Genomic DNA, 57,671 nt, shown 5'->3' with positions numbered 1-57,671 from the left:
CTCGGCCCGCCCGGGTGTGGAGGTCGCCGACACAGCCCAGGACGCGGCCGGGTCCGGGCTCGCGGCGAACACGGTGCTCAACCTCGTGGTGCTGCTCTGCCTGGCGGGTTACGTGCTGCTCTCGGTGGCCAACCGCCTGTCCGCCCAGACCCTGCGCCGCCGCGCGGAGACGGACGCGCTGCGCGCCGTGGGCGCGACCCCCGCGCAGGTCCGGTCGCTGCTGCGCAGGGAGGCCGCCCTGGTCGCGGTCGGCGCGGTCGTCGCCGGTGTGCTGGCCTCGGCGGTCCCGCTCGCCTTCGCGGGGATGGGGCTCCTGGGTCGCCCGTGGCCCGGCGGCCCGCTCTGGCTGCTGCCCGCCACCGTGCTGGTGGTCGCGGCGGTGTCCTGGCTGTGCGCGGAGCTGCCCGCGCGGAGGCTGACCGCGGACCGGTGACGCGGGGTCCCTCATCGGTCGGGACCGATTCCAGGAAGGCGCGGCCGAGAAGCGCTTTCCGGGACGACCCGGCCGTCTCGTAGGGCTTTCCCTGGAACACGGGGCGGTGACCTGACGGAATCGCGGGGGAGCGGGGCGTGACGCCCGCTCCCCCTCCGCGGGGCCGAGTCCGTTTACCAGAAACACTTGCGCCCCAGGAGTTCTCAAAGGGCGAAATAGGGCGCATAACACCCATGTGTGTGCTGAGGATCACTTTCACAGGAGGTACCATCGGGCCCTGACGGCATGGCGCGACGCTGTCCGGGCCCGACCGGCCCGCCCCGCCGAGCGTCTGCCTCCCGCGAGCGAACCGGCTGGGGGAGCGTGAACGTGACCAACGTCCGAGGGCCCGAGACGGGTCGGCTCACGGCCGTGTTCCGAGGGCGCGGGTCCGTGCCCGTGCCCGGCCAGCGGCCCCGTGTGGTCGACCTGGGAGCCCGCACGGACGGGCGCCCCGACCCCCGGCACGCCGAGCACACCCGCCTGCACCAGGCCTTCTTGGGGCGCGTGGTCGACTACCTGTCCGTCGACGCGGGCGTGCGCCAGTTCGTCGACTGGGGGTGTCCGGTGCCCGGAACAGCCGAGCGCGTGCACGCCGCCGCCCCCGACGCCTCCGTCGTCCACGTCGCCCCGCACGGCGCGGCGGGTATGCTCTCCACCGCCGGGGCCTCCGTGCTCTCCGGCGACGGCTCCGGCACGGACACGCTCCTGCGCCGCCTCGGCACCTCCGGGCTCGTCGACTTCGACGAGCCCGTCGCCGTTCTGATGACCCGCCCCTTCACCGCGGACGACCCGCCCGCCTGGATCGGCGCCCTGCACGCCCTCATGCGCGGGGGCGGCTACCTCGCCCTCACCTCTCCGGCGCCCCGCGCCGCGGTGGAGCGCGCCTTCGACCCCTTCCAGCCCATCGAGCCGGGCGTGGCCGACCTGCGGTGGTGGCCCTACCCGGACGAGGACGTGTCCGACCCCGGCACCGGCGTCCTCGCCGGGCTGGGCCGCGCGCCCGGTCGCCGGGGAGGCGCTCGCGGGTGGCGGTGAACTGGACCGGCGAGGTCCTGGCCCAGCTGCGGTTCTACTGGGACTTCTCCCTGTGGCCCCGCCTGGAGGGGCTCACCGACGAGGAGTTCCACTGGGCTCCGGTGCCCGGCGCCTGGACCGTGCGCGAGGGACCGGACGGGCGCCACCGGCCCGACACGGCCGTCCCCGAACCCGAACCGCCGCCGGTGACCACCATCGCCTGGCGGCTCGGGCACATCGTCGTCGAGGTCCTGGAGGCCCGCGTCAACTGGCACTTCGGCGACCGCACCGCCACACGGGAGAACGCCGACTGGCCCGCGACCGCCGCCGAGGCCCGGCAGCGGCTGCGCCACGCCTACACCGCCTGGACCGCGAATGTCCAGGAGCTGGACGAGAGCGGCCTGGCCGCGCCGGTGGGCGGCGCCGAGGCGCCCCAGTGGGAGGACTTCCCGATGGTCGCCCTCGTGCTCCACGTCAACCGGGAGGTCATCCACCACGCGGCGGAGGTGGCCGCGCTGCGCGACCTGTACCGGGCGCGGTACGGCCGCTGAGCCCAACGGCCGCTCCCGTCGGCCCCCGGGCTCGGGCTGCCCCGGCCGAGGTCCTCGACAGGTTCCCTGCCGCGACGACCGCCCGCCCCCGAGGCGCCCCGCCACGGGTACAGGGGAACCGCGGGCCGTGTCCCGTGCTCCACGCCGGTGGTGCTTTCGGCCCGACACGCCTAGACCACGTGCAGCGGATCCATCCGCACCTGCGCCAGGTGCTCGTCGCGGCGCGCGCTGCGCGCCGAGGCCGCCACCTTGAGCGACCGGGACAGCGCGCCCACCCCGGCCCGGGGCACCCGCAGCAGCGCCCGCTCGGTGGGGTGGGCGCCGTCCGGGCCGACCGCCCGGTCCGCGCCCACCGGCACCGGCCCCAGGAGTTCGGCGCCCTCGGGCAGTTCGATCTGGTCGAGCAGTTCGCGCACGTGCTCGGGAGCGCCGGTGACCGAGGCCATCGCCACCGCTGGGGGGAATCCCAGCTCGCGGCGCTCGGCCAGCTCGCGCTCGGCGAAGCCCGTCGGGTCCCACCGCACGAACGACTGCACCACCGGCAGCGAGGCGTCGGCCGACACCACCACCGTGCCGCCCGGCCGCACCAGGGCACCCGCGTTCAGCCAGCGACGCAGGGCCTCCTCCGAGGCGCGCAGGTCCATCCGGTTCAGCAGCGCCCAGCCGTCCAGCAGGACCGCCGCCGCGTACCCGTTGTCGGCCACCGGTTCGGCTCCCGGGGTGGCCACCACCAGCGACGGCGCGTCCGCCACCCGCGACAGCACCTCCTCGCGGCCCGAGGTGCGCACGGTCAGAGAGGGGAACGCCCGGCCCAGCTCCTCTGCGGTGCGGCGGGCCCCCACCACCACGGCGCGCATGCGGGTGACACCGCACTCCGGGCACGCCCACTGCCCGGCGACCCGGCCGCACCAGCCGCACGAGGGCATGGCGTGCGAACCGCGCACGGCCAGCGGACCCCGGCAGGAGTCGCAGCGCGCGGGCTCGCGGCACCCGGCGCAGGCCAGCGTGTTCAGGTAGCCCCGGCGCGGAACCTGGAAGAGCACCGGACCGGTCCGCGCGGCCTCGCGGGCCGCGCGCAGGGCCACGCTCGGCATCCGCGCCGACCGCGCCGCCTCGTCGCGGGCCAGCTCCCGGTCGTCCCCGGCCGCCCGGACCACGGGCGCGCGGCGGCGCAGGGTCGCCCGGTCGGCGGTCAGCGGATGCGCCCACCCCGACTCCACCAGCAGCTGGGCGTCGGTGGTGCGCGTGTGCCCGCCGATCAGGGCACCGGCCCCGGCGCGGTGCGCGCGTATCGACAGCACCGTGCGCGCGTGCGGGTAGGGGGAGTGCGGGTCGGCGTGCACATCGTCGCCGTCGTCCCACAGCACCACCAGCCCCAGGTCGCGCACCGGCGCGAACACCGCCGCGCGCGTGCCGACCACGACCCGGACCCCGCCGCGCAGCACCGACAGCCAGCGCCGGTAGCGCTCGGCCGGGCCGAGGTCGGCGGTGAGCGACGCGTACCGGCCCCCTCCCAGACGCTGTTCCAGGGCCCGGGCGACGGCCTGCACGTCACGGCCGTCGGGCACCACGATCACGGTGCCGCGCCCGGCGGCCAGGGTCTGGGCGGCGGCGGTCGCCACCGCGTCCGCCCACCCGGCGCCGGGCAGGGCGTTCCACACCGCGCGGGCGGGCTGGCCCGCGCGCAGTGCGCGCACGAACGAGGGGCCCTCGGGGTAGTCCGCCCAGGGGCCGGGGTCGGGGTCCGCCCCGGTGGCATCCTGTGCCGCTTCCGCGCCGGAGGGCGCGTCCGTCTCGGTTGCGGACACCCGTGGGGCGTCGGCGGCGTTCGGCGCGGTGTCGGGGTCCGCCCCGGGCTGAGCGTCGTGCGGGACCGCCTCGGGCGGGGCGCCCTCCGGGGCGGTCCCGGTCGCCGCCGTCTGCGGAGGCGTGTCGGACCCCGCTGTCTCCGTATCCGCGCCGACCCCGGTCGCCTCCGCAGACGCATCGGCCTCCGCTGCCTCTGCCTCCGCGGCCTTGGCCGCCTCCTTCTCCACGCGGGCGTGGCGGGGCGGTACCGCCAGGCGCAGCACGTCGCTCAGCGTGCCCGCGTAGCGGTCGGCGACCGCGCGGGCCAGCCCCAGGATCTCGGGGGTGAGCACGGGTTCGGGGGAGACCACCGCCTCCAGGTACGCCAGCCGCCCCGAGAACTCCGAGGTCTCCACCCGTTCGGCCAGGAAGCCGCCCAGCTGGCGGTTGTTGAACCGCACCTTCACCCGGCAGCCGGGCACCGCCGCCTCATCCATGTCGGCGGGCACCCGGTAGTCGAAGTACCGGTCCAGGTGGGGCAGCGGGGTGTCCACGACCACGCGCGCGACGGGCAGCCGCTCGGCGGGCCCGCGTGGGGCCGGGCGGCGGGACCTGCTTGCCGCCCGAGCCGTGGCCTTCTCCTGTTCCGGAAGGTCGAAGAGGACCCCGTCGGGCTGACCGGGCTGCGCTGTCATCCCCCTCTGTCTACCAGAACCGTGCGACACCGCCCCGTGCACCGGGCGGCGCGGCCCGGCGCCACTGGTAGAACTGGGGAACCGACAGACCTCGGTGGAGGGGAACCCACGTTGAAGCTTGTCTTTGCCGGAACACCGCAGGTGGCGGTACCGTCCCTGCGCGCACTGATCGACTCCGGCCACGAGGTCGCCGCCGTGGTCACCCGTCCCGACGCCCGCTCCGGGCGCGGCCGGAAGGTCTCCGCCAGCCCGGTCGGCGAACTCGCCGAGAGCGAGGGCATCGAGGTCCTCAAGCCCGCCAAGGCGGGCGACCCCGAGTTCCTGGAGCGGCTGGCGCGGATCGCCCCCGACTGCTGTCCCGTGGTCGCCTACGGCGCCCTGCTGCCCCAGTCCGCGCTCGACATCCCCCGCCACGGCTGGGTCAACCTGCACTTCTCCCTGCTCCCCGCGTGGCGCGGCGCCGCCCCCGTCCAGCACGCGGTCCTGCACGGCGACGACATCACCGGCGCGTCCACCTTCCGGATCGTCAAGGAACTCGACGCCGGTCCCGTCTACGGCACCCTCACCGAGACCGTGCGCCCCACCGACACCAGCGGTGAACTCCTCGACCGGCTCTCCGTCTCCGGCGCCGAACTCCTCGTCCGCACGATCGACGGCATCGCCGCCGACCGCCTCAGCCCGGTCGAGCAGCCCGCCGACGGAATCTCCTACGCGTCCAAGCTCACTCCCGAGGACGCCGAACTCGACTTCACCGCCCCCGCCCTGCGCGTGGACCGCACGGCCCGAGCCTGCACCCCCGCCCCGGGCGCCTGGACCACCTTCCGCGGCGGCCGGCTCAAGGTGGGGCCGGTCACCCCCCTCACCGACGCCGACACACCCGCGCTCGACCCCGGCCAGCTGCACGCCGACAAGAAGCGGGTCCTGGTCGGGACCGCCACCCACCCGGTCGTCCTGGGCGAGGTGCAGCCGCAGGGCAAGCGCGCCATGGCCGCGGTCGACTGGGCGCGCGGCGTGCGCCCCGGCGACGAGGACCGCCTGGGGCGCTGAGCTGCCGTAGTCTCGACCTGGCGGGTGAACCCGCCGGTCCCGTCCCCGGTTTGTTGAGGCAGCACACGTTGAGCGAGCAGTCCCGATCCCCGTACCGCCGTCCCCGCCGCGGCGGGAAGCCCGCGCGGGGCGGCGGCCGGAGCGGGGACGGACAGTCCCGGCCCCGCGACCCCGCACGCCGCGTCGCCTACGACGTGCTGCGCGCGGTGGGCCAGCGCGACGCCTACGCCAACCTGCTGCTGCCCGCCCTGCTCAGCGAACGCGGCATCAGCGGCCGCGACGCGGCCCTGGCCACCGAGCTGACCTACGGGACCCTGCGCCTCCAGGGCACCTACGACGCGATCCTGGAGGCCTGCGTGGACCGCACGCTCGCCTCCGTGGACACCGAGGCGCTGCCGCTGCTGCGCCTTGGCGCCCACCAGCTGCTGTCCACCAAGATCCCGCCGCACGCCGCGGTCAGCGCCACCGTGGACCTGGCCCGCCGGGTCGTGGGCCACCACCGCGGCCGGTTCGTCAACGCCGTCCTGCGCAGGGTCTCCGCCCGCGACCTGGACGCGTGGACGGCCGTGGTCGCCCCCGACCGCGCCACCGACCCCAGCGGATACCTGTCGGTCGTGCACAGCCACCCGCGCTGGATGGTCAAGGAGCTGGCCCGGGCGCTGGGGGAGCGGTCCGCCGACGGGCTGGTCGAGACCGAGCGCCTGCTCGCCGCGCACAACGAGCGCCCCCGCGTGACCCTAGTGGCCAAGCCGGGCCGCGCCACCGTCGCCGATCTGGTGGCCGCCGGCGCCGAGGAGGCCCGCTACTCGCCGTTCGCCGCCTACCTGCCCGAGGGCGACCCGGCGGCGATCCGCGAGGTGCACCAGAACCGGGCCGCGGTGCAGGACGAGGCCAGTCAGCTGGTCGCCCTCGCCCTGACCAGGGTGGACGCCCACGGGAACGACGCGCGCTGGCTCGACATGTGCGCGGGACCGGGCGGCAAGGCCGGTCTGCTGGCCTCCCTGGCCGGTCAGCGCGACGCCCGCCTGCTGGCCGCCGAGGTGCAGCCCGCGCGGGCCGGACTGGTCGCGGGCGCGGTGCGCCGCTCCCCGCGCGACGCGGGCCGGGTCGTGGTCGCCGACGGAACCAGGCCAGCCTGGCGGCCGGGGGCCTTCGACCGGGTGCTGGTGGACGCGCCGTGCACGGGTCTGGGCGCGCTGCGCCGACGCCCGGAGTCGCGCTGGCGGCGCACCGAGGGCTCGGCCGCCGAGCTGGCGCCGCTCCAGCACGACCTGCTGACGAGCGCGGTCGAGGCGGTGCGCCCCGGCGGAGTGGTCGCCTACGTCACCTGCTCGCCGCACCTGGACGAGACCGACGGGATCGTCCGCCGGGTGCTCGCCGCGCGCGACGACCTCACGCTGCTGCGCGCCGCCGACTACCTGGACGGGGTGCCCGACCTCGCGGCCGGTCCGGAGGGAAGGTACGTCCAGTTCTGGCCGCACGTGCACGGGACCGACGCGATGTTCCTGGCGCTGCTGCGCAGGTCCGAGCAGTCCTAGGTCCGAGCGGCCCTGAAGCCGTGGGGGCCGCTCGCGCGGCGGTCCCCTCACCGTCCCGGGCCGGGGGAGTCCCCTGGCCGTCCACAGGAGGAGATCCGGGGTGGGCCGGAGCGGGACGGCCGGTCACACTGGAACACGGGGGCGTGTCACCGCGCCTACGGACGCCCGCGGCGCCCCCGACACCAGAGTAGGGATCTGCGCGCCCTTCCGCAGGGCCCTGTGGACGACCCGTCCGGGGCGGCGGGGCGCTCATCGTCCTCGTTCGTGTTCGGCGGTGTCCGCTGCCGACCGAGGTGTCCGCTACCTAGGGGGTCCTTCGCCCTCCGGTCCGGAAGCGGTGGTGTCCGCTGCCGACGGCGGCGCGGGCTCGGGTACCGGAGGCGGCGCGGACCCCGGCGGAGGTGCGGATTCCGGGGGCGGCGGCACGGGCACCGGAGGCTCGGCCTCCGAAGGGGCGGGCGCGGGCGCCGGTGGCATGCTCGCGCGCAGGCGCAGGGTCAGCCGCTCGCCCAGCTCCCCGCTGAACACCCCCTCGTGCGCGACCCCCACCCGGTCGGCCAGCTCCACCGAGTGCAGGCGCACGACGGCCTCCACCAGCGTGGCGTAGTTCCCGGTCGCGGACCGGGCGCGCACCCACGCGATCCCCGCGACGGCCGCCGCGACGAGCGCGGCCGGCCACCACCACACGGCCAGCGGCAGGTACAGCAGCGCCCACGCCGTCAGCCCGGTGGCGAGGGCCAGGTCCTCGCGGGCCGCGGTGACCTCCACGCGCTCCTCCTCCGGCAGGACCAGCCACAGGTGCGGCCACAGCACGGGCAGGTCCGCGCGGTGGTCGCGGGCCAGCCGCGTGCGCACGGCCGCGATCCGGTCGCCGCACCAGGTGGGGCGTTCCGGCCGCTCGGGGGAGATCCTCGCCATGCGGTCGTAGGCCTTCGCGAACGCCTCCTCCCCGCCGCCGCTCCGCGCCCGCCGGACTTCCCCGCCCCGTCTCCGCGCCCGCTCCGCCTCCTCGCTCCGGCTCCGCGCCCGTGCAGTCCCCTCGCTCCGCTCCGCCTCCGCTCCCCCACCGCGCGCCCGCTCGACCTCCCCGCGCAGCCGGTCCCACCGCGCGCGGCGCGAGCGCACCCACCGCCCGGTCCAGCCGCGCAGCGGCGGCGGCCACCGCTCCCAGTCCGCGGCGGTCCACAGGCGCTCGACCAGCCAGCCCAACCCTCGGGCGACCAGGCCCACGGCGGTGCTCCCGGCCAGCACGGCGGCCAGCACCAGGGCCTGACCGCCGAAGGTGTCCACTCGCGGATCCGCGGCCCATCCGGTGACACGCTCGGCCAGGTGCCCCGCGTCCCACGCCCCGGACCAGCCCAGGGCGTAGGCGGCGGTTGCGACCGCCAGGTAGAGGGCGCCGGGCAGCGCCAGGGTGCTGACCCACCTCTCGGTCAGCCTGCGGCCCAGTTCCGCCCACAGGTCGCCCACCGCCTACCGCCTCCGCGGCGGACGCAGGCAGGCGCCGCTTACCAGGCAGACCGGCACGTCCTCGGCCGGTGTGGGCTCCCACGTGCGCGCGCACTTGCCCTGGGGGCACCCGTACAGGGCGGATGCGGGGCGGGGCAGGCCTGTCCCGGCCACCCCCGCACCCCCAGAACCCACCAGGCGCACTCCGTCGGCGTGGGCGGCCAGTCCGCGCCCGTCGAGGGCGGCCAGGGCCTCCTGGAGCCCGGCCAGCTCCGCCGACGCGTCCCCGCCGCCTCGCGCGGCCCCGAGCACCGCGTCGACCAGTTCGGGACCGCCGGGCACCGGTTCCAGCCGGTCCCGGATGTCGCCGGCGTGCTCGCAGACCACGCCCAGCCCCGCTGCGGTGTCCTCGTTCATGGACCTCCCGTCCTCCCGGCCGCTCCTGCGCTCGAGTGCCCGCCACGGCACCCGGCACGGGCCCCACCTCCCCGGGGGCCGTGCCCGGTGCGCGCGGACACCCTCCCCCCCACTCCTCTCGGCCACTCCTCATGTCCGAAAAGGGCGGTTTGTGATCTACGACGTAAAGATCCGCCATGAAAACATCCCCGAAAGCGGGGGGAGAGGGAAAATCTCCACACGTCCCCGCAGTTCCGGGCCCCGCATCCGGACCACGCGCCCCCGGCCGCCGTGGCTACACTGCACGCGTGGCCATCCAGATCTCACCCAGCATCCTGAGCGCCGACTTCGCGCACCTCGCCGACGAAGCGGCCGCCGTGTCCCCGTCCGCCGACTGGCTCCACGTCGACGTGATGGACAACCACTTCGTCCCGAACCTGACGCTCGGCCTGCCCATCGTGGAGTCCCTGCTCAAGGCGACCGACACCCCCCTGGACTGCCACCTGATGATCGAGGAGCCCGACCGCTGGGCCCCCGCCTACGCCGAAGCGGGCGCGGGCAGCGTCACCGTCCACGCCAAGGCCGCCGGGGCCCCCGTGCGCACGCTGCGCGAGATCCGCCGCCTCGGCGCCCGCGCGGGCCTGGCCCTCAACCCCGCCGAGCCCGTCGAGCCCTACGCCGACCTCGTCGGCGAGATGGACATGCTCCTGCTCATGACCGTCGAACCCGGCTTCGGCGGACAGAAGTTCCTCGACGTGGTCCTGCCCAAGATCCGCCGTGCCCGCGAGATCCTCGACAGCCGCGAGGCCTCCGTCTGGCTCCAGGTCGACGGCGGCGTCAGCGACGAGACCATCGAGCGGGCCGCCGAGGCCGGAGCCGACGTCTTCGTCGCCGGTTCGGCCGTCTACGGGGCCCAGGACCCGGCCAGGGCCGTGGAGTCCCTGCGCGCCCTCGCCGCCGGGGCCGCCGCCAGGGCCTGACCCCGGAGCACCGACCCTCGCAACCGAACGTCCGTCCGCGCAACGATCGCGACACGGTTCCGCCCTTCGCTGGCCCCGTCCGGCGCCTCCCCCTAAGCTGTGCGACTCGTAGTCGTGAATCTCGCTTGGTCGCGGCTCCGTCTTCCCCTCCGCCTCCGCGCGCGTGGGGGAGCGGCGCGGCGTGAGCGCGTTGCCAGGCGCGGACCCCCGGGAGTACGCGTTGAACGCTTGGACCGCCGAGCACTTGGCCATGGACGCGCTGTGGGAGGCGGAGACCGTCCCCATCCTCTGGCTCCAGGGCCTGGGGGACTGGCTCGCCCACCCGCTGGGCCTGGTCACCCACCTGGGCTCCCACACGCTCGTCATCCTCGCCCTCACCCTGGTCTTCTGGTGCGTCAACCCCGGCCTGGGGGCGCGTCTGTTCGTCGTGGTGGCCTGCTCCGGCGTGGTCAACCAGCTGTTCAAGTCCCTGCTCTACGGGGCCCGGCCCCCCTGGTTCGACGCCCGCGTCACGGCCCACACGAGTTCGGACAGCTTCGGGATCCCCTCCGGGCACACCCAGGGCGCCACCGTCACCTGGGGCTACCTCGGCATCAGGTCCGGCCGCCGCGCCGGGCTGTGGGCGGCGGCCGCCGCCATCGCGCTCGTCTCGCTCTCGCGGATATACCTGGGCGCGCACTTCGTCAGTGACGTCGTGGCCGGGCTGGTGCTGGGCGCCGCCCTGCTGTGGGCGGTCCTGCGCTGGGAGGAGCGCGTCACCGCCTGGTGGCTGGGGCTGAGCACCGCCCGCTGGGTGGGCTGCGCCCTGGCGGCCGTCGTGGTGCCCTGCCTGGCGGCCACCCTCTGGCAGCTGCTGGTGCGCGGTGACTGGACGGTCCCCCAGGAGTGGATCGGCGCCGTCCCCGCCGACCCGGCCGGTGAGACCCTCACCGGTCTGTACACCGTGGCCGGAACCCTGCTGGGCGGGCTCGTGGGCTTCACCCTGCTCGCCAGACGCGGCTGGTACAGCGCCGCGGGCACCCTGGCCTCCCGGGCCGCCCGCTTCGTCCTGGGCGTCTCGGTGATCGTGCTGGTGCAGGTGTTCGTGAGCGTGGTCTTCGGCCACCTGAGCGGGCTCGCCGACGCCGCCGTGTCCTTCGCCGCCTACGGCGCGATCACCTTCTGGGCCTCCTTCCTGGCCCCGGAGGCCTTCGTCCGCAGCGGTCTGGCCGCCCGGCCCGGGGCCGCGGCCGAGACTCCCTGAACCGGCGGGGCGCCCGGTCGCGGCGACACGCCCGCCGGAGTCCCCGCCCGCGCGTGCGCCGCCCGCGTCGGCGGTGGAGAGGGCCGATGATTCGCGTCACACGGGCTAGGCGCTCCTGTTGACGAGGGGTTAGGATCCCTACCAGCAAGTTCAACACGTGCTCCGGGGTCGGTGTAATTCCGAACCGGCGGTGACAGTCCGCGACCCGGCCGAGTCCATCGGCCGGTTGAACCGGTGGAATTCCGGTACCGACGGTGAAAGTCCGGATGGGAGGCAGTACGTGTCGGGACGGCCCCTCGCCGCCCGCGTCCGCTGACGCGCGGCCCCGGTGCCGTCCTGTTCGTGGACCCTTCTCCACGCGTCCCCTCACCCCGGAGCCGCCAGGCGAAGGGAAGGCAAGGGCGTGTTCACCGGAATCGTCGAGGAACTCGGCGAGGTCGTCTCCATCCAGGCCGCGGGCACCACGGGTGAGGCCGTACTGCTCACCGTCCGAGGCCCCCTGGTCAGCTCGGACGCCGCACACGGCGACTCCATCGCGGTCAACGGCGTGTGCCTGACCGTCGTCGACCGGGGTGAGGGCACCTTCACCGCCGACGTCATGAAGGAGTCGCTGGACCGCTCCAGCCTCGGCGGCCTGGCCCCGGGCTCCCGGGTCAACCTCGAACGCGCCGCCCGCGCCGACGGCCGCCTGGGCGGCCACATCGTCCAGGGCCACGTCGACGGCACCGCCGCCCTGGTCTCCCGGAATCCCGGCGACAACTGGGACGTTCTGCGTTTCGGGCTGTCGGCCCACCTGTCGCCGTACGTGGTCGAGAAGGGCTCGATCACCGTCGACGGCACCAGCCTCACCGTCTCCGCGGTCAGCGAGCCGGGGGCCGAGGATGAGTTCTTCGAGGTCAGCCTCATCCCCGAGACCCTGCGGGCGACCACTCTGGGCGGACTGGCCATCGGTGCCACCGTGAACATCGAGGTGGACGTCATCGCCAAGTACGTCGAGAGAATCACCGCCGTGGCGGCGGTCCGCCCGCGGGCGTGAACGCCCGAGCACGGCAGGAGGGGGCGGACCCGCGCGGGCGCGCCGCCACCCGTCACACCACCCACATCCACGACCCATCCAGGGAGCGGCCATGACCGTCACCGAGCCCACCCCGGCCACGACACCGATCGACCAGGCCGTCGTCCTCGACACGATCGAGGAGGCCGTCGCCGAGTTCGCCGCGGGGCGGGCCATCGTGGTGGTGGACGACGAGGACCGCGAGAACGAGGGCGACATCATCTTCGCCGCCGAACTCGCCACGCCCGAACTCCTGGCGTTCACGATCCGCCACACCTCCGGCGTGGTGTGCGTCCCCCTGGAGGGCCGGGACCTGGACCGCCTCGACCTGCCGCTGATGACCGCGCGCAACGAGGAGAGCCTGCGCACCGCCTACACGGTGACCGTGGACGCGCGCGAGGGCGTCACCACGGGCATCTCCGCCGCCGACCGGGCCCGCACCATCCGTCTGCTGGCCGAGCAGGGCAGCGGCCCCGCCGACTTCGTGCGCCCCGGCCACGTCCTGCCGCTGCGCGCCCGTCCGGGTGGCGTGCTGGCCCGGCGCGGCCACACCGAGGCCTCCGTCGACTTCGCCCGCCTGGCCGGTCTGCGCCCCGCGGGCGTGCTCGCCGAGGTCGTCAACGACGACGGCACCATGGCCCGTCTGCCCCAGCTGCGGGAGTTCGCGGACGAGCACGGCCTCAAGCTGGTCTCGGTCGAGCAGCTCGCGGCCCACCGTGAGGCGCTGGGGGAGGCGCTCACCGAGGCCGAGGCCCACCCGCCGCTGGTCACCCGCGCGGTCCAGACGCGCCTGCCCAACAGGTACGGCCAGTGGCGCGCGGTCGGGTACCGGGGCACCGCCGACGGGGCCGAGCACGTCGCGCTGGTGTACGGGGACCTGACCGACGGCACCGACGTCCTGGCGCGCCTGCACTCGGAGTGCCTCACCGGCGACGCGTTCGGCTCCCACCGCTGCGACTGCGGCGCCCAGCTGGACTCCGCCATGGCCGACATCGCCGAGGAGGGGCGCGGGGTGCTCGTCTACCTGGGCGGCCACGAGGGCCGGGGGATCGGTCTGCTGCACAAGCTGAGCGCCTACAGCCTCCAGGACCAGGGGGCGGACACCGTGGACGCCAACCTGCGCCTGGGCCTGCCCGCCGACGCGCGCGAGTTCGGCGCCGGGGCGCAGATCCTGGCGGACCTGGGGGTGTCGTCGGTGCGCCTGTTGAGCAACAACCCCGCCAAGGCGGAGGGGCTGGAGCAGCACGGGGTGCGGGTCAAGGAGCGGGTGGCGATGCCCTCCTTCGTCACCGAGGACAACATCGACTACCTGCGCACCAAGCGCGACCGCATGGGCCACGACCTGACCGGCGTCTCCCGCTGACACCGGTCCCGCGGTGCGGCCGACCGGCCGTTTCGCGTTCGGAGCCCCCTGCGGGCCGGGGCTGGTTCCGCCTCGGCGGCGGCCCGGGGCCCGCACAGTTCGTTCGGAGAGGAAGCAGGAGCCCATGAGTGGTGAAGGACGCCCCGACAGCAGCGGTGTCGACGCCTCGGGGATGTCGGTGGGCATCGTCGTGACCCGTTGGAACGCGGGCGTGGTCCAGCCGATGCTCACCAGAGCCCTGGAGGTGGTGAGGTCCTCGGGTGCGGTCGAGCCCGTCGTGGTGGAGGTCGCCGGGGCGGTCGAGATTCCGGTGGTCGCCCAGGAGCTGGCCCGCAAGCACGACGCCGTGATCGCCCTGGGCGCGGTCGTGCGCGGGGGCACACCGCACTTCGACTACGTGTGCCAGTCGGTCACCCACGGTCTGACCGAGGTGGCGCTGCGCCATTCCACCCCCGTGGGCAACGGCGTGCTCACCTGTGACACCCTGGAACAGGCGCTCGACCGTGCCGGACTGCCGGGGAGCGCCGAGGACAAGGGCGCCGAGGCCGCGCTGGCCGCCCTGGACACGGCGGCGGTCCTGCGCGTGCTGCGCCGCTGATCCGGCCCGGTGGCGCGCACGGTGACGGTGGTGGGCCGTCCGCGCACGCGGGCGGTCGAAGAGGTGTCGCGCGCGGGTCCGGATCCGGCGGGCGGCCGCCGGGCGGTCCGTGGCGGGCGGTGCGTGCCGCGGGTCCTGGCGGGTCCGTCCGGCGGTACGGCGTCGCGGGGCGCGGCCCGGCGGCGTGCCGGGGCCGCGGCGGACACGGTCCAGAAGTGGAGCAGTGGGTGCGGACGAGGGAACAGCCCGTGGACGGCGAGGAGACTGGGCAGACGGTGCTGCCCAGGACGTGGCGGCCCCGGTCGGTGCGGTGGGTCGCCTACGGCCTGGCGCTGCTGATCGTGGCGACCCTGGCGGTCCTGGCGGCGATCCTGCCGGGCAGCTGGGGGGTCATGGACCGGGTCCTGATGGTGGGTCTGGGCCTGGCCATCGCGGCCGCCCTGCACCTGCTGGCCCGGCCGCGGCTGGTGGCGGCTGAGGAGGGCGTGACGGTGGTCAACAGCATCCGCACCCACGTGCTGTCCTGGGCGGAGGTCGTGGACGTGCGGATGCCCGAGGGCGAGCCCTGGCCCTCGGCGGACCTGTCCGACGGCACGACCCTGGCGGTGATGGCCATCCAGAGCGCCGACGGCGAGTCCGCCCGGCGCGCCCTGGAGGAGTTCCGCGTGCTGCTGCACGAGCGCGGCGAGGGCCGCGAGCCCGACCGCTCGTAGGAACCTCCTGAGGGAGCCGCCGGATTCCTGAGGATCGGTGGCTCCCGAGTGTTGTGCGGGGCACATAGTTTGGTACCGAGAGCCACCGACGGAACGTGGAAGAGGTACCGCGTGCGCGACATCCGAGCGGCCGTGTCCGACCTGTACGCGTCGGGCGAGACGTTCGCGCTGGCCACCGTGATCGACACCTACAAGAGCGCTCCCCGCGACGCCGGGGCGGCGATGCTGGTCAGCGCCTCCGGGGAGGCGGTCGGCAGCGTGTCCGGCGGCTGCGTGGAGGGCGCGGTCTACGAGGAGGCCCTGGAGGCCATCCGCACGGGGGTCCCCGTGCGCCGCACCTACGGGGTCAGCGACGACGACGCCTTCAGCGTGGGCCTGACCTGCGGCGGGACGCTGCACATGTTCGTGGAGCCGATCAGCCGGTCCTCCTACCCCCAGCTCGGCTCGGTGATCGGCGCGGTCGACGAGCACCAGCCGGTCGCCGTGGCCACCATCGTCTCCGACCCCTCCGGCCAGGGGCGGGTGGGGCGGCGCCGGGTGGTCTGGCCCGGCCACGCCGAGGGGGACCTGGGCAGCGACAGGCTGGCCGACGCCCTGGACGACGACGTGCGCGGCATGCTGGCCCAGGGCAGCACGGGCCTGCTGCGCTACGGCGCGGACGGGCAGCGGCGCGGGGACGAGCTGGAGGTGTTCGTGCAGTCCTTCGCGCCCGCGCCGCGCATGCTGGTGTTCGGTGCGATCGACTTCGCGGCGGCCGTCGCCGACCTGGGCACCTATCTGGGTTACCGGGTGACGGTGTGCGACGCCCGGCCGGTGTTCGCGACCGCCAAGCGCTTCCCCACCGCCGAGGAGGTGGTGGTCAAGTGGCCGCACGTGTTCCTGGACGAGATCGCCGACCAGATCGACGAGCGCACGGCCATCTGCGTGCTCACCCACGACCCCAAGTTCGACGTGCCGGTGCTCAGCGCGGCGCTGCGCACCCGTGCCGGGTACATCGGCGCGATGGGGTCCCGGCGCACGCACGAGGACCGTTTGGAACGGCTGCGCGAGGCCGGGGTGGGCGAGGCGGAGCTGGCGCGCCTGCACTCGCCGATCGGTCTGGACCTGGGGGCGCGTACCCCGGAGGAGACGGCGGTCTCGATCGCCGCCGAGCTGGTGCAGGTGCGGTGGGGCGGCAGCGGGCGGGCCCTGCGCGAGACCAGTGGCAGGATCCACCACGACGCGTCGGGTAAACCCCTGGTTCCGGCCGGATTCGGCCACCGTGTGAAGTGAACCGAAACCCGCCGGGCCGCGGAGTGCCTGGTCACGGCGGTTTCGCGGGGGCGGTCGCGGAACAGGGCGGGACGGGCTGTGCCAGGTCGCCCATCCCGCGCGCCCGTGCGTGGCATCATCGCGTCATGGGTACTGGGGGGCAGGAACAGGGCGGGGAGCGCACGTGTACGGGCCCGGTGGCGGGCCTGCTGTTGGCCGCGGGTTCGGGGAGCAGACTCGGGCGGCCCAAGGCGCTGGTCGAGGTGGGCGGCGAACGCCTGGTGGACCGCGGCGTGCGCACGCTGACCGCGGGCGGCTGCGCCCCGGTCATGGTGGTGCTGGGCGCCGCCGACACCCCGGTGCGCGGTGCCCACACGGTGCACAACCCCGACTGGCGGACCGGGATGGGGTCCTCGGTGCGCGCCGGGATCGACGCCCTGCCCGACACGGTCGACGCGGTGCTGATCGCGCTGGCCGACCAGCCCCTGGTCACCCCCGAGGCGGTGCGCCGCCTGGTGGAGGCGCACGAGCAGGGTGCCCGCGCCGCGGTGGCCACCTACCGCGGCAACCAGCGCAACCCCGTGCTGCTGGGCCGCGAGCACTGGTCGACGGCCTACGCCATGGCCGTGCACGACGTGGGGGCGCGCCCGTTCCTGCGCGCGTACTCCCATCTGGTCACCGCCGTGCCCTGCGACGACATCGCCAGCCCGGAGGACATCGACACGGTGGAGGACCTGGAGCGGCTCAGCGACGTGCTGGGCCGGGAGCCCTCCGGTTCGGGCTGACCCCCGCCCGGGGCCGTGCGCGTCGGCGGTCCGGGGTTCAGACCAGGGGTTCGGCGAGGATGCCGAACACGTGCTCGGTCGACTCTCCGGGGGCCAGCACGATCAGGTCGGTGCCGGTGGCCAGCGCGTTGGCCGGGCAGGTCATGGGCTCGGCGGCCAGGTGGGCCCGGTGGTCGTCCCCGCCGAGGGTGTCGGCGCTGAACAGCTGCAACCAGCCGAAGCCGCGGTCGCACCACAGCGATACCCGGTGCTCGGGGCCGCTCGCCCGCACCCACGCGCGCCCGTCGGCGTCCCTCTCCAGTTCGGTGAAGGCGGTGTCCAGGACGGTGCCGCCCAGTTGGCGGCCGGGCGTGCGGAAGTCGAAGTCGCCGCCGTCCACGGGGACGGGGCCGCCCACGGGCAGCATCTGCCCGTCCACCGGCTGGCGGGTGCCCGCGGTGACCTCAAGCGCGAACTCCCCGCGCGCGGCCAGGGCCGACAGCGGCTCGCCCAGGGTGAGGTAGGGGTGGAAGCCCAGGCCGAACGGCAGGGGGGAGCCGCCCGGGTTGCGGGCGGTGGTGGCGACCGTCAGCCCGTCGTCGGAGAGCCGGTAGGCGACGGTCATCTCCAGGGGGAAGGGGTAGCCGGGCCCGCCGCCGAAGTCCAGCCGCAGTCCGACCGCGTCCTCGGAGACCGACGTCGGCGCCCACGCCCGGTCGTGGACCAGTCCGTGGATGGCGGTGCCGGTGGCCGGGTCGTTGGGTTCGGGGCGGTGCTCGACCCCGTCGAAGCGGTAGCCGTGCTCGGTCACGCGGTTGGGCCACGGCGCGAGCACCTGGCCCTGGAAGGCCTTGGGTCCGTCCCCGTCGTAGGGCCAGACCACGTCGCGGCCGCGCCAGGTGAGTGCCCGCAGTGCCGCTCCCGTGCGGTCGACGCGCGCTCGGTACTCTCCCGAGCGCAGCTCGATCACCTCACCCACCTGGCACCTGCTTCCCCGTCGTGGCCGTGCGTCCGTGTGCCGAACCGGGCGATCATAGCCCACGCGCCCCGCCGGGGGGACACGGCGGGACACGTGACGCGTGTGACGGAAGTTGTTCAGGAGGTTCACAGCAGCTCCCGACGCGTCACCGCCCGCACCGGACGCTAGGCGAGCAGGCCGTCCAGGGGGATCAGCACCCCCGAGCCCAGCGCCAGCAGCCCCGTGGACAACAGCACCACCACCATGAACAGGGTTCCCACCACGGCCAGGCGGAAGGCACCCAGGCGCCGACGGGCCCGCGAGGTGGGCTTCCTGCTGGCCGCCGAGCGGCCCAGCGCCACCAGCAGCACCGACAGCAGCACCGGCAGCCACCACGCCGCGCCTGCGTCGCCGGGCAGCAGTCCGGTGACCGCGCCGGTCAGCTCCGACAGCCAACCCAGGACGGCGCCGTTGCCGGCGTCCAGCAGCCCGGTGTAGGCCGAGGTCACGAACTCGCTCTCGGGGTAGAAGCCCTCCTGCGGGCGCACCACGCGGCCCAGCCCGTCCAGGAGCCCGAGCAGCGCCGCCGGGTAGGCGAACCGGCGGCACGCGCCCGCCTTCATCGCCCGCTGGATCTGGCCCATGGTCTTGTCGGCCCGGCGCCTGCGGCGTTCCTGTTCGCGGGGGTCGAGCGAGGGGTCCTGCGGTCCGGCGGGGTTGTAGGGGTGCGGGGCGGTCGGACCCTCCGGGCGGCCGGTCGCGGAGGCCCCGGCGGCGCGTCTGCGGACTCCGGCCGCCTTCTCGCGGACCTGGGACCAGCGTTCACCGGCCGAACCGGCCAGTGACGCCCACCGGTCCTGTCGGCGCGCCCTGCCGTCGGCGCGCTCGCGCTCGGAGACCGCGCCGCCGACCCGTGCCGCCTCGGGCAGCAGGAGCACCGCCGTGATCAGGGCTGCCCGGGTGGCCAGGGCGTCGCGGCCGTTGGCGTCGCGCAGGGCCAGGCGCCGCTGTTCCACCCACCACGGGGCGTGCGGGGCCGCGGTGCGCTGGCGCGGGTGCCAGGACTGGCGGCGCAGCAGCGACCGGCTCCGGGAGGCGGTGTCGGGGAGCAGGACGAGTTCGACCGCCCTGGCCCAGGCGGTGTCGGTCTCGTGGGTGTCCGGGCGCCGGGGCGCGTCGGGGCCCGAGCCGACCAGCTGGTCGACGTTCTCGGACACCTTGCGCATGATCAGGGGCACCTCGTGCTGGACGCGCTCCAGCAGGGCGCACCGCCCCGGACCGCCCGAGCGGCAGGCCGGGTGCGGGCACCAGTGCTGGGCGCCCAGTCCGACCGCGCCCGAGGTCACGGCCTCGCGCACCACCGCGTGGCGGCTGGCGTCGCCGGTGGCCAGGTCCAGCAGTCCGTCGGCGCTGATCTCGTGGCCGCGAAAGCGCGGCGGCATCCCGGGCACGTAGCGGGCGGCCAGAGCGCTGATCGCCACGTGCGCCTGTTCGGGGTGGGCGTCCAGGCCGGTCAGGTAGGCGCGGTCGAAGGTGTAGTCGTTGACCTCGCGGTCCAGCCAGCTGCGCAGTTGCGGCCAGTGGGTGCGCAGCCACATGGCGCCGGTCTCGGAGCGGTCGAGCAGGTCGAAGGCCAGGCTCGGCGGGTCCTCGTGGCTGGCTCCGGCGAACTCGATGGGGCGCAGGCGCGTGACCGCGCGGATCTGCGGGCGCTCGCCCGCAAGCCACTGCACGACCTCGTCGTGGCCCCAGCGGGCCGAGGGCGCGAGCGTGAGCAGGCCGCGGGCCAGCAGGCGCCAGCGCTCGTCGGTGATGGCGGAGATGTCCACCTCGGTGTTGCGGGCGGTCAGCCAGTTGCCGCCGCGCTCGGGGCGGCGTCCGGCCACCAGTTCGTGCACGATCACGCCCAGGGACCACCAGGCCGCGGGCGCCTCGCGGCGGCCCTCGACGACCTCCGGCGCGGCGTAGTCCTCGGTGACCGCCAGGCCGCCGTAGACGCGGCTCATGGTGGCGCGCACGGCGCCGCCGAAGTCGGTGAGCGCCACGACCGGCGGGTCCAGGGAGCGCACGAGCAGGTTCTCGGGCTTGACGTCGGTGTGGTTGTGCTGGAGTTCGTCCTGCCAGTGGTGCAGGCAGTCGGCGACGGCGGAGACCACGGCACGGGCGCGCTCGTCCGACAGCGGAGCCTGGTCGATGAGCGAGCGCAGCGAGCCGTGGGAGAAGTACTCCTGGGCCTCCCAGGCCAGGTCCTCGCCCCAAGAGCTGGCGGCGGTGCCGTACCCCTGGATGGCGGGGGTGTGCGGCGAGGCGGTGCCGCGGGCGCGCAGGCGGTCGAGGAGTTCGCGGTTGATGTCGTGGCCGGGCCGGTACACCTTGAGGGCGAGTCGGCGTCCGGGGGAGTCGGTGGGTTCGGCCAGGTAGACGACGGCCTCGCCGCCCGCGCCGATGTGGTCGAGCACGCGGTAGCGGCGGCGCAGTTCGGCGGGGACGGCGTAGTCGAGGTCGCTGGCGGGGCCGACCACCACGCGCGAGACCAGGCGGGCCATCCAGTCCAGGAGCGGGCCGAACAGGGTCCGCCACCAGGGCGTGCGGCCGTCGGCGCGGCCGTCGCCCGGGATGGTGCGGGCGGGGCGCGTGCCGGGGGCCGCGGCGGCCGTGCGGGTGGCGTCCGCCTGACCGGCGCCGGGCAGGACGCTGGTGCGGTCCGCGGCGGGGGAGGAAACGCGGGTGGGCGCGGTGTCGCCCCCTCGGGCCGTTCCCGGGCCGAACACACGGGTGGCCCAGCGCGTGCGGGCCGCGGGCGCGCGGTCCGCGTCGGGGCCGATGCGTGTGGTGGGCGCGGTGGGTTCGATCCGCTGGGTCGGCGCGTTCTCGTCACCGGGGTCGGGCGTGACCATCGGGGTCGGAGCCATCCTTCGGATAGGCGTTGGTGTCGTGGACCTGCGGGGGAACGAGGTCCCTCCAGGGTAGGTCCGCGCGGCGCGGTTCGCGCGGCGTTCGCGGCACCGGACCCGTGTCCCCCGTCGTTCCCTCCATCCCGTTTGACTCCTCGCGACTCCGTGAAGTTCCACCGGAACCGGGAGTGGGGCGGAGGGAGGCGGTCGGGCTCCGTCCGGACGTTTTCCGGAGGTTGTCCACAGGCGCGGGCAGGGGCTGGCGGGAACGGGTGCCTGTGGGCTTTGCTGGAAACAGGGGGGCCATCCCTCCCGGCCACCGCGTGCTGCCCTCACACGTGTCCGCGTCCTGTACGCCTCGTGTGCCTCAGTGCTGTCCGCGCGGGGTCACGCCGAGCCTGTCGCAGGCCTCCTGGTACATGCGCACGACCTCGGCGCGGATCTGGGCGCGCTCGGTGAGGGGCCGCGCCCACGGCACGCGCACGGCGTGTTCGGTTCCGTCCACGGTGACCGCGTAGTCGCCGCCGTCGCCGTCCAGGCCCGTCATGCGCGCGGCGGTGGCCTCGGGCCGGCCGCCCAGCGCGCGGCAGATGAGCAGGGTGTCCTCGGGGTGGTCGCCGTTCATGTGGGCGGTGACGGCGGTGACGACCTCGGGGGAGAAGGGGTTGGACGGGGGCACGGGACCTCCTGGTCGGCGGGTGGCGCGCACGCGTGGCACGAGCGGGGGGAGGGCTGCGCGCCCTCCCCCCGCTGACGATATCCGAGCGGCCCCGAAGGTGATGACGATGTGTCGTCAAAAATTCCGGGGGGCCGCCCCGCCCCGTGTGTTCCCCTGTCCCGTACGGCCCGGAGTCCGCCCGGCCGTCACGGACGTGTTCAGGCCTGGCGGGTGAACTCGGCGTCGATGTCGATGGTGATCTTGTCGCCGACGACCACGCCGCCGCCGTCCATCGGCATCTCGATGTCCACGCCGAACTCCTTGCGGCTGATCTGCGTGGAGGCGGTGAAGCCGGCGCGGTTGAGGCCGTAGGGGTCGATGGTGGAGCCGTTGAACTCCAGCGCGATCTCGACGGGGCGGGTGTTGCCCTTGATGGTCAGCTCGCCCTGCAGGACGAAGTCCTCGCCCTTGGCGACGGCGCCGGTGGAGCGGAAGGTGAACTCCGGGTGCTCCTCGACGTTGAAGAAGTCGGCGGAGCGGATGTGGTTGTCGCGGTCGCCGTTGTCGGTGTTGATCGAGCTGGCGTCGATGGTGGCCTCGACGGACGCCTGGGTGGGGTCCTCGGGCACCGTCAGCGTGGCGTCGAACTTCTCGAAGCGCCCGCGGACCTTGCTGACCATCATGTGCCGTACGGAGAAGCCGACGACGCTGTGGGCGGTGTCGATCTTCCAGGTTCCGGACTGGAGTTCCTGCGCTGCCATGGTGTCTCCCTGTCGGGTCGGCGGACCCGGGGTCCGGGCCCACTCGCTGAGGTATAACAAGGCTTCTTAGAAGAATCTTCCTCGGAAGAGGAGTTTAGGCAATGCGAGGCCCTCGTGCAAGGCGTTCTCCCACCACAGTCCGCCACGGCTCGACGCGGGGCCCGACGGTGTGGCGGGGCGGGGGTTTCGGACACGCCGCTACGATGGGCCGCATGAACAACGCCGGGTGGCTTGACTTCGGAGAACAGCACGTCTGGCGTGGTTTCCTCAGGATGAACGCCTGGGTCTACGACGAGCTGGAGAAGGACCTGCGCGCCCGTACCGGGCTCTCCCTCATCGAGTACGGCATCCTCGTGCACCTGTCCGAGGCCGAGGGACGGCGCATGCGCATGCGGGTGCTGGCCGACAGCGTCATCGTGTCCAAGAGCAGGCTCTCCCACCAGGTCGCACGGCTCGAACGCGGCGGCTACGTGCACCGGGAGCACTGCGACGACGACCGCCGCGGGCTGTGGGCCGTGCTCAGCGAGAAGGGCTCCCTCCTCCTGGAGCAGGCCGCGCCCGGCCACGCCGAGCGCGTGCGCTCGCTGATCTTCGACCGCCTCAGCGGGGAGCAGGTCGCCCAGCTCGGCTCCATCATCGGCGCGCTGGAGGAGGGCGGGGCCGCCCGGCGGGGGTGAGGGCCGTGCCCGCCCTGCCCGCGGCCCCGTCCGTTTCGTGTGACCGAATCCGCCTAAGGCGGGCCGGGCCCGGGCGGGCGTCGCCCGACCCGCGCCGCTTCGGGCGTGCCCGCCACGGGCCCAGCGCCCCACGGGTAGAGTCGGTGCACGTGAGCAGACCATCCATCATCGGCGCCCAGAACTTCCGCGACGACGACGGCGGCGTCGATCCCGAGGTCGCGGCACGCCTGCGCGAACACGCGACGGGCGCCACGGGCGACCGCCAGGTGCTGGCCGCGCTCAGCGGAACCCGCGTGCTCATCCCCGTGGTCGCCGTGGCCACCGAGACCGAGGAGGGCGTCGGCGGGCTCACCAAGGACAAGAACAGCGAGGTCGCCGTCCCGATCATGACCGGCAGGGACGGGCGGCGCGGCATGCTCGCCTTCACCTCCGTGGACGCGGTCCGCCGTTGGCGCCCGGACGCGCGCCCGGTGCCCTTCACCGTCAGGGACGCCTGCCAGGCGGCCCTGGAGGAGGAGGCGGACGCGCTGGTGCTCGACGTGGCCGGCCCCGTGCCCTACACCGTGCAGGGCCCCTTCCTCGGCATGATCGCCGAGACCGGCGCCGTCCCCGCGCCCAAGGACGACCCGCAGGTCCTCGGACTCATCTACCAGGTCACCAAGGGCGAGTTCGGCATCGAGCGCGTGCGCATCCACCCCTCCGAGCGCGGCGAGATCGGCATCCGCCTCGAACTCGAAGAGCGCGACGACGAGGTCCTGCGGCGCGTGGCCGAGCGGCTCACCGCCGAACTGCGCCACGTGCTGCCCGGGGGCATCGAACTGAGCGCCGTCGTGCGCGCCCAGCGCGGCGACGCGCCCCCGGGCGGGCCCGGGACCGCCGACAGGGACTGACACCCCCCGCACCGGGCGCCTCCGGGCCGGGCCGCGAGCCCGCGCCTCCGGACCGCTCCGCGCCTTCGCCCCGTGCGCGCGCCGTGCGGGCGTGCGGTGCCACGGCGTTCGCGGACGGGGAGTTGTCCACAGACCGGACCGGGCGGTGTCGCCACGGGCCCCGGAAGGGTAGCTTCCCATCATGCCCACCCCCTCGACACTCCTCCTCCACCCGCACCTGTGGACGGCGTCCGTCGCCGTCCTCCTCGCCCTGCTCGGAGTGGTGGTGGGCCGGGTCAACGGCCGCCTCGTCCACCTCTTCGGCCCCGCCGTCCCGCCGCCCGCACCCGCCTCCCGCGGTTCGCTCACGCCCTCCGCCGACCGGCACGTCCAGCCCGCGCGCGACGACGCCACCGCGGTCCCCGACACGGGGGAGGACGTGCACGGCGAGCGCCGGCTTCCGCCGGAGGAGGACGACGAGGGCCCTCCGCCGCCCCGCTGCCCCCACTGCCGCGCCGAGCTGCGCTTCCTGCGCTGGTTCCCGGCGGTGGAGGCCCGGACGTTCCGAAGACGGGGGGCCTGCCCCCACTGCGAGCAGGTCGTCCGGTCCCACCCCGCGGTCGTCGTCGTGACCGCCGCCCTCTTCGGCTGCGTCGGCCTGTGGGCCGCCCTCCAACCCGACTGGTGCCCGTTCGGCGTGCTGGCCGTGCTCTGGCTGACCGCCGTCGGCGTGCCGCTGGCCGTCATCGACCTGCGGGTCATGCGCCTTCCCGACGCCGTCGTCTTCCCCGCCTACCCGGTCGCCGCGGTCCTGATCGGGCTGGCCGTCCTGCTGCCCCCCGAGGGGCCCGACACCGACCGGGCCGTCGGGGCGCTCGTCAGCATGGTCCTGGTCACGGTGCTGTACTGGCTGCTGTGGCGGGTGCACAGCGCGGGGCTGGGGTTCGGCGACGTCAAGCTCTCCGGGCTCACCGCGCTGTACGCGGGGTGGGCGGCGGGGACCCTCGGCGCGCTGGTCGCCGTGTTCTGGGCCTTCGCGGCCTTCTCCCTGGTGGGGGTCGTGCTCATGGCCCTGCGGCGGCTCACCCGCAGGGATCCCTTCCCGCTCGGTCCCTTCATGCTCGCCGCCGCGCTGGCCACCGTCCTGGTGGGAGGCGCGCTCTTTCCACAACCCTGAACCCGCGGTGCCACCGCACGGCGATCCGTGAAAGGATCGTGCACATGTTGCGTTGGCTGACCGCGGGGGAGTCCCACGGACCCGCACTCGTCGCGATTCTTGAGGGCCTCCCGGCCGGTGTGTCCGTCACCTCGGACGACATCGCCGCCGCGCTGCTCCGCCGTCGCGCCGGGTACGGACGGGGTGCCCGGATGAAGTTCGAGAAGGACCAGGTCTCCGTCATCGGGGGCATCCGTCACGGCCGCACCCAGGGGGGTCCGGTCGCGATCGAGGTCGGGAACACCGAGTGGCCCAAGTGGGAGAAGGTGATGTCCCCCGACCCGGTGCCCGCCGAGGAGCTGGAGAGCGTGGCGCGCAACGCACCGCTCACCCGGCCCCGTCCCGGGCACGCCGACCTGGTCGGCATGCAGAAGTACGGCCACGGGGAGTCGCGGCCGATCCTGGAGCGCGCCAGCGCCCGCGAGACCGCCGCCCGCGTCGCGATCGGCGAGGTGGCGCGCCAGTTCTGCCGCCAGGCCCTGGGCGTGGAGATCCTGAGCCACGTGGTGTCCATGGGGCCCGTGGCGGTGCCCGAGGACGCCCCGGAGCCGCGCCCGGAGGACCTGGCCGCGATCGACGCCGACCCGCTGCGCTGCTTCGACGCCCGGACCAGCGCCCGCATGGTCGAGGAGGTCGACGACACCAAGAAGTCCGGCGACACCCTCGGCGGCGTGGTCGAGGTGCTGGCCTACGGCCTGCCGCCCGGCCTGGGCAGCCACGTGCACTGGGACCGGCGCCTGGACGCGCGCCTGGCCGGTGCGCTCATGGGCATCCAGGCCATCAAGGGCGTGGAGGTCGGCGACGGCTTCCGCACCGCGGCCCGCCGCGGTTCGGCCGCCCACGACGAGATCGAACCCGGTCCGGACGGCGTGCGCCGCCGCACCAACCGCGCCGGAGGCGTCGAGGGCGGTATGACCACCGGCGACCCGCTGCGCGTGCGCGCGGCCATGAAGCCCATCGCGACGGTGCCCCGGGCGCTGGACACCATCGACGTCGAGACCGGCGAGCCCGCGCAGGCCAACCACCAGCGCAGCGACGTCACCGCCGTCCCGGCCGCCGGTGTGGTCGCCGAGGCGATGGTCGCCCTGGTGCTCGCCGAGGCCGCCGTCGAGAAGTTCGGCGGCGACTCGGTCGCCGAGACCGCGCGCAACCTCAGGGGCTACCTGGACGCGCTGACCGTCCGCTGACCTTCGGTCCCCGCCTCGGCGTGCTTCCGTCCCGTGCACGGACGGGACGGAAGCGGACTGGGAACCGCTCCGGCGCGCCCGCCGGAACGGTTGTCCACAGGCGCGTCCCCTGGGCTGGCGGGGCGCCAAGGGAAGGGCCACACTGGATTCGGGGCCCTCGTCGCGCTCACGGGCGACCGAGTCGCCTCCGAATCCGGGCATAGGGATGGATCGAATGTCCCCACCAGTGCCGCGGTCCGGCCTGTGGACGGCCTCTCCCGCCGATCCCGGAGGCCGGGGTCCGCTGGAGCAGGAGGGCGTGGGCCCGCTGGAGTAGTACGGCGTCGTGGCCGTGCCGTCCCCGCACGGGCGGGGGCGGTCCGCGTCCCCCCGCCGAGGGTTCGCGTCCCCCCGGCGAAGCTAAGGTGGGGGGACGGCAAGACCAAGGCGGGGGCGGCGCTACTCAGTGCGCGGTGCCCCGGATTCTCCAGATGGGAAGAGCGTGGCAAAAGCGATCGCGGTGCTCATCGGTTCGCCCGGATCGGGCAAGTCCACCGTCGGCGAGGCCCTGGCCGGGCGCCTGGGCGCCGACCTGTTGTGCACCGACACCGAGGTCGAGAAGCGCGCGGGCAAGCCCATCGGCGACATCTTCGTCGAGGACGGCGAGGAGCGCTTCCGCGCCCTGGAGCGCGAGGTCGTCGCCGAGGGGCTGCGCGCCTGGGAGGGCGTGATCGCCGTCGGCGGCGGCGCGGTCCTGGACGAGGACACCCAGCGCGACCTGGCCGAGCACCACGTGGTCTACCTCCAGGTGGAGTTCGGCGAGGCAGCCAAGCGCGTGGGCATGGACGTGGCCCGCCCCCTGCTCGCGGGCAATCCCCGCACCCGGCTGCGCCAGCTGCTCAACGAGCGCCTGCCCGTCTACGAGCGCCTGGCCAGCGTCACCGTCGAGACGACCGGCTACCACCCCGAAGAGATCGTCGACGCCATCCTGCCCTCGCTGGCCGGACAGGACTCCGGAAAGGCTCAGCAGTGACCGTGACCCGGATCGGTGTGGGCGACTCCGCCGGCCGCTACGACGTGGTGGTCGGCAGCGGGGTCCTCTCCGAACTCCCCTCCCTGGTCGGCGACGCCGCCCAGGTGGCCGTCATCCACCCCTGGGGCCTGGACGGGATCGCCCGCCCCGTGGTCGGCGCGCTGGAGGCCGCCGGTTACCGGGCGCACTCCATGCCCGTCCCGGACGGCGAGGCCGCCAAGACCGCAGCCGTCGCCGCCGACCTGTGGTCCCGGCTCGGGCAGCGGGGCTTCACCCGCAGCGACGCCGTCGTCGGCCTGGGCGGGGGAGCCGCCACCGACCTGGCCGGGTTCGTCGCCGCCACCTGGCTGCGCGGCGTGCGCTCGGTCCTGGTGCCCACCACCCTGCTCGGCATGGTCGACGCCGCCGTCGGCGGCAAGACCGGCATCAACACCCCCGAGGGCAAGAACCTCGTCGGCTCCTTCCACCCACCGGCCGGGGTCCTGTGCGACCTCGCCACCCTGCCGAGCCTGCCCCGTGCCGACTACATCGGCGGCCTCGCCGAGATCGTCAAGGCCGGGTTCATCGACGACCCCGTCATCTGCGACCTGGTCGAGGACGACCCCGAGGGCGCGGCCGAACCCGAGGGCAGGCACACCCGAGAGCTCATCGAGCGCGCCATCCGGGTCAAGGCCGACGTCGTCTCCGGGGACCTGCGCGAGAGCGGCCGCCGCGAGATCCTCAACTACGGCCACACCCTGGGCCACGCCATCGAGCGCGCCGAGAACTACACCTTCCGGCACGGCTACGCGGTCTCCATCGGCATGGTCTACGCCGCCGAACTCGCCCGCCTGGACGGCCGCGTGGGCGACGACCTGGTCCAGCGCCACCGCTCGCTGCTCTCCTCGGTCGGCCTGCCCGTCTCCTACGCCCCCCAGGCCTGGCCCGAACTGCGCGCCGCCATGAGCGTGGACAAGAAGGCCCGCGGGGCCACCCTGCGCTTCGTCGTCCTGGACGGTCTGGCGCGGCCCACCATCCTCAGCGGCCCCGCGCCCGAACTGCTGGACGAGGCGTACCGCGCGGTCACGGGCGACACCCAGGTTCCGCGAAGCCACTAGACTGCACACAGGCGACGTGCGCACCGGCGTGCCCGGGGAAGCTTCCCGAGGTGCCCGTGCCCGGCCCCACCGAACACAGACCGGGCCCCGAGTGGGCCGGTCCCCGACGTGTCAAACCCCTTGGAGAGACGACCGAAGTGGCCACGACGAACGACATCAAGAACGGCACGACCCTGCGGCTCGACGGCGGCGTCCTCTGGAACGTCCTGGAGTTCCAGCACGTCAAGCCGGGCAAGGGCGGCGCGTTCGTCCGTACCAAGCTGAAGAACGTCCTCACGGGCAAGATCGTCGACAAGACCTTCAACGCCGGGTCCAAGGTCGAGTTCGCCAACGTCGACCGCCGCGAGATGGAGTACCTCTACCACGACGGCGAGGCCTTCATCTTCATGGACACCAGCACCTACGACCAGATCCCGGTCTCGGAGGCCGTCGTCGGCGACGGCAAGGACTTCCTGCTGGAGAACACCAAGGCCACCGTGGCCACCAACGAGGGCAACCCCCTCTACATCGAGCTGCCCCCCGCCGTCGAGCTGGAGATCACCCAGACCGACCCGGGCGTGCAGGGCGACCGCTCCACCGGCGGCACCAAGCCCGCCACCGTCCAGACCGGCGCCACCATCCAGGTGCCCCTGTTCATCAGCGAAGGCGAGCGCGTCAAGGTCGACACCCGCACGGGTGACTACCTCGGGCGAGTCAACTGATGAGCGGAGCACGGCGCAAGGCACGGCGGCGCGCGGTCGAGGTCCTCTACGAGGCCGAGGTGCGCGCCACGTCGGTGGAGGACGTCATCCGGCGCCGACGGGCCCAGCCCGAACCGCCGATCAACGACTTCACCGAGAGCCTGGCCCGCTCGGTCGACGAGCGGCGTGAGCGCATCGACGAGCTCCTGGACACCTACGCCATCGGCTGGACCCTGGAGCGCATGCCGGTCGTGGACCGCAACATCCTGCGGATGGGCGCCTACGAACTGCTGTGGGCCGAGGAGATCCCGGACGGTGTGGCGATCGCCGAGGCGGTCGGTGTGGCCAAGGAGCTGTCCACCGACGAGTCCCCCAACTTCGTCAGCGGACTCCTGTCCAGGCTGATGGAGAACAAGCCGACGCTCTCGCTCTAGGGGCTGACCGGCACCGGCGCGCGGGGGACCGTCGCGGCAACGTGGATTGAGGGAACGCAGGTGACTGACAGGACCAGCGTGGCCGCGGGCGGCGGCCTCGGCGCGAGCGGGGCGACCGGCCCGGGGCGGGCCGCCAACGCGGCCCGGACCGCGGTCGTGTGGGACGCCCTCGTCGGACTGCTGGAGCGGCTCGGGGACGGGCCCCTGGAGATCGTCGACGCGGGCGGGGGCACCGGCGGCGCCGCCGTCCCCCTGGCCGAACTCGGCCACCGGGTGACCGTGGTCGAGCCCAGCCCCGACTCGCTCGCGGCCCTGGAGCGCCGTGCCGCGGAGCGGGGGGTCTCCGTGCGCGGGGTCCAGGGGGAGACCCGCGACCTGGCCGCCCTGTTCGCGTCGGCCAGCGCCGACCTCGTCCTGGTGCACAACGTGCTGGAGTACGTGGACGACCCCGCCGCGGCGCTGCGCGACGTGGTCGGCATCACCCGCGAGGGCGGCGCGGTGAGCCTGCTGGTCACCAACGCGGTCGCCGGATCCCTGCACCGCGCGCTGGCCGGACACATCACCGAGGCCCACCACCTGCTCGGCGACCCCGACGGACGCTGGGGAGAGGGCGACCCCATGCCGCGCCGCTTCACCCGTCGGCAGGTCCTGGAGCTGATTGGCCGGGCCGGACTGTCCGGTGAGAGCGTCCGCGGCGTCCGCGCGTTCGCCGACCTCGTGCCCGGGCACGCCTGGGAGGGCGACGCCCACGCCGGGCAGCACCTGGTGGAGTTGGAGAGGGCCGCCGCCGAGCACCCCGAGCTGATCGGCATCGCCACCCAGTTGCACGTCGTCGCGCACCGCGCCTGAACCCCCGTGCGGGGGCCGGGGCGTTCCCGGCACGGCATAACCTGGCTGTATGAGCCGACGCCAACTGGAACGCGGCGCCGCGATGCGGGGCATGGTCTCCCCGGAGGGCATCGCGGCGCTGGACGCGGACTTCCCCGCGGACGGCTCCGGACCGGACGGCGACTGCCACATCCTGCACCTGGACATGGACGCCTTCTTCGCGAGCGTAGAGCAGCTGCGCCACCCCGAGGCGCGCGGACGCCCGGTCATCGTGGGCGGCACCGGCCCGCGCAGCGTGGTCTCCTCCGCCGACTACCTCGCCCGCGCGCACGGCGTCCACTCGGCCATGCCCATGGCGCGGGCCCTGCGCCTGTGCCCCGACGCCCTGGTCTTCCCGCCCGACGGCCCCGCCTACCGCCAGGCGTCGGAGGCCGTCATGGACATCCTGCGCTCGGTGACGCCGCTCGTGCAGCCGCTCTCCCTGGACGAGGCCTTCCTGGACGTGTCCGGCGCGCGCCGCCGCCTGGGCGGGCCGGTGCGCATCGCCGCGATGATCCGCGAGCGGGTGCGCCGGGAACAGCGCCTGACCTGCTCCGTGGGTGTGGCCGCCACCCGCTTCACCGCCAAGCTCGGCTCCACGCATTGCAAGCCCGACGGCCTGCTGCTGGTGCCCACCGCCCACGTGCGCGGCTTCCTGGACCCGCTGCCGGTCGGGGCGCTGCCCGGGGTGGGGGACCGGACCGAGCAGACCCTGGCCCGGCTGGGCGTGCGCACGGTCGGCCAGCTGGCCCGCTACGAGCCGGACCTGCTGCGCATGGAGCTGGGTGACAAGGCCGGTACCCGCCTGGCCGAGCTGTCGCGGGGAGTGGACACCAGCACGGTCGTGCCCGAGTCCCAGGACAAGAGCATCGGCTCGGAGGAGACCTTCGACGAGGACGTGGCCGACCCCGGGGTGGTGGACCGCGAGCTGCTGAGGCTGGCCGAGAAGGTCGGGCGCCGCCTGAGGGCGTCGGGACAGGCGGGGCGCACGGTGAGCGTGAAGCTGCGTCGCGGCGACTTCTCCACCATCACCCGGTCGCGGACCCTGGCCGAGGGCACCGACGTGGCCCGCGAGATCAGCGCCGTCGCCCGCGAGCTGTACACCGCCTCCGGGTTGAGGGGGGTGCCGCTGCGCCTGGTGGGGGTGCGGGTGGAGGGGGTCGTTCCGGTGGAACAGGTGCACCGCCAGTTGGCACTGGGAGAGGAGGAATCGGGTTGGAGGGATGTTGAACGGGTTATGGATCGCGTAACGGCACGTTTCGGGCCGGGCGCGATACAGTCGGCCGTGTTGGCCAAGCGTGACGAAAACGACGTATGATGCGGCAACTTCCGGGGCCCTCGGAGCGTTCCCCAGGGTAGGACCGGAATGAGGGTAAGAAGAGAGGCATGGAAGCCGGTGTTTCCGATACAGGGCGAGGGTATCGTGGCCTCTGGTGGTCAGGTACGCACGCAGCTTTTCTTTCCACCGGGCGCTAGCTCATCGTATTCTGGGCATACCACTGACCAAGAGACTGTTCTTCAGTACCCGTCACCCCAACCGGGGACTGCCGTAGGGAGGCGCCGTGCCGCTCTCTGAACACGAGCAGCGCATGCTCGACCAGATCGAGCGGGCGCTGTATGCCGAGGACCCGAAGTTCGCGAACACCGTTCGGCAAACGAACCCCGCGGTCCATTACAAGCGCTGGATCATCAAGGCCGGACTCGGTTTCGTCGTCGGTATCGTGCTGCTGATGACGGGGTTGATGCTCCAGTCCACAGTCGCCCAGGTCGCCATCAGCGTCCTCGGTTTCCTCGTCATGCTGCTGTGCTTCCTGTGGGGCGCCAACGCCTGGCGCAAGGCCTCCGGGAGCGGCGGCGCCGACCAGGGCGCCGTGGCGGCCGAGCCCAAGCAGAAGCGCCGGGGCGGCAGCCGTCCCGGCATGATGAACCGTTTCGAGGAGCGCTGGCGCCGTCGCCAGGAGGGTGAGGAGTAGGACCCCGGTCCCACACCCTCGGCGGTCGTGCTCGGCCGTGCTCCACTGGTGGGGGATCCCGGAAGGGATCCGCGCCGGACACGCAGTTCCCCGTGGTGGGCCCCGCACAGTGGTGCGGGGCCCACCACGTTTTCCGGGCTGGCTCCCGTGCGCGGGGCGAGCATCCCGCAGGCGGGGTCCGCACACGGAACGGAGCGAGCCGGGAACCGGGCTCGCGTGCGCGGGGCCCGGCCGCCACCGCTAGGACGTCACGGGCTCGGGATCGGCCGCGCGGCGCGGACGGTGCCACGGGGCCAGCGACCGGGGCAGCAGCACCGCGCGCACGCGCGCCGCCGCGCCGACCACCCCGGTCAGCCCCGCCAGGGCCGTCCGCAGGTCCTCGCGCAACCCTTCCGGGTCCCGGGGCGAGGGCGCGTAGCGCGCCTCCTCCTCGGCCAGGGCCAGCCGCCGCAGCGCCGCCGCGGCCTCCGGCTCCACCGGTCCCGGGGCCGCTCCCGACATCAGCCCCACCGGGGCCGCGTCGGGCCGGGGCGCCGGACCGGAACCGGCCAGGCGTTCGGCCGTGGCGCGCGGGCTCTCCGCCAGCGACCACGTACCTCCCAGGTCCAGGCAGGTGTCCCGCAGCTCCCGCCACGCGGTGTGCGCGCCCGCCGTTCCCGCGCCGCCGGCCAGCGACGCCGTACGGGACCAGCGCGTCAGGGCGCGCACCAGCGCGGGCAGGGCCAACAGCAGCAGCGCACCCGCGACGGCGCCCGCCACGGGCAGCCACGACAGGTCCGGGCCGTCCCGCGCGTCGTCGCCCGGGGCGGCCACCGACGAGGAGGGCTCGTCCTCGGGCTCCTCCTCGGGGGCCTCGCTTGGCTCCTCGGCCTCCTCGGTGGCCTCCTCCCGAGGGGCGTCCGGCTCCTCGGGCGAGGGCTCCAGCGGCTCCTCCGCGTCCCCGTCCGGGTTGTCGACGCCCGTCTGCCCGCCCCGGGAGTAGTCGGGCACCGACGCCGAGCCCTGCCCCCCGGCGGAGGAGGGGGTCGGCTCGAACCGCACCCAACCCGCGCCCTCGAAGTACAGCTCCGGCCAGGCGTGGGCGTCGCCCACGGAAACCGCCCAGCGGCCGTCGCCCTGCTGCTCGCCAGCGGTGTAGCCCACCGCCACCCGCGCCGGGATGTCCACCTGCCGGGCCATGACCGCCATCGCCCCGGCGAACTGCTCGCAGTAGCCCACCCGGTCCTCGAACAGGAAGTAGGCGAGGGGGTCGGCTCCGTCGGGCACCGCGGGCGGGGACAGGTCGTAGGTGAACGCGCCCCCCGCGAAGTGGTCCTGGAGCGCCACCGCGCGCTCGTAGGGGCTCCGCGCGTCCTCGGTCAGGTCCTCGGCCAGCTCCCGCACCCGCGGGTCCAGGCCGCCGGGCAGGTCGCGGAAGTCGCCCGGCAGCGACCGCGGGCCGCCGCTGTCGGCCAGCTCCTCGGCGGAGGGCTCCCGGTCCAGGGTCTCCACGGTGAAGTTCAGCCCCGTGGGCGCGCTCTCGGTCGTGAACACCACGTGGCTCGCCGGGTCGGCGTACCACTCACCGGGCGCGTCCACCGTCCGCGCCCAGTACGGCAGCGGCAGGAAGTCCATCCCGGGCGCGTCGGAGTCCATCGAGATCCGCGTGGTCACCGCGTCGCCGGAGGGCTCCGAGCCCCATCCGGTGGGCAGCGGCAGCTCCCCGTCGACGACGGTGTCGTCCGATGCGCTGACCGGCGTCATCGTCCAGTTCGCGCCGTCGAACTCGTCCAGCACGTACGTGCGCAGGTAGTCGGGCCGTTCGGCGTCGGTCCGGTAGGTCAGCACCGTGCGGTCGGAGGAGGAGGCCAGCTCGCGCCGCAGCGAGACCAGCGGGTGCGTGGTGGTGATGCGGCCTCCGCCGGTGCCGATGTAGGTGCCGTCGGCCATCGTGTGGAGCACGTCGGTGCGCAGCGACGGCACCGCGAGCGGCACCGTCAGCGCCAGCAGGACCGCGGCGGCCGAGGCCAGCGCCACCGTCGTCGCCCTGCCCACCGCGCTCAGCACGCGGGCCGAGGAGTCGTGGCCGTCGGGGACGCGCACGCCCCACTCACGGCCGCGCACCCACACGTCCACCGCGAGCAGCAGCAGGAAGCCGACGGCGCCGCTGGTCGCGGGCAGCCAGCCCAGCCCGGCGCCGTCCACGATCAGCGGGACCGCCATCAGCACGGCCACCAGGGCGCCGACCATCCCGGGGCAGCGCGCGGTCACCGCGAGGAGGTCCGCGACGATCGCGAACAGCACGAACACCAGCGCGATGATCAGCATGACCCCGGCGGTGGAGGAGACCGGGGGCGTGCTGGTGTCGATCGTCTCCAGGCCCTCGTCGAACACCCGCAGCAGGTGCGCCGCCACGTCACCGGAGGGCAGCAGACCCAGGGGCGCGACGTGTCCGGCGAACAGCGGTGTCATCAGCAGCGCGGCCGCCAGCACCTGGAGGAACGGCACCGGGAAGGAGCTCCAGCCGCTGAGGCGGTACAGCGCGGACACGCCGCCCACCGCCGCCGTCATCACGAGGGCCGGAACCCACCAGGCCTCACCCCGTACGAGGCCGCCCAGCAGCGGCAGCGCCATCAGCAGGCAGACCAGGGTGGCCAGGGGCATCAGTGCTCTCAACGCGCAACCTTCCGAGGGGTGTGCGGCCCGGCGGCGGGAGCGGGCGCGCAGGCGCGGCGCCACAGGTCGGGCAGTTCGGCGGTGGAGCCCAGGACGAGGACGCGCCATCCGGCCCCGGTCAGCACGTCGTGGACCCCGCGCAGCGTGTCGGGGCCGGGCCAGGCGGCGTGCGCGCACAGCACGGCGACGCGCGTGCCGCGGCCGCCCGTGCGGGCCAGGGCGGCGGCCTCCTCGGAGTCCACCGCGCCCAGCACCGCCACGACCAGGCCGGTCGTCCCGCGGGATTCGGCCAGCACGCCGATCCCGCCGAGCAGCCCGGGGGTGTCGGAGGGCTCGGCGACGGCCAGGCCGTCCAGCACGCCCGACGCGCTCGTGGTCCCGACCCGGCCCCGCTCGGTGTGCAGGCGCAGTTCGTGGCCGCCGTCGATCAGGTGCACCGCCACCGAGGCGGCGGCGCTCACGGCGGTCTCCAGGGACCCGGCGGGACCCGGGTGCCCGTGCGCCCCGCGGCGCGTGTCCAGCAGGACCGCGCTGCTCTCCCGCGAGTGCTGCTCGTCCCGGCGCACCATGAGCTCACCGTGCTTGGCGGTGGACCGCCAGTGCACCTTGCGCAGGTCGTCGCCGTACCGGTACTCGCGGGGGACGGGGTCCTGCTCCCCGGCGCCGCTCATCGAACGCCGCGGCGAGTCCTCGCTCTTGGAGCCGTCCGCGGCGCCCAGCGCGGTCAGCGGGACGGTCACGGGGGTGACGAGCAGGCGCGAGGGTCCGCCCACGTCGCGGCTGACCCGCACGCACCCCAGCGGGTCGGTCACGCCGACCCACAGCGGGCCCACCGGGTAGTCCCCGCGTAGGGCCGGGCGGACCAGGTAGGCGACGTCGCGCACGGCGCGCGGGCGCAGGTAACCCACCGTGTAGCGGGGTTCGCCGCCCAGCGGCACGGGCAGTGTGTCCCGTACCGACAGCGCGGCCACCGGCCAGGTCCGCGAGGAGTTGCCCACCCGCAGTTCCACCCGGGCGTTGTGTCCGGCCGGGATGCGCACGGGGGACAGGGTGCGGCTGTGCACGACGCGGGAGGCGGCTCCCAGGACGGTCAGCGCCGACAGCGGCGGGAGCACGGTGAGCAGCACGCCCAGGCCCACGACCTCGCGCTGTCCCACGACCAGGCCGGCCACCAGGGCGGTCAGGCCGAGGATGAGCATGCAGACGCCTCGTGCGGTGAGGGTTCGGTGCGGGCGCATGGACCCTCTCTCGGGGGCGGGTGCGTACGGGGCGGGGCGGAGGGCCGCGGGCGCCGGGTCTACTGCGGTCCGGGCACGGGCAGGCGCGCGACCAGCTTGGCCACGATCTGCTCGGGGGTCAGGCGCTCCATCTGCGCCTCGGGGCCGGGCAGCAGCCGGTGCGCGAGCACCGGCACGGCCAGGGCCTGCACGTCGTCCGGAACGACGTAGTGGCGTCCGTCCAGGGCGGCGTAGGCGCGGGCGGCCTGCACCAGGTGCAGGGTGGCCCGCGGTGAGGCGCCCAGGCGCAGTTCGGGGCTGGTGCGGGTCGCGTTGACCAGGTCCACGACGTAGCGGCGCATGCCCGGGGCCACGTGCACCGTGCGCACCCGGTCGGCCAGCTCGCGGACCTGGGCGGCGCTGGTGACCGGCGCCAGGTCGTCCAGCGGAGAGTTGGAGCTGTGCGAGTCGATCATGTCGAGTTCTGCCTGGGGAGCGGGGTAGCCGACCGAGACGCGGGCCATGAACCGGTCGCGCTGGGCCTCGGGGAGGGCGTAGGTGCCCTCCATGTCGTCCGGGTTCTGGGTGGCCACCACCATGAACGGCCGCTCCAGGGCGCGGGTCTTGCCGTCCACGCTCACCTGGCGCTCGGCCATGCACTCCAGCAGGGCGGCCTGGGTCTTGGGCGAGGCGCGGTTGATCTCGTCGCCCACCACGATGTTGGCGAACACCGGGCCGGGATTGAACTCGAACTCCCGCCGGTCCTGGTGGTAGACGCTGACGCCGGTGATGTCGCTGGGCAGCAGGTCCGGCGTGAACTGCACGCGCTGCACGGAGCAGTCCACAGCCCGGCCCAGGGCCCTGGCCAGCATGGTCTTGCCGACGCCGGGGACGTCCTCGATGAGCAGGTGGCCCTCGGCGAGCAGGACCGTCAGCGCCAGGCGCAGCACCTCCGGCTTGCCCTCGATGACCGTCTCGATCGCGGCGCGGACGCGGTCGGCCACGGCGACGATCTCACCGACGTCCCCCTGGACGTCGCCCCCGCGACCGCCGTGGTGTGTACCGAGTGACACCAGACCCCTCCCGCTCCCTGTGGCTCCGCGTGTCGCTGTTCGGAACCGAGGCTAAGCCCATTCGAACCGATTGCAAACCAAAGTGCCGGAATCAGCGGCCGATTGGTTCCAGGGATGGTCAAAGAGGTCAAAGGGCTCCAACCGCCCTCCTGTTTCCTCGGTGGTGGCGCCGGTGCGGGGAGGGAGGGCGCGGAGCGGGGGAGGACCCCGGCTCCGACCGGTCCGGACCCCGCTGCGCCGGTCCGACACGCCGGACCGCCCCGCCGTGCACCCGCCCCGTCCCTGCGTGCACGCGCGCGTGCACGCGCGCCTTCGCCGCAGGTCGCCGCGGCTCCGAGGGGCCGCCCCTCCGCGACACACCCCGCGCCCTCCACCTTCCCCCACCACCGCGTCCAACGCTGTGGCCTGCGTTTTCGCGTCTTCCGGAGGTCGCAAAAGCCGGAAAGATCTGTTGACGGTGGGGAGGAGTGGAGTAAGGTGGGGCAACGTGGAGAGGGTGAATTCTCCACTTCGAGGGTGAGGGAGGTGGAAGTGTGTTCCTCGGCACCCACACGCCCCGGCTCGACCAGAAGGGGCGGCTCTTCCTCCCCGCGAAGTACCGCGACGAGCTGTCGGGGGGTCTGGTGATCACCAAGGGCCAGGAGCGCTGCCTCTACGTCTTCCCGACGGAGGAGTTCCGGCGCATCACCGACGTGCTCGCCACCACCCCGGTCACCGCCAAGGCGGTGCGCGACTACAGCCGGGTCCTCTTCGCCAGCGCCTCGGACGAGAACTGCGACAAACAGGGCAGGGTCACCATCCCGGCCAAGCTCCGCGACTACGCGGGCCTGGACCGGGAGTGCGTCGTGATCGGCGCCAACACCCGCCTGGAGATCTGGGACTCCCGGGCGTGGTCGGACTACGAGGCCGAGCAGGAACCCGCCTTCGCGCAACTGTCGGAGGAGGTGCTGCCCGGGGTGCTGTGACCCCGGCGGAAACACCGCCGGGCCGACCAGCGCAGTCCACACCCTCGCAAGCCGGAGTCCGGCAACGGCCTCCGGGCGCGGTCTCCACGAGCTGGCGCGACTTCCCCGGTGCCAGGTCGTGAGCGCGAAGCCACCGGAAGGTGGACAATAGCGGCCGTGTCCGGAGGCCCGCCGGAACCCGCCGGGCCGTGCCAAGGACACCGTGGAGCGCACCGACCGCGGCGCTACCACGGCGACTCGGGGGGAGACGGCGACAGCGTGGAGGAACAGCAGCACATGGGGGACATCGGGCAGGACGGCGGGACCGGGGGCGCCCGCCCGGGCGCGGGCGGCGTGCCCGCCGACGGGGAGCACACCACCGGGGAGCGGGCGCGCCTCGACGCGGCCCGCTCCGGAGCCGACCCCCTGCACGTGCCCGTCATGCTCGACCGGATCGTGGAACTGCTCGCTCCGGCCCTGGAACGGCCAGGCGCCGTCCTGGTCGACGGAACCCTGGGCCTCGGCGGACACTCCGAGGCGCTCCTGCGCGCCTGCCCCGGCATGCGCCTGGTAGGCGTGGACCGCGACACCACCGCCCTGGAGCGCAGCGCCGCACGCCTGGCGCCCTACGCCGACCGCACCCGCTTCGTGCACGCGGTCTACTCCGACATCCCCCGCGCCCTGGACGAGGCTGGCGCCGCCGAGGCCGACGCCGTCCTGCTCGACCTCGGCGTCTCCTCGCCGCAGCTGGACGAGACCGACCGCGGCTTCGCCTACGCCCACGACGCGCCGCTGGACATGCGCATGGACCGCGACCAGTCGCTGACCGCCGCCGAGGTCGTCAACACCTACCCGGTAGCCGAGCTCACCCGCGTGCTGCGCACCTACGGCGAGGAGCGCTTCGCCTCCCGTGTGGCCAGGGCCATCGAGCGGCAGCGCGCCCAGGCGCCCATCGAGTCCACCCGCGCGCTGGCCGAACTGGTGCGCGAGGCCATCCCGGCGGCCACCCGCCGCACCGGCGGCCACCCCGCCAAGCGCGCCTTCCAGGGCCTGCGCATCGAGGTCAACGCCGAGCTGTCCATCCTGGAACGCGCCCTGCCCGCCGCGATCGAGCGCCTGGCGGTCGGCGGCCGCGTGGCCGTGCTGTCCTACCACTCGCTGGAGGACCGGATGACCAAGAAGGCCCTGGCCGCGCTGGCCACCGACACCACGCCCGCCGACCTGCCGGTCCCCCTTCCCGAACGGCAGCCCGAACTCCGGCTGCTCACCCGGGGGGCCGAACTCCCCACGGACGAAGAGAACGAACGCAACCCACGCGCGCAGTCGGCCCGCCTCCGGGCGGCCGAACGCGTGCGACCGCCGCGGCAGTAGGGAGACCCAGATGAGCACGAGGACGGACACGCGCCGCACGCCCGTACGCGGCGGCAAGGCCCCGGCCGGGAAGACCGCCCCCGCGCGGCCCAAGCCCGCGCCCAAGCCCGCGGCCGCACCGGCCAAGCGCGCCCGGTCCGGGGGCGGTGCGCAGGGCAGGGCGCCGCGCATCCCCTTCGTCCTGCTCATCCTGTTCCTGCTGGGGGCCACGCTCGTCAGCCTGCTCGTCCTGCGCAGCGTCGTGGCCGAGGAGGCCTTCGCGATCGCCAACCTCAAGGAGGAGAACCGGGAGCTCTCCTACGAGGAGCAGCAGCGGCGCAGCACGGTCGCCGACCTGGAGAGCTCCGAGCGCATCTCCGACGAGGCCGAGGCCATGGGCATGGAGCAGGGCGGGGAGCCCCCGCTCTTCCTCGACCCCGAGACCGGTGAGATCAGCGGCGCCACCGGGAGCGGTGAGTGAGCACTCCCAGAGACCGGCGTCCCCGGAACCCCCGCAGGCCCGGAGCGGCCAACCGATCGGGGTCCCGGCCCAAAAGGAGGCCCCAGCGCGAGCCGCGCCGCCCCGACGGCGGCGCCCGACCCCCGGCGCGCACCTCGGGGCCTCCGGCGCGGAGGCGCGCGGCGGCGAGCGCACCCGCCGCGGCGGCTCCCCGCCCCCGCTCCCGCCCCTGCTGCGCCGTACCTTCCGCAGGGGCGAGCCGCCGGGCCGCATCAAGATCGGCGGCGCCCTGATCATGGCCGTCCTGCTGCTCTTCGCCGGACGCCTGGTGCAGATCCAGGTCGTGGAGGCCGAGCACTACGCCGAGGCGGCCTCCAACACGCGCCTCCAGACCATCGACATCCCCACCCTGCGCGGCCAGATCACCGACGCCGACGGCAACCCCTTCGCGCTGTCGCTGGAGGTGCGCACCGTCTTCGTCGACCCCGAGACGGTCTCCGAGGAGGATCGCGACCAGCTCGTCGAGGAGCTCGTCACCCGCTTCGGCCTGGAGGAGGAAGAGGTCGCCCAGAAGGTGGACGCCGCGCCCAGCCGCTACGAGGTGGTCGCCCGCGGGGTCCTGCCCGCGGAGTGGGAGGAGCTGGCCGACCTCAACCTGTCCGGTCTGGGCTCGCAGATCTCCTACGAGCGCGTCTACCCCGAGGAGACCGGCGCCGCCGACCTCATCGGCTTCGTCGGGTCCGAGGGCCACGGCCTGGAGGGGCTGGAGGGCTACCTCAACGACACCCTGGCCGGTGAGGCGGGCAAGCGCCGCGTCGAGGTGGGCGCCGACGGCACCCAGATCCCCATGGCGGGCGGCCTGGTCAGCGAACCCGAGCCGGGCCAGGACGTGCGCCTGACCCTGAACCAGGACATCCAGTGGTACGCCGCCCAGACCCTCGCCGAGCGAGTGGAGGAGCTGGACGCGCAGGGCGGCAGCGTCATCGTGGAGAGGGTCGGCACCGGTGAGATCCTCGCCATGGCCGACTACCCGACCTACTCCCAGAGCGACATCTCCTCCAGCTCCCCCGAACAGTGGTCCAACGGCGCGGTGGCCACGATCTTCGAGCCGGGCAGCACCAACAAGGTCGTCACCATCGGCGCCGCGCTGGAGGAGGGCATCACCACCCCGGAGACGGTCTACACCGTGCCCGACAGCATGCGGTACCTGGACGTGACGTTCAAGGACTCCAGCCCCCACGAGACCCTGCGCCTGACCACCAACGGCATCATGGCCCAGTCCAGCAACGTGGGCACCATCAAGATCGCCGACCAGGTGGGGCGGGGCGTCCTGCACTCCTACCTGGAGGACTTCGGGCTCGGCCAGCCGACCGGGCTCCAGCTGCCCGGTGAGCAGGCGGGCGTCCTCAAGGACCCGGAGGACTGGTGGGGCACCCAGCTGCCGTCGGTCTCCATCGGCCACGGCCTGTCGGTGACCGCGGCGCAGATGGCGTCCGTGTACGCCACCGTCGCCAACGGCGGGGTGAGGGTGGAGCCCCGCGTGGTCGCCGGGACGGTGAACGCCCAGGGGGAGTTCACCCCCTCGGAGGAGCCCGACCGGCGGCGCGTGTTCAGCGAGGAGACCGCCGACCAGCTCGCGCTGATGCTGGAGGCGGTGACCAGCGACGAGGGCACCGCGCCCCAGGCCCGCATCGACGGGTACCGGGTCGCGGGCAAGACCGGTACCGCCAACCGGCTCGACCCCGAGACGGGCGACTACGACGGCGGCGGGTACACGTCCACCTTCTCCGGGTTCGCGCCCGCCGACGACCCCCAGGTCGTGGTCCAGGTGGTGCTGCACGACCCGCAGCAGGACTACTACGGCGGCGAGGCCGCGGGGCCGGTGTTCAACGACGTCATGTCCTTCGCGCTCAAGACGCTGAGGGTTCCGCCGTCGGGGAGCGAGCCGCCCGCCATCCGGCTGTCGGAGGACCAGGACGCCGGTTAGGCGGTGTTTTTCTGGACATCCGCTCCCCTTCGTCCCACCCCTCGCCCGCCGCCACCCTCAACCGACGCCTACGGCGCGGTTCCCCTCACGGGAACCCGTCTCCGGCCCCTCCAGAACCCCGTGGGAGCCCGAGCCGTCCCCCACGAGCTGGGGCCGGTCCAAGAAACAGACCCCGGGCGGGCACACCCGGGGCGCACGCGTCAGACCGCGGCGCGGTCCAGGTGGGCGCGCACGGAGCGCACGTGCTCGGGGCCGGTGCGGCAGCACCCGCCCACGAGCACCGCTCCGGCCTCGTACCAGCCCACGGCGGCGCGGCCGAACTCCTCGGGGTCGGCCGTGCCGGTCCACCGTCCCCGCGCCGCGTCCCACTCCTCCCCCGAATTGGGGTAGGCCACCGCCGGCAGACCGCACGCGGCGACCGCGCGCACCAGCGCGGGGACGTGCCGGGGCGCGGTGCAGTTGACGCCCACCGCCACCAGCCGCCCGTCGGCGTGCAGCGGGGCGAGTCCGGCGGCCGCCTCGCGCAGGGGCGTGCCGTCGCTGAGGCGTTCGCCGTCGCGGCAGGAGAAGCTGATCCACGCGCGGGCGCCGGGGGTCTGGGCGAGCAGCCGGGCCAGCGCCCGGGCCTCGGCCGCCGAGGGCACCGTCTCGCAGGCGAGCAGGTCCGCCCCTGCGTCGGCGAGCACCCGCCAGCGTTCCCGGTGCCAGGCGTACAGGCCCTCCTCGTCCAGGTCGTAGTCGCCGGTGTACTCCGAGCCGTCCGCCCGGGCCGCGCCGTAGGGGCCCACCCCGGCGGCCACCAGGCCGGAGCCGAACGCGTCGCGCTCGGCCCGCGCCAGCTCCACCGAACGGGCGATCAGGGCCAGGGCCTCGGACTCGGTGGCGCCCCGTGCGGTCAGCGCCGGAACGCTCGCCTGGTATCCGGCGGCGACGGCCACGTCCGCGCCCGCCTCGAAGTAGTCCCGGTGCACCCGGCGGACGAGGTCGGGCTCCTCGGCCAGCAGCCGCGCCGACCAGAGCCCGCCGCGCAGGTCGCGTCCGTAGGCCTCCAGACGTGTCGCCAGCCCGCCGTCGAGTACCAGCGGGCGCCGCGACGGGAGGGTTCCGGTCATGCGCCACCTCCGCGTTCGGGCGGATTCGAGGACGCCTCCAGCCTAGACCCGGACGGGGCTACCTGCCCGCCGCGCCGTCCGGCCGACCCGTCGTGGCACGGCCGCTCCCGCCCCCGGCCGCGGGTTCGCGGGCCCGCCAGAGGAGGACGACCCCCCGTCAGGAAGGGACACCGGACGGTCATCGACGCGTACGGCGAACCCGCGTAACCTGGGCGAAACGCCCGGTTCGGGAAACCTCGGCGAACGCAGCGTGGAAATTACCGGCCGGTCGTCGACAGCGGTTAACCTCCACACGTGCCACCGGTAATGCGACCTGAACACACGCCACTTCGTCCACTGTCCGCCCTCGCAGCGCTGCTCGGGCCGGACGCCTCCCTCCTGCGCCCGGACCTGGGCGCGGACCGACCCCCCGAGGTGCCGGACAGGGAGGTGCACGTCCGCGGCATCACCCACGACTCCCGCAAGGTGGGGCCCGGAGACCTGTACGCCGCCCTGCCAGGAACCCGCGCGCACGGCGCCGACTTCGCCGAGCAGGCGGCCCAGGCGGGCGCCGCCGCCGTCCTCACCGACGGGGACGGGGCCGAGCGGGCCGCCGTCACCGGGCTGCCCGTCATCGTGGTCCCCGACGTGCGCGCCGCGCTGGGCACGGCGGCCTCGTGGGTCTTCAAGGACCCGGCGCAGGACCTGCTGCTGATCGGCACCACCGGCACCAGCGGCAAGACCACCGTCACGTACCTGGTCGAGTCGGGGCTGCGCCACGCCGGAATGCGCACCGGCCTCGTCGGCACCGTGGAGATGCGTGTGGGCGACGAGCGCGTCGTCTCCTCGCTCACCACACCCGAGGCCACCGACCTGCACGGCCTGTTCGCCCTCATGCGCGAACGCGGCGTCTCCGCCGCCGCCATGGAGGTCTCCAGCCACGCCCTGGCCCTGAGCCGGGTCGGCGGCACCCGCTACGACGTCGCGGTCTTCACCAACCTGTCCCAGGACCACCTGGACTTCCACTCCGACCTGCGCGACTACTTCGACGCCAAGGCCCGCCTGTTCACCCCCGAGTACTGCGACATCGCGGTGGTCAACGCCGACGACCGCTTCGGCCGCGCGCTCGTGGACATGGTGGAGGCCGACGGGCGCGTCCCCGTCACCACCTTCGCCGTGGACGGCTACAGCGACGCCGACCCCGCCACCGCCATGGAGGCCGACTGGCGGGCCGTGGACGTGCGTCTGGGCGCCATGGGGAGCGCCTTTCGCATCGTGGGCCCCGGCGGCATGGAGGCCAACGCCTCCGTCGCCCTGCCCGGTCCCTTCAACGTCTCCAACGCGATGGCCGCCATCGTCGGGCTGGTCGAGGCCGGGCTGCCGCTGGAGACCGCTATCGCCGGTGTGGCCGCCGCCCCGGGCGTGCCCGGGCGCATGGAGCCGGTCGTGGCCAACGCCGTGCCCCACGCCTTCCAGGACTTCACGGCGCTCGTGGACTACTCGCACAAGCCCGGCGCCATCGAGGCGGTCCTGACCTCCCTGCGCGCCACCACCGAGGGCGGGCTGACCATGGTGGTCGGCTGCGGGGGCGACCGCGACCGCGCCAAACGCCCGCTTATGGGCGAGGCCGCCGCGCGCCTGGCCGACCAACTGGTCATCACCAACGACAACCCGCGCACCGAGGACCCCGTGAGCATCGCCGCGTCGATGCTCGAAGGGGTCGCCAAGGTCCCCGAGGAGCACCGCGCCCGGGTCACGGTGGAGTTCGACCGGGCCGAGGCCATCCGCCTGGCCGTCGAGCGCGCCCGACCGGGCGATGTGGTGGTTGTCGCCGGGAAGGGGCACGAGACCGGCCAGTACGTCAAGGGCGAGGTGCTGCCCTTCGACGACCGCGAGGTGCTGCGCGCGGCCATCGAGGACCACCTCGGCATGAGCGCCCGGGAGCGGCTTGGCGTCGCCCTCCAGGACATCCACCGGGTGCCTGACCAGGGCTGACACCCCGACACTCCCGGAGTGCGAACCGTCTGGAGGAGGGGGCGCGGGCACCGCCCGCGCCCCCCGCGCGTCCGCGCCGGAGGGCCCGCGAGAGCTTCCGGGCAGGTGCGGGCCGAGGGTCACGAAGTGGCGCATATTGCCGCCAGTGGGGGCCCGGCGGGATTCCGGACGCCCGAAGATGTTCTAAGGTAGGTCCGGCAATCGCAGCCCGACACGTGACGCCCCCGGTGGCGACCACGACGCGGCCCATGCCGACACCGTGGTGAGGCCCGGCGCGGCAACGCGCGGCATCCGCGGTGCCATCCCCTGACCTGAGACTCCGGCCGGGTGGCCAGCCGCCCCTGTGGCGTCGTGGACCGGGCCTGACATGAGGAGTGGATTTGATCGCGCTCACGCTCGATCGGATCGCTGAGATCACCCAAACCGCCATCGGCGGATCAGCGCGCCCCGAAGCCGTCGTCGACGGCCCCGTCGTCATCGATTCGCGGCAGGCAGCGCCCGGCGCGCTCTTCGTCGCCCTGGGCGGCGAACGCGTGGACGGACACGACTTCGCCGCCTCCGCGGTCGCGGACGGAGCGGCGGCGGCCCTGGTCTCCCGGCCCGTCGACGCCCCCCACCTGCTGGCGCGGGGCGGCGACGAGGGAGTCGTCGCGGCCCTGACGCGGCTGGCCCGGCACGTGGCGCGAGAACTCAGCGATCCCCGCCGCGGAGCGGAGCGCGCCGAGGTCGTCGCGGTCACCGGATCCTCCGGCAAGACCACGACCAAGGACCTCATCGCGCAGGTCGTGGCCCGCATGGGCCCGACCGTCGCCCCGGCGGGTTCGTTCAACAACGAGATCGGCCACCCCCTCACCGTGCTGCGCGCCGACACCGGCACCCGCTACCTGGTCCTGGAGGCCGCCGCCCGCGGTATCGGGCACATCGCCCACCTGTGCGGCGTGGCCCCGCCCCGGATCGGCGTGGTCCTCAACGTCGGCAGCGCCCACATGGGGGAGTTCGGCGACCGCGACGCCATCGCCAAGGCCAAGGGCGAGCTGGTCGAGGCGCTCCCCCCGGGAGCCGAGGCCAGGGGCGCGGGAGGCGTCGCCGTCCTCAACGCCGACGACCCGCGCGTGAACGCCATGGCCGCGCGCACCCGTGCGCGCGTGGTCACCTACGGACTGGGGGAGGACGCCACCGTGCGCGCCACGGACGTGGTCCTGCGCGAGACGGGCGCACCCTCCTTCACCCTCCACCTGGCCGGGCGCACCGCCCGGGTGGAACTGGCCCTCGTCGGCGCCCACCAGGTCCACAACGCGCTGGCCGCCGCGGCGGTCGCCGACGAACTGGGCATGGGCGTGGACGAGGTCGCCGAGGCGCTCGGCGCCGCGACGCCGGTCAGCCGGTGGCGCATGGAGGTCACCGAGCACGCCGGCGCCACCCTCGTCAACGACGCCTACAACGCCAACCCCGAGTCCATGCGGGCGGCGCTGACCACCCTGGGCGCCCTCGCCCGGGACCGCCGCTCCATCGCCGTCCTGGCCCACATGGCCGAGCTCGGCGAGGACGGCGGGGTCGAGCACGAGAGGATCGGTGAGCTCGCCGCCCGCACGGGCGTGGCCCACCTGGTCGTGGTCGGCGGGGCGGCCGAGGGCATCGCAGTCGGCGCCGAGGGCGCCGCGAGGCAGGGACTGTGGCAGGGCGAGTGCGTCCGCGTGGCGGACGTTCACGAAGCCGCCGCGGCCGTGCGCGCGCGGATGCGCACAGGAGACGTCGTCATTGTGAAGGGATCACGCGTGGCAGGGCTCGAAAGGGTTATCGACCTCATCACGGAGGGTGACGCCCGGTGATCGGCATCACTCTGGCGGCGGCCCTCGCGCTCGTCGTCTCCATGGGGCTCATGCCCCCGCTGATCAAGCTCCTGTACCGGTTCAAGTTCGGCCAGGAGGTCCGCAACGACGGACCCGAGGGCCACAAGACCAAGCAGGGCACGCCCACCATGGGCGGCATCGTCATCATCCTCGGCGCCGTCGTGGGCTACTTCGGCTCCCACGTGGTGCTCCTGATCGTGCAGCCCAGCGCCAGCGGGCCCACCGCGTCGGGCCTGCTGGTGATGTTCCTCTTCGTCGGGATGGGCTGCGTCGGCTTCCTCGACGACTTCATCAAGATCTACAAACGCCGCAGCCTGGGCCTGCGCAGCGGCGCGAAGATGGTCGGCCAGGCCATCGTCGGCGTGGGCTTCGCCTACGGCGTCACCCTCTTCCCCAACGGCTACGGCTACACCCCCGCCGCCCCCAGCATCTCCTTCCTCCGCGACTTCGGCCCCCCGCTGATGATCGGCCTGTTCGTCCTGTGGGCCCTCTTCCTCATCGTCGGCTTCTCCAACGCGGTGAACCTGACCGACGGCCTCGACGGCCTGGCCACCGGCGCGACGATCCTCTCCCTGGTCGCCTACGTCATCATCGGCAACTGGCAACTGCGCCAATCCTGCGTGTCCTACCTCTCGGACAGCTGCTACACGGTCCGCGACCCCCTGGACCTGGCCGTGGTGGCCGCCTCCGTGCTCGGCTCCTGCATCGCCTTCCTGTGGTTCAACGCCCCGCCCGCCAAGATCTTCATGGGCGACACCGGCTCCCTCGCCCTGGGCGGTCTGATCGTGGGCCTGGCCATCACCACCCGCACGCAGCTCCTGCTGCTGCTCATCGGCGGCCTGTTCGTCATCATCACCCTGTCGGTGATGGTCCAGATCACCTCGTTCCGCCTCACCGGCAAACGCGTGCTGCGCATGGCGCCCCTCCAGCACCACTTCGAACTCAAGGGCTGGGCCGAACCCACCATCGTGATCCGCTTCTGGATCATCCAGGGCCTGTTCGTGGCGATCGCCATCGGGCTCTTCTACCTGGAATGGATGCCGAGGTAGGAATGGCGCACCACGCTTCCCAAACACCGTCCGGCAGCGCGCCGGAGGGCGCGCCCCTGCAGGGGAGCCGGGTCTGCGTCGCGGGCCTGGGCGTGTCCGGGCCCCCCGTGGCCAGGGCGCTGCTGGCCCGCGGGGCCCGCGTGACCGTCGTCGACGGCCGCGACGACGACACCGTCCGCCCGGTGGCCGACCGGCTCCGGGCGGAGGGCGCCGAGGTCGTCCTGGGCGACACCCCGCTGCCCGCGGACTGCGACCTGGTCGTCACCTCGCCCGGCTGGCGCCCCGACTCCCCGCTGCTGGTCCGGGCCGCCGAGGCCGGGATCGAGGTCATCGGGGACGTCGAACTCGCCTGGCGGCTCAAGCCCGCCGACCAGGTGTGGCTGGCCGTCACCGGCACCAACGGCAAGACCACCACCGTGCGCATGCTGGAGGCGATGCTGCGCGCGGACGGCCGCGACGCGCTGGCCGTCGGCAACGTCGGCACCCCGGTCGTGGAGGCGGTCCAGCCCGACGCCGGGGGCCGCTTCCGCGAGGTCCTGGCGGTGGAGCTGTCCAGCTTCCAGCTGCACTGGTCCTCCAGCCTGCGCCCGCACGCCGCGACCGTCCTCAACGTCGCCCCCGACCACCTGGACTGGCACGGCGGCCTGGAGCCCTACGCCCGGGCCAAGGGGCGGATCTACGCACGGGGCACCCTGCGCGTGGTCAACACCGCCGACGCCTGGTCGACGCGCCTGGCCGAGGAGGACGGCGACCCGCACACGCCGCTGGTCGGCTTCCGCCTGGACACGCCCCGCGCGGGCGAGGTCGGCGTGGTCGAGGACCTGCTGGTGGACCGGGCCTTCGTCGAGGACCCGCACAGCAGCGCCGAGGAGCTGGCCACGCTCTCCGACGTGCGCCCGGCCGCCCCGCACAACGTCGCCAACGCCCTGGCCGCCGCCGCCCTGGCCCGCTCGGTGGGCGTGTACCCCGGTTCGGTCCGGGCCGGACTGGCCGCCTTCGAACCCGAGCCGCACCGCATCGCCTTCGTGGCCGCCGCGGGGGGCGTGGACTACGTGGACGACTCCAAGGCCACCAACCCGCACGCCGCCGCCGCGTCCCTGGGCTCCTACCCGTCCGTGGTCTGGATCGCGGGCGGCCTGCTCAAGGGCGCCGAGGTCGACGACCTGGCCGCGATGGCCGCCGACCGCCTGCGCGCGGCCGTGCTCATCGGCGCCGACCGGGCCCGGCTGCGCGAGGCCCTGGCCGAGCACGCCCCCGAGGTGCCGGTGGTGGAGGTCGAGGGCCCCGCCGACGGGGACGGCACCGTCATGGACACGGTGGTCGCCGCCGCAGCCTCCCTGGCGCGGGAGGGCGACACCGTCCTGCTGGCGCCCGCGGCGGCCTCCATGGACATGTTCACCGACTACTACGAACGGGGCCGCCTCTTCACCGAGGCCGTACTCCGCTTGCCCTGAGTGACGGTCCCCCGCCCGCGCGTGACCGAGCGCGCGCGGGCGGACCCCACTGTGCCCTCCGCCACGCCCCGAGCCGCCAAAGATGGCCAACACGCGCGAAATGTCCACGGCTTCGCACCCGCCGGTACGCCAGTATTGAGGCGCGAATTTGGTGCGGAGGGTGTGGATGGCGGCGACGACGGCGGTTCCCGGGGCGACCCGGTCCAAGGTGCGCGCGGCGGCGGGCGGACGCGAACGCGCCCTGTGGCGTGAGTGGATCCGCCTGCTGGACCGGCCGCTCACCTCGTACTACCTGATCCTGAGCACCTCGGTCCTGCTCATCGCGCTGGGCCTGATGATGGTGCTGTCCTCCACGATGGTCAACTCCATCGACGAGACCGGCTCGGCCTTCTCGATGTTCCAGCAGCAGCTGGTCTCGGCCGCCCTGGGCCTGCCGCTGATGTTCCTGGCCTCCCACCTGCCCCAGCGGATCTTCCGCCTGGTCGGCTACCCGGCGATGATCGTCTCTGCGGCGCTGCTGCTGCTCACCGTCTTCCAGGGCGTGGAGGTCAACGGCGCCACCCGCTGGCTGGACCTGGGCGGGCTGATCATCCAGCCCTCCGAACCGGCCAAGCTCGCCTTCGCCCTGTGGGGCGCCAACATCCTGGCCCGCAAGGAGGAGCTGCGCGAGCTCACCGAGTGGCGGCACCTGCTCATCCCGCTGCTGCCCGGATGCGGCCTGCTGGTCCTGCTGGTGCTGATGGGCTCCAACCTGTCCACGGGGCTGGTGTTCCTGGTCACCTTCCTCGGGCTGCTGTGGGTGGTCGGCGCGCCCGGAAGGCTGTTCGGGGCCATGTTCGGCCTGGTCCTGGGGCTGGCCGCCATCGCCATCGCCATCGAGCCCTACCGCATGGCGCGCGTCACCTCCTTCCTGGACCCCGAGGCCGACCCGATGGGATCGGGCATGCAGTCGCTGCACAGCCTCTACGCCCTGGGCACCGGGGGGGTCCTCGGCGTCGGCATCGGCGAGAGCCGCGAGAAGTGGGGCTTCCTGCCCTTCGCCGAGTCCGACTTCGTCTTCGCCATCATCGGCGAGGAGTTCGGACTCATCGGCACCCTGCTCATGCTCGTCCTGTTCGGCATGCTCGGCTACGCCGGGATGCGCGTGGCCTTCCGCGTCAAGGAGCCCTTCCCCCGCCTGGCCTCCTTCGCCATCGTCACCTGGATCATGGGCCAGGCCATGATCAACATGGGCGCCGTCATCGGGCTGCTGCCCGTCACCGGCGTCCCGCTGCCCCTGGTCTCCTACGGGGGCTCGTCTCTGGTCACCACCATGGCGGCCCTGGGCGTTCTCCTGGCACTGGCCAAGACCGAGCCGGAGGCGCGCAAGGTGCTGGAGGCCCGGGGTCCCAGCCGGGCGCAAAGGGCTCTAAGCTGGCTGGGCCTGGACAACATCGCCGCCTCGGTGAACAACCTCGGCGGCGCGGCGGCGTCCGGGCGACCCACCACGGCACGCGGCCCGCGCACGGCGGGCGCCCGCGGTGGCAGGACAACGGCCAAGCACAGGAGCGGACCGGTCCCGGCGGGTGACCGGCCAAGGAGGAATCGGCGACGATGAGGGTAGCCCTCGCCGGAGGCGGCACGGCCGGGCATATCGAGCCCGCACTCTCCCTTGCGGACGCGCTGCGGCGCATGGACCCCAGCACGGAGATCCTCTGCCTGGGCACCGAGCGGGGCCTGGAGACCCGCCTCGTGCCCATGCGCGGCTACGAGCTGGGCATCATCCCGGCCGTACCACTGCCGCGCAGGCTCACCCCGCAGCTGCTCAGCGTGCCCGGCAAGCTCGCGGGCGCCCTCAGCGCGGCCGGCGAGCAGCTGGACCGGCTCCAGGCCGACATCCTCGTCGGCTTCGGCGGCTACGTGGCCACGCCCGGCTACCTGGCCGCCCGCCGCAGGCGCATCCCCATCGTCGTCCACGAGGCCAACCCCCTTCCGGGCCTGGCCAACCGGCTGGGCGCGCGCCTGACCCCGCACGTGTTCACCGGCCACCCCCACACCCAGATCCGCAACGGCCGCTTCGTGGGCATCCCGCTGCGCGAGCAGATCACCTCGCTCGACCGGCTGGCCATGGGTGACAAGGCACGCACCTACTTCGGCCTGCGCCACGACCTGCCCACCCTGCTGATCTTCGGCGGCTCCCAGGGCGCCCAGCGCATCAACGAGACCGCCTACGCCGCCCGCGACGCCTTCCGCGACAGCGGCGTCCAGGTGCTGCACGTGGTCGGCCCCAAGAACGCCGACGAGCCCCAGGACCTCACCCAGATGGGCGTCCCCTACGTCGCCGTCCCCTACGTGGACCGCATGGACATGGCCTACGCCGCGGCCGACGTGGCCATGTGCCGCTCCGGGGCGATGACCTGCGCCGAGCTGACCGCCGTCGGCCTGCCCGGCGCGTTCGTGCCGCTGGCCATCGGCAACGGCGAGCAGGCCCTCAACGCCGAGCCCATCGTCCAGGCGGGCGGCGGGATGATGGTCAACAACGCCGACGTCTCCGTCGAGTGGATCACCCAGCAGCTCATCCCGCTGCTCACCGACACCGACCGGGTCGTGGCCATGTCCGAGGCCGCCGCCCGGATGGGCCGCCGCGACGCCGACATGGAGCTGGCGCGCGAGGTCACGGCCATCGCCCGCGGCGACAAACCCACGCCCGACATGCCGGTGTCCGAGGACGACGGCGACGAGGCCTTCTACGACGACGGGAAGGACACCCGATGAGCCTGGTGCGGCCGACCGAGCCGGTGCCCGTGGACAAGCTGGGCCGTACCCACTTCATCGGCCTGGGCGGAGCGGGCATGTCCGGCATCGCCCGCGTGCTGCTCCAGTCGGGGGTCGAGGTCTCGGGCAGTGACGCCCGCGACAGCGACACCCTGCGCGAACTGGAGCAGATGGGCGCCGACGTCCACGTGGGGCACGCGGCGGACAACCTCGGCACGGCGGAGACCCTGGTGGTCTCCTCCGCCATCCGCGAGGACAACCCCGAACTGGTCGAGGCGCGCCGCCGCGGCCTGCGCGTGCTGCCCCGGGCCGCGGCCCTGGGCGCGCTGCTGCTGGGCCGCGAGGGCGTCGCCGTCTCGGGCACCCACGGCAAGACCACCACCACGTCCATGGTCGCGGTGGTGCTCCAGCACGTGGGCGCCGACCCCGGATACGTCATCGGCGGCAAGCTGGTCACCACCGGCCTGGGCGCCGACGCCGGCATCGGCGGGGTCATCGCGGTGGAGGCCGACGAGAGCGACGGCTCCTTCCTCATGCTCTCGCCCAAGATCGCCGTGGTCACCAACGTCGAGGCCGACCACCTGGACAACTACAGCGGCATCGAGGAGATCCACGCCAACTTCGCCTCGTTCGTAGACCGGGTCGAGCGCACGCTCGTCGTGGGCGTGGACGACCCCGGCGCCCGCCGGGTGGCCGAGCTGGCCCGCGAACGCGGCAAGCGGGTGCTCACCTACGGCGAGGCCGAGGACGCCGACTACCGCGTCACCCGGGTGCGCGCCCGCGGCTTCACCACCGAGTTCACCATCCGCACCGCGGACGGCGAGCCCGTGGACGGCCAGCTCGCCGTGCCGGGCCGCCACAACGTGCTCAACGCGGCCGCGGCCGTCGCGGTCGCCGACGAGCTGGGCCACGACCTGGAGGTGGCGGTCGAGGGCATCGCCGACTTCGCCGGGGCCGCGCGCCGCTTCGAGCCCAAGGGCGAGGCCGGGGGAGTGGCCGTCTACGACAGCTACGCCCACCACCCCACCGAGATCGAGGCCGACCTGCGCGCGACGCGGGCGGCCCTGGAGTCCCTGGCCGAGGAGACGCGCGAGGACGGCCGGGAGCACGCCGGGGGCCGGGTCCTCGCCCTGTTCCAGCCGCACCTGTACAGCCGCACCCGCATCTTCGCCGAGGAGTTCGCCGCCGCGCTGGGCCTGGCCGACGAGGTCGTGGTCACCGAGGTCTACGCCGCCCGCGAGGACCCCGAGCCCGGGGTCACCGCGGAGCTGATCACCTCCCGTGTCGTGCACGACCGCGTGTGGTACGTGCCCGGCCGCGACGACGCCGTACTACGGGTGGCCGAGCTGGCCCGCCCCGGTGACATCGTGCTCACCATGGGCGCGGGCGACGTCACCGAGCTGGGTCCGCGCATCGTCGAGGCGCTCGCCCGGAGGGCCGACGGCATCGGGGGCTGAGGCCGCAACGGCCAGCGGTGGGAAAGCGGTCGCGCAGACACAGGGAAGGGGCGCAGGTGGTCGCTGAGCAGGAGGAGGCGACTGGGCACGCGGTTCCGCGCAAGCGGTCCGACCCCTGGAAGTTCGCCTTCGTGGCGCTGCTGGTGGTCGCCCTGGTCTGCGTTGCCGCCTGGCTGCTGCTCGGCTCCCGCCTGCTCGTGGTGCGCGACGTCGCGGTCACCGGCCTGGAGCGGACCCCCTCCGAGGAGGTGGTCGCGGCCCTGGGCGTGCCCACCGGGACACCCCTGGTCAGGGTCGACCTGGACCGGAGCGAGGAGCGCGCCGAGGCGCTGCCGCTGGTGGAGTCGGCCACGGTCACCCGCGGCTGGCCCGCAACCCTGGAGGTCGAGGTGGTCGAACGCCAACCGCTGCTGGCCGTCCGGGCGGGTGAGGACTACCGGCTGATCGACGCCGACGGCGTGCGCATCGAGGACGCGCCGAGTCCGCCCGACGCCTACCCGCTGGTCCGCGTGACCGGGGAGGTCGAGGGCAACGAGGCCGTCGCCGCCGCCGCGGACATCGTCGAACGGGCACCGGACTCCCTCCTCTCCCGGATCCGCCTCATCGACGCCACCGACCCCGAGGCGATCGCGATCGAACTCGCCGAGGACGCCCGCGTCGAGTGGGGCTCGCCCGAGGAGACCGCGCGCAAGAGCGACGTCCTGCGGGTGCTCATCGGCGAGCACCCGCCGCAGGAGGAACGCGTCTACGACGTGTCCGCGCCCGACCTCGCCGTGGTGAGGTGAAGCGTTCCCAGACACAGGACGGGCGAAGGCGCGGCGGCGGGGGCCGCTCCGCCGAGCGGCACGCGCGCGGGCGGGCCGGGGGACCCCGGCGGCACGCCCGGGCGGTCCGCGCGGACATTCCAGACGCGACGCGCCGAGGGCGCACATCGCTTCCCCGTGGCGTGCGCCGTTAGGCTGAACTCGTCATCGGTTGCCCGTGGTCGGCGGTCCGCTTACTGTCGGGAAACACAACCGAAGGTCAACAAAGCACCAGAACAGGCTTTTCGGGTACGCGGGAACCGTTCCGCCTCACGGCGGACCGCACCAGCCCTTCCCGGGCGGGTGGACGGAGGTTCCGGCGGTCCGGGGTCCCCCGGTCACGGCGTCGTGGACGACCCGTCGGGGAACCCGAAACGCACACTGTAGAACCGGATGCCGGACCAACGGCGCCTCCGGTGGCACACAGCCACCGGGCGCGGTGGCGGAACGGCGTAAGCGAGCGGAAAGGCCCCTCGTCGTGGCAGCACCGCAGAACTACCTCGCGGTCATCAAAGTCGTCGGCATCGGCGGCGGCGGTGTCAACGCCGTCAACCGAATGATCGAAGAGGGGCTCAAGGGCGTCGAGTTCATCGCCATCAACACTGACGCCCAGGCGCTGCTGATGAGTGACGCAGACGTCAAGCTGGACGTCGGGCGCGAACTCACCCGCGGCCTCGGAGCCGGCGCCAACCCCGATGTCGGCCGCAAGGCCGCCGAGGACCACCGGGAGGAGATCGAGGAGGTCCTCAAGGGGGCCGACATGGTCTTCGTCACCGCCGGTGAGGGCGGCGGCACCGGAACCGGGGGCGCCCCGGTCGTGGCCAACATCGCCCGCTCCCTGGGCGCCCTGACCATCGGCGTGGTCACCCGACCCTTCGGGTTCGAGGGCAAGAGGCGGGCCACCCAGGCCGAATCGGGGATAGCGATGCTCCGCGAGGAGGTCGACACCCTCATCGTGATCCCCAACGACCGGCTGCTGTCCATCTCCGACCGCCAGGTCAGCGTGTTGGACGCCTTCAAGGCCGCCGACCAGGTACTCCTGTCCGGTGTGCAGGGCATCACCGACCTGATCACCACGCCGGGACTGATCAACCTGGACTTCGCCGACGTCAAGTCGGTCATGTCCGGGGCGGGATCGGCGCTCATGGGCATCGGGTCGGCGCGCGGGGACGACCGGGCCGTCGCGGCGGCGGAGATGGCGATCTCCTCACCACTGCTGGAAGCGAGTATCGACGGGGCCCACGGCGTGCTGCTGTCCATCCAGGGCGGATCCGACCTGGGGCTCTTCGAGATCAACGAGGCGGCACAGCTCGTCGCGAACTCGGCGGCGCCCGAGGCCAACATCATCTTCGGCGCCGTCATCGACGACGCCCTGGGCGACGAGGTGAGGGTCACCGTCATCGCGGCCGGCTTCGACGAGCCGGAGGGAGTGATCCCGGTGGTGCGGGAGCGCCAGCCGGTGGACCCTCCTGAGGCCGCCGCCCCCAAGGCAGGCATCACGTCCGGCAGGGAGGAGAGGACCGCTCCGGCGGCGCCCGCCTCCGCGGACGCGAGCGGGGCGTCGGCCGCCAACATGCCGTGGATCACACCGTCCCGTCCGGCAGAGCCCGCTCCGGAGCCGCAGTGGACGCCGCCGGTGTCCCAGGCCCCGCCGGTCCAGCAGCCGGTCGAGGCCGAGCCCGTGCAGCAGGAGCACTACACCCAGGCCGCTCCGGCCGAACCGGGCCCCGCGCAGCAGACCCCGCCCCACGGCACGTCCGCCTTCCAGGCGGAGGCCGAGCCCGCCGAACCGGTCCGCGCCGAGGAGCCCGCTGCGGTCGAGGAGGAGCCCGCGCCGCGTGAGGGAGGCCACACGGGCCACATCCACGCCGTCTCGGACGCCACCGCCGAGCGGCGCGGGGACGTGCCCACGCCCCGGCGTCGGGTCATCTTCGACGACCCCGACGACCTCGACGTCCCGGAGTTCCTGAAGTAGCTCCGACCCCGGCCCGCGGGCCGGGGTCGTCGCCGCTTCCGGGTCGGTGTCCGCCCAGCCGGTGGCGGTTCGGGCGGTGGTAGTGTCCTGGACCGGGGGGACGGCGAGACGGTCCCCGCGGGAGTCCGCTCCCGCGAGGGTGCCGCGCCGGAGCCGGAACACGGCCGGTACCGGCCACCGGCCCCGAACGCCCTCCGGGCGACGCGGCCCGGGGTTCCCCTCCGGCAGGAGCGGGGAGGAAACACCACCGGATGAGCAACGTCGTCGACCTGGGCCACGGGGTCCGCGCGGCCGTCACCGAACGGCACGGGGGAGTGAGCGCCCCGCCCTACGACTCGCTCAACATGGGCCTGGGCTCGGGGGACGAACGCGAGGCGGTGCTAGCCAACCGCAAGATCGCCGCCCGCGACCTGGGGTTCGACGTCGACCGGGTCGTGTGGATGGACCAGGTGCACAGCGCCGACGTCCTCGTGGCCACCGGCCCCGGGGGCGCGGGCACCTGCGACGGGGTGGTCACCACCCGCTCCGACCTGGTCCTGGCCTCGATGGCCGCCGACTGCCTGCCGGTCCTGGCCGCCGACGCCGGGGCGGGCGTCCTGGGCGCCGCGCACTCCGGCCGACTGGGCACCGCGAACGGTGTGGCCGCCAACCTGGTCGCGGCGATGGCCGACCAGGGCGCCCGCGCCGACCGGATCACCGTCTTCCTGGGCCCCGCCATCTGCGGCGCGTGCTACGAGGTCCCGCCGCACGTGCGCGACGAGACCGCGCGCGGGGTGCCCGAGGCCGCCTGCACCACGAGCCGGGGCACCGCCGGGGTGGACATGCGCGCCGCGGTCACAGCCCAGCTGCGCCGGGCGGGCGTCACCGACGTCCGGGCCGACGGCCGCTGCACCCTGGAGAGCCCCGAACTCTTCTCCCACCGCGGCCAGGCGCCGACCGGCAGGTTCGCCGCCTTCCTCTGGCGCGTCTGAACGTCGCACCCGGCCGCCAGGATGGTGGCGTGGAACCACCCGGGCGGCCCGGTTCCCCCCTCCCGCGGCGTGCGCGGCACCCGCGCCACCCCCGGTCGGGCCCGCTCCCGGCCCCCGTTTCGCGCGCGGTTCCGACGGGCCCGGTGTCCCCGGGGTCCGGGGCGCACGGGGCGAGGGGGTGTAGGAAGAACAGCGAGTGGGATCCGTCCCAGGGAGAGAAGGAGCACCGTGACACACGCAGACCCGGCTCGCGTCGAGCAGGTCCGCGCCAACCTCGCCGCCGTGCGGGCCCGGATCGAGGCGGCCTGCGCCAGGGCCGACCGCAGCCCGGACGAGGTGTCGCTGGTCGCCGTCACCAAGACACACCCGGCCTCCGATGTGCGG

The 57,671-nt window shown here is 74.2% G+C and carries 50 protein-coding genes and 1 riboswitch (2 of these 51 only partly in view); of the genes, 39 read left to right on the top strand and 11 right to left on the bottom strand.

Features of this window, described 5'->3' with window-relative positions; translation table 11 throughout:
* The 3 genes from KGD83_RS21360 to KGD83_RS21350 form a co-directional block, all read left to right on the top strand.
* Positions 1–433, top strand: the 3' portion of a protein-coding gene (locus KGD83_RS21360; RefSeq protein WP_212640856.1) for an ABC transporter permease. Its footprint begins 2,150 nt before the window's first position; the window shows 433 of its 2,583 coding nt (coding positions 2,151–2,583); the start codon falls outside the window, past its left edge; its stop codon occupies positions 431–433.
* Between the two features lie 369 nt (positions 434–802).
* A complete protein-coding gene (locus tag KGD83_RS21355; protein WP_212640855.1) occupies positions 803–1,510 on the top strand; it encodes an SAM-dependent methyltransferase in 708 nt (235 codons plus the stop codon).
* Positions 1,501–2,040 carry a DinB family protein gene (locus KGD83_RS21350; RefSeq protein ID WP_212640854.1) on the top strand — a complete coding sequence of 180 codons (540 nt, stop codon included), beginning with the start codon at positions 1,501–1,503 and terminating at the stop codon, positions 2,038–2,040. Before KGD83_RS21355 ends, KGD83_RS21350 begins: the two co-directional genes overlap by 10 nt.
* Positions 2,041–2,210: 170 nt before the next feature.
* Here KGD83_RS21350 and KGD83_RS21345 read toward each other — a convergent pair whose 3' ends face one another.
* Complete coding sequence (locus KGD83_RS21345; RefSeq protein WP_212640853.1) at positions 2,211–4,523, bottom strand: primosomal protein N'; 2,313 nt, start codon at positions 4,521–4,523, stop codon at positions 2,211–2,213.
* Between the two features lie 111 nt (positions 4,524–4,634).
* On the opposite strand from KGD83_RS21345, the gene fmt reads away from it, so the two are divergent.
* Entirely contained in the window at positions 4,635–5,570 is a 936-nt protein-coding gene (gene fmt / locus KGD83_RS21340) for a methionyl-tRNA formyltransferase (protein ID WP_212640852.1), read from the top strand.
* A gap of 68 nt (positions 5,571–5,638) precedes the next feature.
* On the top strand, positions 5,639–7,108 hold the full coding sequence (locus tag KGD83_RS21335; RefSeq protein WP_212640851.1) for an RsmB/NOP family class I SAM-dependent RNA methyltransferase: 1,470 nt from the start codon (positions 5,639–5,641) through the stop codon (positions 7,106–7,108).
* A gap of 300 nt (positions 7,109–7,408) precedes the next feature.
* On the opposite strand, the gene KGD83_RS21330 is transcribed toward KGD83_RS21335, so the two are convergent.
* Together KGD83_RS21330 and KGD83_RS21325 are read right to left on the bottom strand one after the other, a co-directional pair.
* Positions 7,409–8,578 (bottom strand): hypothetical protein, encoded by a 1,170-nt coding sequence (locus KGD83_RS21330; RefSeq protein WP_212640850.1) that lies wholly within the window; start codon positions 8,576–8,578, stop codon positions 7,409–7,411.
* Between the two features lie 3 nt (positions 8,579–8,581).
* Entirely contained in the window at positions 8,582–8,974 is a 393-nt protein-coding gene (locus KGD83_RS21325) for a hypothetical protein (RefSeq protein WP_212640849.1), read from the bottom strand.
* Between the two features lie 287 nt (positions 8,975–9,261).
* On the opposite strand from KGD83_RS21325, the gene rpe reads away from it, so the two are divergent.
* From rpe to KGD83_RS21285, 8 genes are all read left to right on the top strand, one after another.
* On the top strand, positions 9,262–9,933 hold the full coding sequence (rpe, locus tag KGD83_RS21320; RefSeq protein WP_212640848.1) for a ribulose-phosphate 3-epimerase: 672 nt from the start codon (positions 9,262–9,264) through the stop codon (positions 9,931–9,933).
* A 220-nt stretch (positions 9,934–10,153) separates the two neighbouring features.
* On the top strand, positions 10,154–11,176 hold the full coding sequence (locus KGD83_RS21315) for a phosphatase PAP2 family protein (RefSeq protein WP_394358123.1): 1,023 nt from the start codon (positions 10,154–10,156) through the stop codon (positions 11,174–11,176).
* A gap of 153 nt (positions 11,177–11,329) precedes the next feature.
* A riboswitch (FMN riboswitch) is annotated at positions 11,330–11,460 on the top strand.
* Positions 11,461–11,579: 119 nt separating this feature from the next.
* Positions 11,580–12,212, top strand: coding sequence for a riboflavin synthase (locus tag KGD83_RS21310; protein ID WP_212640847.1), 633 nt, complete (start codon positions 11,580–11,582; stop codon positions 12,210–12,212).
* A gap of 91 nt (positions 12,213–12,303) precedes the next feature.
* Positions 12,304–13,593, top strand: coding sequence for a bifunctional 3,4-dihydroxy-2-butanone-4-phosphate synthase/GTP cyclohydrolase II (locus KGD83_RS21305; protein ID WP_212640846.1), 1,290 nt, complete (start codon positions 12,304–12,306; stop codon positions 13,591–13,593).
* Positions 13,594–13,717: 124 nt separating this feature from the next.
* Positions 13,718–14,191, top strand: a complete 474-nt coding sequence (gene ribH, locus KGD83_RS21300; protein ID WP_212640845.1) for a 6,7-dimethyl-8-ribityllumazine synthase — start codon at positions 13,718–13,720, stop codon at positions 14,189–14,191.
* A gap of 248 nt (positions 14,192–14,439) precedes the next feature.
* Positions 14,440–14,904, top strand: coding sequence for a PH domain-containing protein (locus KGD83_RS21295; RefSeq protein ID WP_212644541.1), 465 nt, complete (start codon positions 14,440–14,442; stop codon positions 14,902–14,904).
* Positions 14,905–15,015: 111 nt separating this feature from the next.
* Positions 15,016–16,176, top strand: coding sequence for an XdhC family protein (locus KGD83_RS21290; protein ID WP_212640844.1), 1,161 nt, complete (start codon positions 15,016–15,018; stop codon positions 16,174–16,176).
* A gap of 176 nt (positions 16,177–16,352) precedes the next feature.
* Positions 16,353–16,940 (top strand): nucleotidyltransferase family protein, encoded by a 588-nt coding sequence (locus KGD83_RS21285; protein WP_212644540.1) that lies wholly within the window; start codon positions 16,353–16,355, stop codon positions 16,938–16,940.
* Positions 16,941–16,977: 37 nt separating this feature from the next.
* On the opposite strand, the gene KGD83_RS21280 is transcribed toward KGD83_RS21285, so the two are convergent.
* From KGD83_RS21280 to KGD83_RS21265, 4 genes are all read right to left on the bottom strand, one after another.
* Positions 16,978–17,898: an aldose 1-epimerase family protein gene (locus KGD83_RS21280; protein ID WP_212640843.1), complete on the bottom strand. Its 921-nt coding sequence runs from the start codon at positions 17,896–17,898 to the stop codon at positions 16,978–16,980.
* A 164-nt stretch (positions 17,899–18,062) separates the two neighbouring features.
* Entirely contained in the window at positions 18,063–20,774 is a 2,712-nt protein-coding gene (locus tag KGD83_RS21275) for a serine/threonine-protein kinase (RefSeq protein ID WP_212644539.1), read from the bottom strand.
* Between the two features lie 364 nt (positions 20,775–21,138).
* Complete coding sequence (locus tag KGD83_RS21270) at positions 21,139–21,450, bottom strand: DUF2470 domain-containing protein (RefSeq protein ID WP_212640842.1); 312 nt, start codon at positions 21,448–21,450, stop codon at positions 21,139–21,141.
* Between the two features lie 197 nt (positions 21,451–21,647).
* On the bottom strand, positions 21,648–22,190 hold the full coding sequence (locus KGD83_RS21265; protein ID WP_212640841.1) for a YceI family protein: 543 nt from the start codon (positions 22,188–22,190) through the stop codon (positions 21,648–21,650).
* A gap of 203 nt (positions 22,191–22,393) precedes the next feature.
* Between KGD83_RS21265 and KGD83_RS21260 the strand changes: the two genes are divergently transcribed.
* The 11 genes from KGD83_RS21260 (at position 22,394) to KGD83_RS21210 (ending at position 32,202) form a co-directional block, all read left to right on the top strand.
* On the top strand, positions 22,394–22,867 hold the full coding sequence (locus tag KGD83_RS21260) for a MarR family winged helix-turn-helix transcriptional regulator (RefSeq protein ID WP_394358080.1): 474 nt from the start codon (positions 22,394–22,396) through the stop codon (positions 22,865–22,867).
* 149 nt (positions 22,868–23,016) lie between these two features.
* A complete protein-coding gene (locus KGD83_RS21255) occupies positions 23,017–23,757 on the top strand; it encodes an SseB family protein (protein WP_212640839.1) in 741 nt (246 codons plus the stop codon).
* A gap of 181 nt (positions 23,758–23,938) precedes the next feature.
* Complete coding sequence (locus KGD83_RS21250; protein ID WP_212640838.1) at positions 23,939–24,913, top strand: prepilin peptidase; 975 nt, start codon at positions 23,939–23,941, stop codon at positions 24,911–24,913.
* Between the two features lie 44 nt (positions 24,914–24,957).
* The gene (aroC, locus tag KGD83_RS21245) at positions 24,958–26,139 is read left to right on the top strand and encodes a chorismate synthase (protein ID WP_212640837.1); all 1,182 of its coding nucleotides are present in this window, start codon (positions 24,958–24,960) and stop codon (positions 26,137–26,139) included.
* A 499-nt stretch (positions 26,140–26,638) separates the two neighbouring features.
* Positions 26,639–27,151 (top strand): shikimate kinase, encoded by a 513-nt coding sequence (locus KGD83_RS21240; protein WP_212644538.1) that lies wholly within the window; start codon positions 26,639–26,641, stop codon positions 27,149–27,151.
* A complete protein-coding gene (gene aroB / locus KGD83_RS21235) occupies positions 27,148–28,248 on the top strand; it encodes a 3-dehydroquinate synthase (protein WP_212640836.1) in 1,101 nt (366 codons plus the stop codon). Before KGD83_RS21240 ends, aroB begins: the two co-directional genes overlap by 4 nt.
* Before the next feature lie 137 nt (positions 28,249–28,385).
* Positions 28,386–28,949: an elongation factor P gene (efp, locus tag KGD83_RS21230; RefSeq protein WP_212640835.1), complete on the top strand. Its 564-nt coding sequence runs from the start codon at positions 28,386–28,388 to the stop codon at positions 28,947–28,949.
* Positions 28,949–29,362, top strand: a complete 414-nt coding sequence (nusB, locus tag KGD83_RS21225) for a transcription antitermination factor NusB (RefSeq protein ID WP_212640834.1) — start codon at positions 28,949–28,951, stop codon at positions 29,360–29,362. Before efp ends, nusB begins: the two co-directional genes overlap by 1 nt.
* Before the next feature lie 60 nt (positions 29,363–29,422).
* Entirely contained in the window at positions 29,423–30,211 is a 789-nt protein-coding gene (locus tag KGD83_RS21220; RefSeq protein ID WP_212640833.1) for a methyltransferase domain-containing protein, read from the top strand.
* 82 nt (positions 30,212–30,293) lie between these two features.
* Positions 30,294–31,547, top strand: coding sequence for a DNA polymerase IV (gene dinB / locus KGD83_RS21215; protein WP_212644537.1), 1,254 nt, complete (start codon positions 30,294–30,296; stop codon positions 31,545–31,547).
* Between the two features lie 244 nt (positions 31,548–31,791).
* Positions 31,792–32,202, top strand: a complete 411-nt coding sequence (locus KGD83_RS21210) for a DUF3040 domain-containing protein (protein WP_212640832.1) — start codon at positions 31,792–31,794, stop codon at positions 32,200–32,202.
* 240 nt (positions 32,203–32,442) lie between these two features.
* Here KGD83_RS21210 and KGD83_RS21205 read toward each other — a convergent pair whose 3' ends face one another.
* From KGD83_RS21205 to KGD83_RS21195, 3 genes are read right to left on the bottom strand one after another with little or no spacing between them, the layout of a single operon-like run.
* Positions 32,443–34,845, bottom strand: coding sequence for a DUF3488 and transglutaminase-like domain-containing protein (locus tag KGD83_RS21205; RefSeq protein WP_212644536.1), 2,403 nt, complete (start codon positions 34,843–34,845; stop codon positions 32,443–32,445).
* Between the two features lie 8 nt (positions 34,846–34,853).
* The gene (locus tag KGD83_RS21200) at positions 34,854–36,095 is read right to left on the bottom strand and encodes a DUF58 domain-containing protein (RefSeq protein WP_212640831.1); all 1,242 of its coding nucleotides are present in this window, start codon (positions 36,093–36,095) and stop codon (positions 34,854–34,856) included.
* A gap of 59 nt (positions 36,096–36,154) precedes the next feature.
* Complete coding sequence (locus KGD83_RS21195; protein WP_212640830.1) at positions 36,155–37,147, bottom strand: AAA family ATPase; 993 nt, start codon at positions 37,145–37,147, stop codon at positions 36,155–36,157.
* A 533-nt stretch (positions 37,148–37,680) separates the two neighbouring features.
* Between KGD83_RS21195 and mraZ the strand changes: the two genes are divergently transcribed.
* The 4 genes from mraZ (at position 37,681) to KGD83_RS21175 (ending at position 41,888) form a co-directional block, all read left to right on the top strand.
* A complete protein-coding gene (mraZ, locus tag KGD83_RS21190) occupies positions 37,681–38,112 on the top strand; it encodes a division/cell wall cluster transcriptional repressor MraZ (RefSeq protein ID WP_212640829.1) in 432 nt (143 codons plus the stop codon).
* A 276-nt stretch (positions 38,113–38,388) separates the two neighbouring features.
* Positions 38,389–39,462 carry a 16S rRNA (cytosine(1402)-N(4))-methyltransferase RsmH gene (gene rsmH / locus KGD83_RS21185; protein WP_212644535.1) on the top strand — a complete coding sequence of 358 codons (1,074 nt, stop codon included), beginning with the start codon at positions 38,389–38,391 and terminating at the stop codon, positions 39,460–39,462.
* 10 nt (positions 39,463–39,472) lie between these two features.
* Positions 39,473–39,922, top strand: a complete 450-nt coding sequence (locus KGD83_RS21180) for a hypothetical protein (RefSeq protein ID WP_212640828.1) — start codon at positions 39,473–39,475, stop codon at positions 39,920–39,922.
* On the top strand, positions 39,915–41,888 hold the full coding sequence (locus KGD83_RS21175; RefSeq protein ID WP_449411141.1) for a peptidoglycan D,D-transpeptidase FtsI family protein: 1,974 nt from the start codon (positions 39,915–39,917) through the stop codon (positions 41,886–41,888). Before KGD83_RS21180 ends, KGD83_RS21175 begins: the two co-directional genes overlap by 8 nt.
* A gap of 200 nt (positions 41,889–42,088) precedes the next feature.
* Here KGD83_RS21175 and mmuM read toward each other — a convergent pair whose 3' ends face one another.
* A complete protein-coding gene (gene mmuM / locus KGD83_RS21170) occupies positions 42,089–43,000 on the bottom strand; it encodes a homocysteine S-methyltransferase (protein WP_212640827.1) in 912 nt (303 codons plus the stop codon).
* A 306-nt stretch (positions 43,001–43,306) separates the two neighbouring features.
* On the opposite strand from mmuM, the gene KGD83_RS21165 reads away from it, so the two are divergent.
* From KGD83_RS21165 to KGD83_RS21115, 11 genes are all read left to right on the top strand, one after another.
* On the top strand, positions 43,307–44,974 hold the full coding sequence (locus KGD83_RS21165) for a UDP-N-acetylmuramoyl-L-alanyl-D-glutamate--2,6-diaminopimelate ligase (protein WP_212640826.1): 1,668 nt from the start codon (positions 43,307–43,309) through the stop codon (positions 44,972–44,974).
* Positions 44,975–45,354: 380 nt separating this feature from the next.
* Positions 45,355–46,803: a UDP-N-acetylmuramoyl-tripeptide--D-alanyl-D-alanine ligase gene (locus KGD83_RS21160; protein ID WP_212640825.1), complete on the top strand. Its 1,449-nt coding sequence runs from the start codon at positions 45,355–45,357 to the stop codon at positions 46,801–46,803.
* Positions 46,800–47,873, top strand: a complete 1,074-nt coding sequence (mraY, locus tag KGD83_RS21155) for a phospho-N-acetylmuramoyl-pentapeptide-transferase (protein ID WP_212640824.1) — start codon at positions 46,800–46,802, stop codon at positions 47,871–47,873. The genes KGD83_RS21160 and mraY overlap by 4 nt, the downstream gene beginning before the upstream one ends.
* 2 nt (positions 47,874–47,875) lie before the next feature.
* Positions 47,876–49,327, top strand: a complete 1,452-nt coding sequence (gene murD, locus KGD83_RS21150; protein WP_212640823.1) for a UDP-N-acetylmuramoyl-L-alanine--D-glutamate ligase — start codon at positions 47,876–47,878, stop codon at positions 49,325–49,327.
* Positions 49,328–49,493: 166 nt separating this feature from the next.
* Entirely contained in the window at positions 49,494–50,924 is a 1,431-nt protein-coding gene (gene ftsW / locus KGD83_RS21145; RefSeq protein WP_212640822.1) for a putative lipid II flippase FtsW, read from the top strand.
* Positions 50,921–52,081 carry an undecaprenyldiphospho-muramoylpentapeptide beta-N-acetylglucosaminyltransferase gene (gene murG / locus KGD83_RS21140; protein ID WP_212640821.1) on the top strand — a complete coding sequence of 387 codons (1,161 nt, stop codon included), beginning with the start codon at positions 50,921–50,923 and terminating at the stop codon, positions 52,079–52,081. Before ftsW ends, murG begins: the two co-directional genes overlap by 4 nt.
* Entirely contained in the window at positions 52,078–53,538 is a 1,461-nt protein-coding gene (gene murC / locus KGD83_RS21135; RefSeq protein WP_212640820.1) for a UDP-N-acetylmuramate--L-alanine ligase, read from the top strand. Before murG ends, murC begins: the two co-directional genes overlap by 4 nt.
* Before the next feature lie 56 nt (positions 53,539–53,594).
* Entirely contained in the window at positions 53,595–54,323 is a 729-nt protein-coding gene (locus KGD83_RS21130) for a cell division protein FtsQ/DivIB (protein ID WP_212640819.1), read from the top strand.
* Between the two features lie 496 nt (positions 54,324–54,819).
* On the top strand, positions 54,820–56,316 hold the full coding sequence (ftsZ, locus tag KGD83_RS21125; RefSeq protein WP_212640818.1) for a cell division protein FtsZ: 1,497 nt from the start codon (positions 54,820–54,822) through the stop codon (positions 56,314–56,316).
* A 251-nt stretch (positions 56,317–56,567) separates the two neighbouring features.
* On the top strand, positions 56,568–57,287 hold the full coding sequence (pgeF, locus tag KGD83_RS21120) for a peptidoglycan editing factor PgeF (protein ID WP_212640817.1): 720 nt from the start codon (positions 56,568–56,570) through the stop codon (positions 57,285–57,287).
* A 228-nt stretch (positions 57,288–57,515) separates the two neighbouring features.
* Positions 57,516–57,671, top strand: the start of a protein-coding gene (locus KGD83_RS21115) for a YggS family pyridoxal phosphate-dependent enzyme (protein ID WP_212640816.1). The gene runs 573 nt beyond the window's last position; only the first 156 of its 729 coding nucleotides appear in the window; it begins with the start codon at positions 57,516–57,518; its stop codon lies off the right edge, out of view.

Origin of the sequence: Nocardiopsis akebiae (genome assembly GCF_018316795.1) — a bacterium.
Taxonomy (GTDB): Bacteria; Actinomycetota; Actinomycetes; order Streptosporangiales; family Streptosporangiaceae; genus Nocardiopsis; species Nocardiopsis dassonvillei.
Note: the sequence above shows the minus strand (reverse complement) of the source record. Positions and strands in the feature narration are given on the sequence as shown.

What these genes read in the sequence shown, in the direction of transcription:
- KGD83_RS21265 (WP_212640841.1), bottom strand. Translation starts at nt 22,190, where the DNA reads ATGGCAGCGCAGGAACTCCAGTCCGGAACCTGGAAGATCGACACCGCC.
- pgeF (WP_212640817.1), top strand. Translation starts at nt 56,568, where the DNA reads ATGAGCAACGTCGTCGACCTGGGCCACGGGGTCCGCGCGGCCGTCACC.
- KGD83_RS21275 (WP_212644539.1), bottom strand. Translation starts at nt 20,774, where the DNA reads ATGGTCACGCCCGACCCCGGTGACGAGAACGCGCCGACCCAGCGGATC.
- mmuM (WP_212640827.1), bottom strand. Translation starts at nt 43,000, where the DNA reads ATGACCGGAACCCTCCCGTCGCGGCGCCCGCTGGTACTCGACGGCGGG.
- dinB (WP_212644537.1), top strand. Translation starts at nt 30,294, where the DNA reads ATGCGGGGCATGGTCTCCCCGGAGGGCATCGCGGCGCTGGACGCGGAC.
- KGD83_RS21325 (WP_212640849.1), bottom strand. Translation starts at nt 8,974, where the DNA reads ATGAACGAGGACACCGCAGCGGGGCTGGGCGTGGTCTGCGAGCACGCC.
- KGD83_RS21250 (WP_212640838.1), top strand. Translation starts at nt 23,939, where the DNA reads ATGCCCACCCCCTCGACACTCCTCCTCCACCCGCACCTGTGGACGGCG.
- aroC (WP_212640837.1), top strand. Translation starts at nt 24,958, where the DNA reads ATGTTGCGTTGGCTGACCGCGGGGGAGTCCCACGGACCCGCACTCGTC.
- murC (WP_212640820.1), top strand. Translation starts at nt 52,078, where the DNA reads ATGAGCCTGGTGCGGCCGACCGAGCCGGTGCCCGTGGACAAGCTGGGC.
- ribH (WP_212640845.1), top strand. Translation starts at nt 13,718, where the DNA reads ATGAGTGGTGAAGGACGCCCCGACAGCAGCGGTGTCGACGCCTCGGGG.
- KGD83_RS21305 (WP_212640846.1), top strand. Translation starts at nt 12,304, where the DNA reads ATGACCGTCACCGAGCCCACCCCGGCCACGACACCGATCGACCAGGCC.
- KGD83_RS21345 (WP_212640853.1), bottom strand. Translation starts at nt 4,523, where the DNA reads ATGACAGCGCAGCCCGGTCAGCCCGACGGGGTCCTCTTCGACCTTCCG.
- murG (WP_212640821.1), top strand. Translation starts at nt 50,921, where the DNA reads ATGAGGGTAGCCCTCGCCGGAGGCGGCACGGCCGGGCATATCGAGCCC.
- rsmH (WP_212644535.1), top strand. Translation starts at nt 38,389, where the DNA reads ATGGGGGACATCGGGCAGGACGGCGGGACCGGGGGCGCCCGCCCGGGC.
- KGD83_RS21260 (WP_394358080.1), top strand. Translation starts at nt 22,394, where the DNA reads ATGGGCCGCATGAACAACGCCGGGTGGCTTGACTTCGGAGAACAGCAC.
- KGD83_RS21180 (WP_212640828.1), top strand. Translation starts at nt 39,473, where the DNA reads ATGAGCACGAGGACGGACACGCGCCGCACGCCCGTACGCGGCGGCAAG.
- nusB (WP_212640834.1), top strand. Translation starts at nt 28,949, where the DNA reads ATGAGCGGAGCACGGCGCAAGGCACGGCGGCGCGCGGTCGAGGTCCTC.
- ftsW (WP_212640822.1), top strand. Translation starts at nt 49,494, where the DNA reads ATGGCGGCGACGACGGCGGTTCCCGGGGCGACCCGGTCCAAGGTGCGC.
- KGD83_RS21200 (WP_212640831.1), bottom strand. Translation starts at nt 36,095, where the DNA reads ATGCGCCCGCACCGAACCCTCACCGCACGAGGCGTCTGCATGCTCATC.
- murD (WP_212640823.1), top strand. Translation starts at nt 47,876, where the DNA reads ATGGCGCACCACGCTTCCCAAACACCGTCCGGCAGCGCGCCGGAGGGC.
- KGD83_RS21165 (WP_212640826.1), top strand. Translation starts at nt 43,307, where the DNA reads ATGCGACCTGAACACACGCCACTTCGTCCACTGTCCGCCCTCGCAGCG.
- KGD83_RS21205 (WP_212644536.1), bottom strand. Translation starts at nt 34,845, where the DNA reads ATGCCCCTGGCCACCCTGGTCTGCCTGCTGATGGCGCTGCCGCTGCTG.